Source organism: Pseudomonas sp. S2_F07, assembly GCF_054668325.1.
In genome coordinates, this window is the sequence record NZ_CP162758.1 from 4961834 (window position 1) to 5018641 (window position 56808).

The 56808-nt window shown below is 61.0% G+C and carries 55 protein-coding genes (2 of these 55 only partly in view); 40 read left to right on the forward strand and 15 right to left on the reverse strand.

The genetic code is table 11. The features are described from left to right. The 3 genes from secD to AB4O40_RS22485 form a co-directional block, all read left to right on the forward strand. A protein-coding gene (gene secD, locus AB4O40_RS22475) for a protein translocase subunit SecD (RefSeq protein WP_056721279.1) crosses the window boundary here: on the forward strand, nucleotides 1–1147 show its 3' portion. It extends 722 nt beyond the left edge of the window; only the last 1147 of its 1869 coding nucleotides appear in the window; its start codon lies beyond the left edge, outside the window; its stop codon occupies nucleotides 1145–1147. Nucleotides 1148–1156: 9 nt separating this feature from the next. After that, nucleotides 1157–2071 (forward strand): protein translocase subunit SecF, encoded by a 915-nt coding sequence (gene secF, locus AB4O40_RS22480; protein WP_056721278.1) that lies wholly within the window; start codon nucleotides 1157–1159, stop codon nucleotides 2069–2071. A gap of 121 nt (nucleotides 2072–2192) precedes the next feature. Then, entirely contained in the window at nucleotides 2193–2744 is a 552-nt protein-coding gene (locus AB4O40_RS22485; RefSeq protein WP_056721275.1) for a glycine zipper 2TM domain-containing protein, read from the forward strand. Between the two features lie 250 nt (nucleotides 2745–2994). Here the strand turns inward: AB4O40_RS22485 and suhB are convergent, their stop codons facing one another. Beyond that, entirely contained in the window at nucleotides 2995–3813 is an 819-nt protein-coding gene (gene suhB / locus AB4O40_RS22490) for a type III secretion system regulator SuhB (protein WP_008057724.1), read from the reverse strand. Nucleotides 3814–3959: 146 nt separating this feature from the next. Here suhB and trmJ point away from each other — a divergent pair, with 146 nt between their 5' ends. The 21 genes from trmJ to AB4O40_RS22595 all read left to right on the forward strand — a co-directional run bounded on the left by trmJ (nucleotide 3960) and on the right by AB4O40_RS22595 (nucleotide 22859). Continuing rightward, nucleotides 3960–4730, forward strand: a complete 771-nt coding sequence (gene trmJ, locus AB4O40_RS22495) for a tRNA (cytosine(32)/uridine(32)-2'-O)-methyltransferase TrmJ (RefSeq protein WP_460154604.1) — start codon at nucleotides 3960–3962, stop codon at nucleotides 4728–4730. A 2-nt stretch (nucleotides 4731–4732) separates the two neighbouring features. After that, nucleotides 4733–5506: a serine O-acetyltransferase gene (gene cysE / locus AB4O40_RS22500; RefSeq protein WP_056721270.1), complete on the forward strand. Its 774-nt coding sequence runs from the start codon at nucleotides 4733–4735 to the stop codon at nucleotides 5504–5506. Between the two features lie 263 nt (nucleotides 5507–5769). Then, on the forward strand, nucleotides 5770–6261 hold the full coding sequence (iscR, locus tag AB4O40_RS22505) for a Fe-S cluster assembly transcriptional regulator IscR (RefSeq protein ID WP_003227911.1): 492 nt from the start codon (nucleotides 5770–5772) through the stop codon (nucleotides 6259–6261). 50 nt (nucleotides 6262–6311) lie between these two features. Beyond that, a complete protein-coding gene (locus AB4O40_RS22510; RefSeq protein WP_056721268.1) occupies nucleotides 6312–7526 on the forward strand; it encodes an IscS subfamily cysteine desulfurase in 1215 nt (404 codons plus the stop codon). An 82-nt stretch (nucleotides 7527–7608) separates the two neighbouring features. After that, nucleotides 7609–7995 (forward strand): Fe-S cluster assembly scaffold IscU, encoded by a 387-nt coding sequence (gene iscU, locus AB4O40_RS22515; RefSeq protein WP_056721266.1) that lies wholly within the window; start codon nucleotides 7609–7611, stop codon nucleotides 7993–7995. 34 nt (nucleotides 7996–8029) lie between these two features. Next, the gene (gene iscA, locus AB4O40_RS22520; RefSeq protein WP_003227904.1) at nucleotides 8030–8353 is read left to right on the forward strand and encodes an iron-sulfur cluster assembly protein IscA; all 324 of its coding nucleotides are present in this window, start codon (nucleotides 8030–8032) and stop codon (nucleotides 8351–8353) included. Nucleotides 8354–8361: 8 nt separating this feature from the next. After that, entirely contained in the window at nucleotides 8362–8883 is a 522-nt protein-coding gene (gene hscB / locus AB4O40_RS22525; RefSeq protein ID WP_046040913.1) for a co-chaperone HscB, read from the forward strand. Nucleotides 8884–8934: 51 nt separating this feature from the next. Next, nucleotides 8935–10797, forward strand: coding sequence for a Fe-S protein assembly chaperone HscA (gene hscA / locus AB4O40_RS22530; RefSeq protein WP_056721263.1), 1863 nt, complete (start codon nucleotides 8935–8937; stop codon nucleotides 10795–10797). 2 nt (nucleotides 10798–10799) lie between these two features. After that, a complete protein-coding gene (fdx, locus tag AB4O40_RS22535; protein WP_007998670.1) occupies nucleotides 10800–11141 on the forward strand; it encodes an ISC system 2Fe-2S type ferredoxin in 342 nt (113 codons plus the stop codon). A 14-nt stretch (nucleotides 11142–11155) separates the two neighbouring features. Next, nucleotides 11156–11356 carry a Fe-S cluster assembly protein IscX gene (iscX, locus tag AB4O40_RS22540; protein ID WP_056721260.1) on the forward strand — a complete coding sequence of 67 codons (201 nt, stop codon included), beginning with the start codon at nucleotides 11156–11158 and terminating at the stop codon, nucleotides 11354–11356. 201 nt (nucleotides 11357–11557) lie between these two features. Further along, nucleotides 11558–11983 (forward strand): nucleoside-diphosphate kinase, encoded by a 426-nt coding sequence (gene ndk, locus AB4O40_RS22545; RefSeq protein WP_007903599.1) that lies wholly within the window; start codon nucleotides 11558–11560, stop codon nucleotides 11981–11983. Between the two features lie 28 nt (nucleotides 11984–12011). Then, the gene (gene rlmN / locus AB4O40_RS22550) at nucleotides 12012–13154 is read left to right on the forward strand and encodes a dual-specificity RNA methyltransferase RlmN (protein ID WP_056721259.1); all 1143 of its coding nucleotides are present in this window, start codon (nucleotides 12012–12014) and stop codon (nucleotides 13152–13154) included. Nucleotides 13155–13170: 16 nt separating this feature from the next. Beyond that, nucleotides 13171–13929 (forward strand): type IV pilus biogenesis/stability protein PilW, encoded by a 759-nt coding sequence (gene pilW, locus AB4O40_RS22555; RefSeq protein WP_056721257.1) that lies wholly within the window; start codon nucleotides 13171–13173, stop codon nucleotides 13927–13929. Then, nucleotides 13929–14936: a RodZ domain-containing protein gene (locus tag AB4O40_RS22560; RefSeq protein WP_056721255.1), complete on the forward strand. Its 1008-nt coding sequence runs from the start codon at nucleotides 13929–13931 to the stop codon at nucleotides 14934–14936. The genes pilW and AB4O40_RS22560 overlap by 1 nt, the downstream gene beginning before the upstream one ends. Nucleotides 14937–14939: 3 nt before the next feature. Next, the gene (gene ispG, locus AB4O40_RS22565) at nucleotides 14940–16049 is read left to right on the forward strand and encodes a flavodoxin-dependent (E)-4-hydroxy-3-methylbut-2-enyl-diphosphate synthase (protein ID WP_003185136.1); all 1110 of its coding nucleotides are present in this window, start codon (nucleotides 14940–14942) and stop codon (nucleotides 16047–16049) included. Nucleotides 16050–16086: 37 nt separating this feature from the next. Continuing rightward, on the forward strand, nucleotides 16087–17376 hold the full coding sequence (hisS, locus tag AB4O40_RS22570) for a histidine--tRNA ligase (protein ID WP_008053247.1): 1290 nt from the start codon (nucleotides 16087–16089) through the stop codon (nucleotides 17374–17376). A 41-nt stretch (nucleotides 17377–17417) separates the two neighbouring features. Next, on the forward strand, nucleotides 17418–18059 hold the full coding sequence (locus AB4O40_RS22575) for a tetratricopeptide repeat protein (RefSeq protein WP_008053246.1): 642 nt from the start codon (nucleotides 17418–17420) through the stop codon (nucleotides 18057–18059). Then, nucleotides 18052–19203: an outer membrane protein assembly factor BamB gene (bamB, locus tag AB4O40_RS22580; RefSeq protein ID WP_056721253.1), complete on the forward strand. Its 1152-nt coding sequence runs from the start codon at nucleotides 18052–18054 to the stop codon at nucleotides 19201–19203. Before AB4O40_RS22575 ends, bamB begins: the two co-directional genes overlap by 8 nt. Before the next feature lie 136 nt (nucleotides 19204–19339). Beyond that, the gene (der, locus tag AB4O40_RS22585; protein WP_046040936.1) at nucleotides 19340–20809 is read left to right on the forward strand and encodes a ribosome biogenesis GTPase Der; all 1470 of its coding nucleotides are present in this window, start codon (nucleotides 19340–19342) and stop codon (nucleotides 20807–20809) included. Nucleotides 20810–20931: 122 nt separating this feature from the next. After that, the gene (locus tag AB4O40_RS22590) at nucleotides 20932–22080 is read left to right on the forward strand and encodes a pyridoxal phosphate-dependent aminotransferase (protein WP_223542210.1); all 1149 of its coding nucleotides are present in this window, start codon (nucleotides 20932–20934) and stop codon (nucleotides 22078–22080) included. Then, complete coding sequence (locus AB4O40_RS22595) at nucleotides 22068–22859, forward strand: amidohydrolase (protein WP_056721250.1); 792 nt, start codon at nucleotides 22068–22070, stop codon at nucleotides 22857–22859. The genes AB4O40_RS22590 and AB4O40_RS22595 overlap by 13 nt, the downstream gene beginning before the upstream one ends. 163 nt (nucleotides 22860–23022) lie before the next feature. Here AB4O40_RS22595 and leuA read toward each other — a convergent pair whose 3' ends face one another. The 3 genes from leuA to xseA all read right to left on the reverse strand — a co-directional run bounded on the left by leuA (nucleotide 23023) and on the right by xseA (nucleotide 27358). Further along, nucleotides 23023–24702 carry a 2-isopropylmalate synthase gene (gene leuA, locus AB4O40_RS22600; protein WP_056721248.1) on the reverse strand — a complete coding sequence of 560 codons (1680 nt, stop codon included), beginning with the start codon at nucleotides 24700–24702 and terminating at the stop codon, nucleotides 23023–23025. A gap of 451 nt (nucleotides 24703–25153) precedes the next feature. Next, nucleotides 25154–25975: a M23 family metallopeptidase gene (locus tag AB4O40_RS22605; RefSeq protein ID WP_056721246.1), complete on the reverse strand. Its 822-nt coding sequence runs from the start codon at nucleotides 25973–25975 to the stop codon at nucleotides 25154–25156. Nucleotides 25976–25978: 3 nt separating this feature from the next. Further along, nucleotides 25979–27358: an exodeoxyribonuclease VII large subunit gene (xseA, locus tag AB4O40_RS22610; RefSeq protein WP_223542208.1), complete on the reverse strand. Its 1380-nt coding sequence runs from the start codon at nucleotides 27356–27358 to the stop codon at nucleotides 25979–25981. A gap of 184 nt (nucleotides 27359–27542) precedes the next feature. Here xseA and AB4O40_RS22615 point away from each other — a divergent pair, with 184 nt between their 5' ends. Then, nucleotides 27543–28310 (forward strand): sulfite exporter TauE/SafE family protein, encoded by a 768-nt coding sequence (locus AB4O40_RS22615; RefSeq protein WP_223542207.1) that lies wholly within the window; start codon nucleotides 27543–27545, stop codon nucleotides 28308–28310. A gap of 45 nt (nucleotides 28311–28355) precedes the next feature. On the opposite strand, the gene AB4O40_RS22620 is transcribed toward AB4O40_RS22615, so the two are convergent. Genes AB4O40_RS22620 through AB4O40_RS22630 form a run of 3 tightly spaced genes read right to left on the reverse strand, consistent with a single transcriptional unit; the run spans nucleotide 28356 to nucleotide 30751 of the window. Continuing rightward, complete coding sequence (locus AB4O40_RS22620) at nucleotides 28356–28763, reverse strand: hypothetical protein (RefSeq protein WP_056721240.1); 408 nt, start codon at nucleotides 28761–28763, stop codon at nucleotides 28356–28358. Between the two features lie 8 nt (nucleotides 28764–28771). Further along, the gene (locus tag AB4O40_RS22625; protein WP_223542206.1) at nucleotides 28772–29200 is read right to left on the reverse strand and encodes a DNA polymerase III subunit chi; all 429 of its coding nucleotides are present in this window, start codon (nucleotides 29198–29200) and stop codon (nucleotides 28772–28774) included. 60 nt (nucleotides 29201–29260) lie between these two features. Beyond that, on the reverse strand, nucleotides 29261–30751 hold the full coding sequence (locus AB4O40_RS22630) for a leucyl aminopeptidase (RefSeq protein WP_056722283.1): 1491 nt from the start codon (nucleotides 30749–30751) through the stop codon (nucleotides 29261–29263). A gap of 308 nt (nucleotides 30752–31059) precedes the next feature. On the opposite strand from AB4O40_RS22630, the gene lptF reads away from it, so the two are divergent. From lptF to pdxJ, 8 genes are all read left to right on the forward strand, one after another. Further along, on the forward strand, nucleotides 31060–32178 hold the full coding sequence (lptF, locus tag AB4O40_RS22635) for an LPS export ABC transporter permease LptF (protein WP_056721237.1): 1119 nt from the start codon (nucleotides 31060–31062) through the stop codon (nucleotides 32176–32178). After that, entirely contained in the window at nucleotides 32171–33232 is a 1062-nt protein-coding gene (gene lptG / locus AB4O40_RS22640; protein WP_056721235.1) for an LPS export ABC transporter permease LptG, read from the forward strand. Before lptF ends, lptG begins: the two co-directional genes overlap by 8 nt. Nucleotides 33233–33403: 171 nt before the next feature. Beyond that, entirely contained in the window at nucleotides 33404–35203 is a 1800-nt protein-coding gene (gene lepA, locus AB4O40_RS22645; protein WP_008053223.1) for a translation elongation factor 4, read from the forward strand. A gap of 5 nt (nucleotides 35204–35208) precedes the next feature. Then, on the forward strand, nucleotides 35209–36063 hold the full coding sequence (gene lepB, locus AB4O40_RS22650; protein WP_056721233.1) for a signal peptidase I: 855 nt from the start codon (nucleotides 35209–35211) through the stop codon (nucleotides 36061–36063). Between the two features lie 183 nt (nucleotides 36064–36246). After that, on the forward strand, nucleotides 36247–36936 hold the full coding sequence (gene rnc, locus AB4O40_RS22655) for a ribonuclease III (RefSeq protein WP_008053221.1): 690 nt from the start codon (nucleotides 36247–36249) through the stop codon (nucleotides 36934–36936). Further along, a complete protein-coding gene (gene era / locus AB4O40_RS22660) occupies nucleotides 36929–37831 on the forward strand; it encodes a GTPase Era (protein WP_007973959.1) in 903 nt (300 codons plus the stop codon). Before rnc ends, era begins: the two co-directional genes overlap by 8 nt. A gap of 120 nt (nucleotides 37832–37951) precedes the next feature. Next, nucleotides 37952–38641 (forward strand): DNA repair protein RecO, encoded by a 690-nt coding sequence (gene recO, locus AB4O40_RS22665; protein WP_223542204.1) that lies wholly within the window; start codon nucleotides 37952–37954, stop codon nucleotides 38639–38641. Between the two features lie 50 nt (nucleotides 38642–38691). After that, complete coding sequence (gene pdxJ / locus AB4O40_RS22670; RefSeq protein ID WP_056721229.1) at nucleotides 38692–39438, forward strand: pyridoxine 5'-phosphate synthase; 747 nt, start codon at nucleotides 38692–38694, stop codon at nucleotides 39436–39438. Nucleotides 39439–39523: 85 nt separating this feature from the next. Here the strand turns inward: pdxJ and mltF are convergent, their stop codons facing one another. Then, nucleotides 39524–40984 carry a membrane-bound lytic murein transglycosylase MltF gene (gene mltF / locus AB4O40_RS22675; RefSeq protein ID WP_056721226.1) on the reverse strand — a complete coding sequence of 487 codons (1461 nt, stop codon included), beginning with the start codon at nucleotides 40982–40984 and terminating at the stop codon, nucleotides 39524–39526. Between the two features lie 285 nt (nucleotides 40985–41269). Here mltF and purL point away from each other — a divergent pair, with 285 nt between their 5' ends. Next, a complete protein-coding gene (purL, locus tag AB4O40_RS22680) occupies nucleotides 41270–45166 on the forward strand; it encodes a phosphoribosylformylglycinamidine synthase (RefSeq protein WP_056721224.1) in 3897 nt (1298 codons plus the stop codon). 20 nt (nucleotides 45167–45186) lie between these two features. Next, nucleotides 45187–45498, forward strand: coding sequence for a YqfO family protein (locus AB4O40_RS22685; protein ID WP_056721222.1), 312 nt, complete (start codon nucleotides 45187–45189; stop codon nucleotides 45496–45498). A gap of 95 nt (nucleotides 45499–45593) precedes the next feature. Here the strand turns inward: AB4O40_RS22685 and nagE are convergent, their stop codons facing one another. The 7 genes from nagE to AB4O40_RS22720 all read right to left on the reverse strand — a co-directional run bounded on the left by nagE (nucleotide 45594) and on the right by AB4O40_RS22720 (nucleotide 54390). Beyond that, complete coding sequence (gene nagE / locus AB4O40_RS22690) at nucleotides 45594–47309, reverse strand: N-acetylglucosamine-specific PTS transporter subunit IIBC (RefSeq protein ID WP_223542203.1); 1716 nt, start codon at nucleotides 47307–47309, stop codon at nucleotides 45594–45596. Between the two features lie 41 nt (nucleotides 47310–47350). Continuing rightward, nucleotides 47351–49867 carry a phosphoenolpyruvate--protein phosphotransferase gene (gene ptsP / locus AB4O40_RS22695; RefSeq protein WP_409078266.1) on the reverse strand — a complete coding sequence of 839 codons (2517 nt, stop codon included), beginning with the start codon at nucleotides 49865–49867 and terminating at the stop codon, nucleotides 47351–47353. A gap of 145 nt (nucleotides 49868–50012) precedes the next feature. Then, nucleotides 50013–51035, reverse strand: a complete 1023-nt coding sequence (locus tag AB4O40_RS22700; RefSeq protein WP_156385694.1) for an SIS domain-containing protein — start codon at nucleotides 51033–51035, stop codon at nucleotides 50013–50015. After that, nucleotides 51016–52122 (reverse strand): N-acetylglucosamine-6-phosphate deacetylase, encoded by a 1107-nt coding sequence (nagA, locus tag AB4O40_RS22705; protein ID WP_409078265.1) that lies wholly within the window; start codon nucleotides 52120–52122, stop codon nucleotides 51016–51018. The genes AB4O40_RS22700 and nagA overlap by 20 nt, the downstream gene beginning before the upstream one ends. Before the next feature lie 65 nt (nucleotides 52123–52187). Beyond that, entirely contained in the window at nucleotides 52188–52919 is a 732-nt protein-coding gene (locus AB4O40_RS22710) for a GntR family transcriptional regulator (RefSeq protein WP_223542200.1), read from the reverse strand. A 294-nt stretch (nucleotides 52920–53213) separates the two neighbouring features. Then, a complete protein-coding gene (locus tag AB4O40_RS22715) occupies nucleotides 53214–53717 on the reverse strand; it encodes a L,D-transpeptidase family protein (RefSeq protein ID WP_007982819.1) in 504 nt (167 codons plus the stop codon). A 121-nt stretch (nucleotides 53718–53838) separates the two neighbouring features. Then, a complete protein-coding gene (locus AB4O40_RS22720; protein WP_056721207.1) occupies nucleotides 53839–54390 on the reverse strand; it encodes an NUDIX hydrolase in 552 nt (183 codons plus the stop codon). Nucleotides 54391–54537: 147 nt separating this feature from the next. Here AB4O40_RS22720 and AB4O40_RS22725 point away from each other — a divergent pair, with 147 nt between their 5' ends. The 5 genes from AB4O40_RS22725 to purT all read left to right on the forward strand — a co-directional run. Then, a complete protein-coding gene (locus AB4O40_RS22725; protein ID WP_056721205.1) occupies nucleotides 54538–55137 on the forward strand; it encodes a CoA pyrophosphatase in 600 nt (199 codons plus the stop codon). A 72-nt stretch (nucleotides 55138–55209) separates the two neighbouring features. Further along, nucleotides 55210–55734 carry a gamma carbonic anhydrase family protein gene (locus AB4O40_RS22730; RefSeq protein ID WP_056721203.1) on the forward strand — a complete coding sequence of 175 codons (525 nt, stop codon included), beginning with the start codon at nucleotides 55210–55212 and terminating at the stop codon, nucleotides 55732–55734. Further along, nucleotides 55731–55946, forward strand: coding sequence for a DUF1289 domain-containing protein (locus AB4O40_RS22735; RefSeq protein ID WP_056721201.1), 216 nt, complete (start codon nucleotides 55731–55733; stop codon nucleotides 55944–55946). Before AB4O40_RS22730 ends, AB4O40_RS22735 begins: the two co-directional genes overlap by 4 nt. A gap of 135 nt (nucleotides 55947–56081) precedes the next feature. Continuing rightward, the gene (locus AB4O40_RS22740; RefSeq protein ID WP_056721198.1) at nucleotides 56082–56549 is read left to right on the forward strand and encodes a VUT family protein; all 468 of its coding nucleotides are present in this window, start codon (nucleotides 56082–56084) and stop codon (nucleotides 56547–56549) included. A gap of 87 nt (nucleotides 56550–56636) precedes the next feature. After that, a protein-coding gene (purT, locus tag AB4O40_RS22745; protein ID WP_056721196.1) for a formate-dependent phosphoribosylglycinamide formyltransferase crosses the window boundary here: on the forward strand, nucleotides 56637–56808 show its start. The gene runs 1010 nt beyond the window's last position; the window shows 172 of its 1182 coding nt (coding positions 1–172); it begins with the start codon at nucleotides 56637–56639; its stop codon lies beyond the right edge, outside the window.

Here is a 56808-nt window from a genome sequence, read left to right on the forward strand (position 1 = left end):
CCGCGTCAACGAGCTGGGTGTTGCCGAGCCGATCGTCCAGCGTCAGGGCGCCAACCGCATCGTGGTTGAGCTGCCAGGCGTGCAGGACACTGCCGAAGCCAAGCGTATCCTCGGCAAGACGGCCAACCTCGAGTTCCGCCTGGCCGCTGAGCCTGGCGCTTCGAAAGCCACTTCCGAATCCTTCGAGTTCCGCGAGGGCAACCGTCCTCCTGCGCTGATCGAGCGTGGCCTGATCATCACCGGTGACCAGGTCACCGACGCCAAGGCTGGCTTCGGCGAGCACGGCACCCCGGAAGTGAACATTCGTCTGGACGGTCACGGCGGCGAGCTGATGAGCCGTGCGACCCGTTCGAACGTCGGTCGCAGCATGGCGGTGATCTTCATCGAGCAGCGTCCGGTTACCACCTACACCAAGCAGATGGTCAACGGCGTCGAGAAAGACGTGGCGGTCCAGAGCTTCAAGGAAGAGAAGAAGATCATCAGCCTGGCGACCATCCAGTCGCCGCTGGGTGCTCAGTTCCGCATCACTGGCCTGAACGGCCAGGGCGAGTCGTCCGAACTGGCGCTGCTGCTGCGTGCCGGTGGTCTGGCTGCTCCGATGTACTTCGCTGAAGAACGCACCATCGGCCCGAGCCTGGGTGCCGACAACATCACCAAGGGTATCGATGCATCGCTCTGGGGCATGCTGTTCGTCTCGCTGTTCATCATGGCCATCTACCGCTTCTTCGGCCTCATCGCCACCGTCGCACTGGCGGTGAACATGGTGATGCTGCTGGCCCTGATGTCGCTGCTGGGTGCAACGCTGACCCTGCCGGGTATCGCCGGTATCGTGTTGACCATGGGTATGGCGGTCGACGCCAACGTGCTGATCTTCTCGCGGATCCGTGAAGAGATCGCCGCCGGCATGACCGTGCAGCGCGCAATCAACGAAGGCTTCGGCCGGGCATTCACCGCGATTCTCGACGCCAACCTGACAACACTGTTGGTCGGCGGCATCCTCTTTGCCATGGGCACAGGTCCCGTCAAGGGCTTCGCAGTGACCATGTCCCTCGGGATCTTTACCTCGATGTTCACGGCCATCATGGTGACCCGCGCGATGGTCAACCTGATCTTCGGCGGTCGTGACTTCAAGAAGTTGTGGATTTAAGGGGCTGCCATGTTACGTACAATCAACTTCATGGGCGTTCGCAACTTTGCGTTCGGCGTCACATTGTTCCTTACCGCACTGGCGTTGTTCAGTGTTGCCACCAAGGGCATGAACTGGGGCCTGGACTTCACCGGCGGTACGCTCATCGAGCTGACCTACGAGCGTCCGGCTGACGTCACCCAGGTGCGTGAGCAGCTGGTGAAATCGGGTTATCACGAAGCCATCGTGCAGAACTTCGGTGCAACCACCGACCTGCTGGTGCGCATGCCTGGTGAAGACCCGCAACTGGGTCACCAGGTAGCCGAGGCCTTGCAGAAGGTCGGTGGCGAGAACCCGGCGACGGTCAAGCGCGTCGAGTTCGTCGGCCCGCAGGTGGGTGAAGAGCTGCGCGACCAGGGCGGCCTCGGCATGCTGATGGCGCTGGGCGGCATCCTGATCTACCTGGCTTTCCGCTTTCAGTGGAAGTTTGCGGTCGGTGCGATCGTTTCCCTGATCCATGACGTGATCGTGACCATCGGTATCCTGTCGTTCTTCCAGATCACCTTCGACCTGACGGTGCTGGCGGCGGTACTGGCGATCATCGGTTACTCGCTCAACGACACCATTGTGGTATTCGACCGGGTTCGCGAGAACTTCCGTGTACTGCGCAAGGCCAGCCTGATCGAGAACATCAACATCTCGACCACGCAAACCCTGCTGCGGACCATGGCGACTTCGATCTCCACCCTGCTGGCGATCGCGGCCCTGCTGTTCTTTGGTGGCGACAACCTGTTCGGCTTCTCCATCGCCCTGTTCATCGGTGTTCTGGCGGGTACTTACTCGTCGATCTACATCGCCAACGTGGTGCTGATCTGGCTGAACCTGAGCACGGAAGACCTGATTCCTCCGGCCAATACCGAGAAGGAAGTCGACGACCGTCCTTGAAGGCAAAGTCTTCAAGCGATGTAGTCCAAAAAAGGCGCGAGTTGAACTCGCGCCTTTTTTTGTGCTCCAAGGCTGGGAGAAGCGCGGACACGTTCCGCATGTGATGGTCCAGGAGGTTCATGTGAACAAGTCGATGCTGGTTGGTGCTGTACTGGGTGCTGTCGGTGTAACTGCCGGGGGTGCTGTGGCCACCTACAGCCTGGTTAAACAAAGCGGTCCTGAGTTTGCTCAGGTTCTAGCCGTTGAACCGGTCAAGACACAAATCAAGACTCCACGTGAAGTGTGCAAGGATGTAGCGGTCACCCGGCAGGCGCCGGTGAAAGATCAACACCAGATCGCCGGTACGGTGGTCGGTGCATTGGCAGGTGGTTTGCTGGGTAACCAGATCGGTGGCGGCAGCGGTAAGAAGATCGCCACGGTCGCGGGTGCTGTCGGTGGTGGTTACGCCGGCAACAAGGTGCAGGAAGGCATGCAAGAGCGTGACACCTACACCACGACCCAGACCCGTTGTAATACGGTGAATGACATCAGCGACAAGGTCGTGGGTTACGACGTGCGCTATTCGCTGGACGGCAAGGAAGGCAAGGTGCGCATGGATCGTGATCCAGGCAACCAGATTCCGGTGGATAAGGAAGGCAAGTTGATCCTGTCTGAGAATCAGGCGGCTCAGTGATCTGCTGATGCCGGATTAAAAAGAAGCACCCTGCGGGGTGCTTTTTTTGTGCCCACGATTTATGCATCACCGCCAACCCTCTGTGGGAGCGAGCTTGCTCGCGATGACGGTGTCACATTCAGCATATGAGGTGACTGATACCCCGCTATCGCGAGCAAGCTCGCTCCCACAGGGGGTTGTAGTGTTTTGAAGGGCGATTTTCAGGCATAAAAAAAGCACCCCGAAGGGTGCTTTCTCTGTCGCTGGAAGCTTAGCGCTTCAGCGAGGCCGGCAGGTGCGGCTGGATCGCCGTCAGCACTGCCTTGAAGCACTTGGTGTTACCGGCAACGACGTGGCCTTTCTCAAGGAAGTCGTGACCGCCGGTGAAGTCGCTCACCAAACCGCCAGCTTCCTGGATCAGCAGGGCGCCTGCAGCCATGTCCCATTCGGACAGGCCCGATTCCCAGAAGGCGTCGAAACGGCCGGCAGCCACGTAGGCCAGGTCCAGGCTCGCGGAACCGGCGCGGCGGATGCCGGCGGTCTGGCCAACCAGGGCGCGGAACATGCCCAGGTAGTTGTCGAGGTTGTCCATCTGGTCGTCACGGAACGGGAAGCCGGTACCCAGCAGGGCGCCGTCCAGGCTGGTGCGACCGCTGACGCGCAGGCGACGACCGTTCAGTTGGGCGCCGCGACCACGGCTGGCGGTGAATTCTTCCTGGCGAACCGGGTCCAGGACAACAGCGTGTTCCAGGCGACCGCGGTATTTGCAGGCGATGCTGACAGCGAAGTGAGGGATGCCGCGCAGGAAGTTGGTGGTGCCGTCCAGTGGATCGATGATCCACAGGTACTCTTCGCCTTCGATGCCGGAGCCGGCGTGCATGCCGGTCTCTTCACCCAGGATCGAGTGATTCGGGTAGGCCTTGCGCAGGGCGTCGATGATTTTCTGTTCGGCGGCGCGATCCACCTCGGATACGTAATCCTTGGCGTCTTTTTCGTCGACCTTGATGGTATCCAGGCGCTCGATGGAGCGGAAGATCAATTCACTGGCGCTGCGGGCGGCGCGCAGCGCGATATTCAGCATGGGCTGCATGGATGTGTCACCTAAGGTTGTTAAAGAAAGCCGGGCATTCTATCAGAAAGTTTCTACAGGAGAAGGACGACGTTCGCTTTCATGGCTTAACGGTAGCTAGCGCTGTAAGATTCGGCTCCCGATTATTGTGTTCGAGAGCGCCTCCCTTGCTGCAAAACATTCGTGTCGTCCTGGTCAATACCAGCCATCCGGGCAATATCGGCGGGGCTGCGCGTGCCATGAAGAACATGGGGCTGTCGCGGCTGGTGCTGGTCGAGCCTCGTCAGTTCCCGCATCACGAGGCCGATGCTCGTGCTTCCGGTGCCGGGGACATCCTTGAAAACGCGCAAGTCGTCGCCACCTTGGAAGATGCCTTGGTCGGCTGCAATCTGGTGCTTGGCACCAGTGCCCGCGACCGGCGCATTCCCCGGCCGCTGCTCGATCCCCGCGAATGCGGCACGAAAGTGGTCGAGGAAGCCGGGCAGGGCGCCCAAATCGCCTTGGTGTTCGGTCGTGAAGATTCCGGCCTGACCAACGAAGAGCTGCAGCGATGTCATTATCACGTGCACATTCCATCAGACCCTGAGTTCAGTTCGCTGAACCTTGGGGCGGCGGTGCAGGTGTTGGGTTATGAAGTGCGCATGTCCTGGCTGGCGGCCCAAGGCCGGCCGAGCAAGGTCGAGAAGGAAGAAGTGGCTTCGGTCAAAAGCGCGGAGCTTGCGACCATGGACGAGCTGGAACGATTCTATGAGCACCTGGAGCAGACCCTGGTGGCCATCGAATTCCTCGATCCGGAAAAGCCACGGCACTTGATGGCGCGCCTGCGCCGGTTGTACGGACGCAGCTCGGTCAGCCGGGCGGAAATGAATATTTTGCGTGGCATCCTCACGGAAACCCAGAAAGCGGCCCGTGGTGAGCTCCTTAAGCGGAAGGATTAATGATGTTCGAGCGTTTGCGTGAAGATATCCAGAGCGTATTCCACCGAGACCCGGCGGCGCGTAACGCTTTTGAAGTCCTGACTTGCTACCCCGGCATGCATGCCATCTGGATTCACCGTTTGTCGGCGATGCTGTGGCGCGCTGACCTGAAATGGCTGGCGCGGCTGGTGTCGAACTTCGGTCGCTGGTTGACCGGGATCGAGATCCATCCGGGTGCCAAGGTCGGTCGTCGCTTCTTCATTGACCATGGCATGGGCATCGTCATCGGTGAAACCGCCGAGATCGGCGATGACGTGACTATTTACCAGGGCGTGACCCTGGGCGGCACCAGCTGGAACAAGGGCAAGCGTCACCCGACCCTGGGTGATGGCGTCGTGGTCGGGGCGGGCGCGAAGGTGCTCGGTCCGTTCACTGTCGGTGCCGGGGCCAAGGTCGGTTCCAATGCGGTCGTGACCAAGGAAGTACCGCCGGGTGCCACTGTAGTGGGGATTCCGGGGCGGATCATCGTCAAGCCCGACGAAGAGCAGGACGCCAAGCGCAAGGCCATGGCCGAGAAAATCGGCTTCGATGCCTACGGCGTGACTGAAGACATGCCCGACCCGGTGGCTCGCGCCATCAACCAATTGCTCGATCACCTGCAGGCGGTCGATGGGCGCCTGGAGGGGATGTGCGGGGCGTTGAAGGATCTGGGCAGCAATTACTGTGCGAAAGATCTGCCTGAACTGCGCGAAGAAGACTTTGCCTGTGTGAAGGACAAGGGTCAGCAGACTGGCTGATGCCTTTGTGTAGGAGCTGCCGAAGGCTGCGATCTTTTGATCTTAGAGGGCAAGATCAAAAGATCGCAGCCTTCGGCAGCTCCTACGCAGGTCGCATTTAGACAATGGCAGAGCGCCGACCGGTGTGCCATTACGCCACAGACCCTGCTATGATGCGCCCGCTCTTTTGCGGGTAATCCCGACTAAAGTACTAGGTCTAATAGTTGACTTAAATACTCGGGAATTGCATACTCGCCTCATTCCGAACTCCGTGGTAATTGTCCATGCGACTGACTACAAAAGGCCGATACGCCGTGACCGCCATGCTTGACCTGGCGTTACACGCGCAGCACGGGCCCGTGTCCCTGGCCGATATCTCCGAGCGCCAAGGCATCTCCCTGTCCTACCTCGAACAGCTTTTCGCCAAGCTGCGCCGCAGCAACCTGGTGTCCAGCGTTCGCGGTCCGGGCGGTGGCTACCAATTGTCCCGCGACATGCAGGGCATCCAGGTCGCCCAGGTGATCGATGCGGTGAACGAATCGGTCGATGCAACCAAATGCCAGGGCCAGGGTGATTGCCACTCCGGTGACACTTGCCTGACTCACCACTTGTGGTGTGACCTGAGCCTGCAGATCCACGAATTTCTGAGCGGTATCAGCTTGGCTGACCTTGTGACTCGCCGTGAGGTGCAAGAAGTAGCCCAGCGCCAGGACCAACGCCGTTGCAATAGCAAGGCGCCACGCCTGGACAAGATTGAAGCGTCCGCCGTCGAATGACTGCCAGAGAGCTAGCGGCACGCCAGCCAGCCTGATTTAGGAGATAGTCCATGAAATTGCCGATTTACCTTGATTACTCTGCGACTACCCCGGTTGATCCGCGTGTCGCGCAAAAGATGAGTGAATGCCTGCTGGTCGACGGAAACTTCGGTAACCCGGCGTCCCGTTCCCATGTGTTCGGCTGGAAAGCCGAAGAGTCCGTCGAAAACGCCCGTCGTCAGGTGGCCGATCTGGTCAACGCCGACCCGCGTGAAATCGTCTGGACCTCCGGTGCTACCGAGTCCGACAACCTGGCAATCAAGGGTGCGGCACATTTCTATGCCACCAAAGGCAAGCACCTGATCACCACCAAGATTGAGCACAAGGCTGTCCTGGACACCATGCGCCAACTGGAGCGTGAAGGTTTTGAAGTGACCTACATCGAGCCTCGTACCGACGGCTTGGTAACTCCTGAGATGATCGAAGCCGAACTGCGCGACGACACCATCCTGGTTTCGGTCATGCACGTGAACAACGAAATCGGCACCATCAACGACATCGCAGCGATCGGCGAACTGCTCCGCTCCAAGGGCATCCTGTTCCACGTCGACGCCGCCCAGTCCACCGGCAAGGTCGAGATCGATCTTTCGAAGCTGAAAGTCGACATGATGTCGTTCTCCGCCCACAAGACCTACGGTCCTAAAGGCATCGGCGCCCTGTACGTAAGCCGCAAGCCGCGCGTACGTATTGAAGCGACCATGCACGGTGGCGGCCACGAGCGCGGCATGCGTTCCGGCACCCTGGCGACCCACCAGATCGTCGGCATGGGTGAAGCTTTCCGCGTGGCCAAGGAAGACATGGCTGCCGAGAACGCACGCATCAAGGCGTTGAGCGACCGCTTCTACAAGCAGGTCGAGCACCTGGAAGAGCTGTACGTCAACGGCAGCCTGACCGCCCGCGTTCCGCACAACCTGAACCTGAGCTTCAACTACGTTGAAGGCGAGTCGCTGATCATGGCGCTCAAGGATCTGGCGGTTTCGTCCGGTTCGGCCTGCACCTCGGCGTCCCTGGAGCCTTCGTACGTACTGCGCGCCCTGGGCCGCAACGACGAACTGGCACACAGCTCGATCCGCTTCACCTTCGGCCGTTTCACCACCGAAGAAGAAATCGACTACGCCGCGCAGAAAGTCTGCGAGGCCGTTACCAAGCTGCGCGCTCTGTCGCCGCTGTGGGACATGTACAAAGACGGTGTCGACATTTCGAAAATCGAGTGGGCGGCACACTGATTTCAAGTCGCCGCAATCAGCCCTGTAAACTCAGGTTTCAGGGCTTCAAGAGCGACTCTCTGATGAGTGAGGATTAAGAATCATGGCTTACAGCGAAAAGGTCATCGACCACTACGAAAACCCGCGCAACGTCGGCAAGATGGATGCGCAAGATCCTGATGTCGGCACCGGCATGGTCGGCGCTCCGGCGTGCGGCGACGTGATGCGCCTGCAGATCAAGGTCAACGACGCCGGTATCATCGAAGATGCCAAGTTCAAGACCTACGGCTGCGGTTCGGCTATCGCTTCCAGCTCCCTCGCCACCGAGTGGATGAAGGGCAAGACCCTGGACGAAGCGGAAACCATCAAGAACACCCAGCTGGCTGAAGAACTGGCCCTGCCGCCAGTGAAAATCCACTGCTCGGTACTCGCTGAAGACGCCATCAAGGCGGCCGTTCGCGATTACAAGCAGAAGAAAGGCTTGATCTGATTTTCGAGTTTTGGCGACGAGTAAGGAGTCACCGATGGCTATCAGCATGACAGAAGCGGCTGCTCGACACGTGCGGCGCTCCCTCGACGGGCGCGGCAAAGGTGAAGGGATTCGTCTGGGTGTTCGCACCACGGGCTGTTCCGGTCTTGCCTACGTGCTGGAGTTTGTCGACGAGGTGGTTGCAGAGGACCAGGTGTTCGAAAGTCATGGCGAAAAAGTGATCATCGACCCGAAAAGCCTCGCTTACCTGGACGGCACCGAGCTCGATTTCGTCAAGGAAGGGTTGAACGAAGGCTTCAAGTTCAACAACCCCAACGTACGCGGTGAATGTGGCTGCGGCGAAAGCTTCAACATCTGAGGCTTGTCGTGGGTACTCCTTGTCATTTCGCTTTATTTGAGCTGCAACCGAGTTTCGATCTGGACCTCGATCAGCTGGCTACGCGCTACCGTGAGTTGGCGCGCAGTGTTCATCCGGACCGCTTTGCCGACGCTTCCGAGCGTGAGCAGCGGTTGGCGCTGGAGCAATCCGCGAGCCTCAACGAGGCCTACCAGACGCTCAAGAGTCCACCCAAGCGCGCGCGTTACCTGCTCGCCTTGAATGGTGGCGAGCTGCCGCTGGAGGTCACGGTGCATGATCCGGAGTTCCTTCTGCAGCAGATGGAGCTGCGTGAAGAGCTCGAAGACCTGCAGGACAGCGCCGACCTCAATGGCGTTGCCGTCTTCAAGCGTCGCCTGAAGGCTGCCCAGGATGAACTGAACCAAAGCTTCGCAGCTTGCTGGAACGATGCCGCGCACCGTGAACAGGCCGAACGCCTGATGCGGCGCATGCAGTTCCTCGACAAGCTCACCTACGAAGTGCGCCAGTTAGAAGAGCGCCTCGACGATTAACCCAGTGCCGCTCCGGTCGCACGCCTGATATACAGATAAGTCCTGATAACGATGGCCCTACTGCAGATCGCCGAACCCGGCCAAAGTCCTCAACCGCACCAGCGTCGTCTGGCTGTGGGGATCGACTTGGGCACTACCAATTCGCTGGTCGCTGCATTGCGCAGTGGTCTTTCCGAGCCGCTTGCCGACGCAGAAGGGCAGGTCATCCTGCCGTCTGCCGTGCGCTACCACGCCGATCGCGTCGAGGTGGGCGAATCCGCCAAGCTGGCTGCCGCTACCGATCCCTTGAATACTGTGTTGTCGGTCAAGCGCTTGATGGGTCGTGGTCTGTCCGACGTCAAGCAGCTTGGTGATCAGTTGCCGTACCGCTTTGTCGGTGGCGAGTCGCACATGCCGTTCATCGACACGATCCAGGGCCCGAAAAGCCCGGTGGAAGTCTCCGCCGACATCCTCAAGGTCCTGCGCCAACGCGCTGAAGCGACCCTGGGTGGTGAGCTGGTGGGCGCGGTGATCACCGTTCCGGCCTATTTCGACGACGCCCAGCGTCAAGCCACCAAGGACGCGGCCAAGCTGGCCGGTCTGAACGTGCTGCGTTTGCTCAATGAGCCGACCGCTGCGGCCGTGGCTTATGGTCTGGACCAGCACGCTGAAGGCCTGGTCGCGATCTACGACCTGGGCGGCGGTACCTTCGATATTTCGATTCTGCGCCTGACCGGCGGTGTCTTCGAAGTTTTGGCCACCGGTGGCGACAGCGCCCTGGGTGGCGATGACTTCGACCACGCGATCGCTGGCTGGATCATCGAGAGCGCCGGTCTGTCCGCCGACCTCGATCCGGGTGCGCAACGCAATTTGCTGCAAACCGCCTGTGCGGCCAAGGAAGCCCTGACCAATGCTGCGGCCGTTGAGGTTGCCCATGGCGACTGGAAAGCCGAGCTGACCCGCGAAGCCTTCAATGCGCTGATCGAGCCGATGGTCGCTCGCAGCCTGAAAGCCTGCCGCCGCGCTGTTCGTGATTCCGGTATCGAACTGGAAGATGTGCACGCCGTAGTCATGGTCGGTGGTTCGACTCGCGTGCCTCGCGTTCGCGAAGCCGTCGCCGAAGCCTTTGGTCGCCAGCCGCTGACTGAAATCGACCCGGATCAAGTGGTGGCCATCGGTGCTGCGATCCAGGCCGATACCTTGGCGGGCAACAAGCGCGATGGCGGCGAACTGTTGCTGCTGGACGTGATTCCGTTGTCCCTGGGGCTGGAAACCATGGGCGGCCTGATGGAGAAGGTGATTCCGCGCAATACCACCATCCCCGTCGCCCGCGCCCAGGACTTCACCACCTATAAAGACGGCCAGTCGGCCATGGCCATCCACGTATTGCAGGGCGAGCGCGAGCTGATCAGCGACTGCCGCTCCCTGGCGCGCTTCGAGTTGCGCGGCATTCCGGCGATGGTGGCTGGCGCGGCGAAGATCCGCGTGACCTTCCAGGTCGACGCCGACGGTCTGCTCAGCGTTTCCGCCCGTGAGCTGGGTTCGGGAGTTGAGGCCAGCATCCAGGTCAAGCCGTCCTACGGTCTGACCGACGGCGAAATCGCCAGGATGCTCAAGGATTCGTTCCAGCACGCCAATGACGACAAGGTTGCCCGCGTACTGCGCGAGCAGCAGGTCGACGCCCAGCGCCTGATCGAGGCGGTACAGGCTGCCCTGGAGGCCGATGGCGAGCGCTTGCTCGATGCCGAAGAGCGCCTGGTCATCGACATGCAGGTGCAGGAACTGACCGAACTGATGAAAGGTACCGATGGTTACGCCATCGAGCAGCAGACCAAGCGTCTGTCGCAAGTGACCGACGCCTTTGCTGCCCGCCGCCTGGACTCGACGGTGAAAGCCGCGCTGGCGGGGCGCAACCTGAATGAGATTGAGGAATAACGATGCCGCAGGTCATTTTTCTGCCACACGAGAAGTTTTGCCCCGAAGGCATGGTTGTTGAGGCTGAAACAGGTATTTCCATCCTCGAGCTGGCCCATGAGCACCACATCGAGATGGAAAGCGCTTGCGGCGGCGTCTGTGCCTGCACCACCTGCCACTGCATCATCCGCGAGGGTTTCGACTCGCTGGAAGAGGCTGACGAGCTGGAAGAGGACTACCTTGATAAGGCCTGGGGTCTTGAGCGCGAGTCCCGTCTGGGGTGCCAGGCCAAGGTCGGTACCGAAGACCTGACCGTCGAGATTCCGAAGTACTCGCTCAACCACGCAGCCGAAGCACCGCACTGATTCAAGGAATTGTCATGAAACTCAAGTGGACTGATGTGCTGGAGATTGCGATCCAGCTGGCTGAAAGCAAGCCCGACGTGGACCCTATGTCGGTCAACTTCGTCGATCTGCGTAAATGGGTGATGGAACTGCCCGATTTCGACGACATGCCTGAGCATTGTGGCGAAAAGATCCTGGAGGCCATTCAGGCCCACTGGATCGAAGAGCGCGAGTAGGAGCTGACTCGCGAAGCGAGGCTGCGATCTTTTCCATCCGCTTGAGTTTCAAGCACGGGATCGGGATCAAAGGATCGCAGCCTTCGGCAGCTCCTACAGAAGGTAGGCGTCGCGACCGTCACTCAGTTAGGCAATACCCGAGAACCCGCGTATAATTCGCGGGTTTAATTTTTCGTAAATTACCGTTTCTGGAGTTACACCATGGCTGTTCAACGTACTTTCTCCATCATCAAGCCTGACGCCGTTGCTAAAAACGTGATCGGCGAGATCACCACTCGTTTCGAAAAAGCTGGCCTGCGCGTTGTAGCTTCGAAACTGAAGCAACTGTCCAAAGCTGAAGCCGAAGGCTTCTACGCTGAGCACAGCGCTCGTGGTTTCTTCAACGACCTGGTTGCTTTCATGATCTCCGGTCCGGTTGTCGTTCAGGTTCTGGAAGGCGAAAACGCTATCGCTCTGAACCGTGAGCTGATGGGCGCTACCAACCCTAAAGAAGCTGCTGCCGGCACCATCCGTGCTGACTTCGCTGACTCCATCGACGCCAACGCTGTACACGGTTCGGACTCCGAAGCCGCTGCCGCTCGCGAAATCTCGTACTTCTTCGCAGCTACTGAAGTAACCACTCGCTAAGCATTGGCTTAAGAGTGAAGGTGAATCCATGACTACATCGACTGTAAAAACTAACCTGCTGGGTCTGACTCAGCTGGAAATGGAAAAATTCTTCGACTCAATCGGGGAGAAGCGTTTCCGTGCCGGTCAGGTAATGAAATGGATTCACCACTTTGGTGTCGATGATTTCGATGCCATGACGAACGTCAGCAAGGCCTTGCGCGAAAAGCTCAAGACTGTTGCCGAGGTCCGTGGTCCGGAAGTGGTCAGCGAGGACATCTCCAGCGACGGCACCCGCAAGTGGGTGGTGCGCGTGGCGTCCGGCAGCTGCGTCGAGACCGTATACATTCCCCAGGGCAAGCGCGGTACCTTGTGCGTTTCGTCCCAGGCAGGCTGTGCCCTGGATTGCAGTTTCTGCTCCACCGGCAAGCAAGGCTTCAACAGCAACCTCACCGCCGCCGAAGTCATCGGCCAGGTGTGGATTGCCAACAAATCCTTTGGTAGCGTCCCGGCAACCGTCGACCGTGCCATCACCAACGTGGTGATGATGGGCATGGGTGAGCCGCTGCTGAACTTCGACAACGTCGTCGCGGCCATGCATCTGATGATGGACGACCTGGGCTACGGCATTTCCAAGCGCCGTGTGACCCTGTCGACCTCCGGCGTGGTGCCGATGATCGATGAGCTGTCCAAGCACATCGACGTCTCCCTGGCGTTGTCCCTGCACGCACCGAATGACGCATTGCGTAACCAATTGGTGCCGATCAACAAGAAGTATCCGCTTAAGATGCTGCTCGAGTCGTGCCAGCGCTACATGTCGAACCTCGGCGAAAAGCGCGTGCTGACCATCGAATACACCTTGCTCAAGGACATCAATGACAAGGTCGAGCACGCCGTGGAGATGATCGAGCTGCTCAAGAACATCCCGTGCAAGATCAACCTGATCCCGTTCAACCCGTTCCCGCACTCCGGTTACGAGCGCCCGAGCAACAACGCCATCCGGCGTTTCCAGGATCAGCTGCATCATGCCGGCTTCAACGTCACCGTCCGCACCACCCGTGGTGAAGACATCGACGCGGCCTGTGGTCAATTGGTAGGGCAGGTGCTGGATCGCACCCGTCGCAGCGAACGTTATATCGCCGTGCGTGAACTCAACGCCGAGAACGATGTAGCGCAAGACGCCGCGAAATAACCGAGAGAGGATCTCTATGTCCCTGCGCTTTGCGCTGCTTTTGCTGTTGGCCAGCCTGTGTGCTGGCTGCGTGCTTTCGGGCGACTACAACCCGATGAAGACCAGCAAGGGTCGTGATGAGGCGCGTGAGGCGTACGTGCAACTTGGTATCGGGTATTTGCAACAAGGCATGACCGAGCGCGCCAAGGTTCCACTGAAGAAAGCGCTGGAGCTCGATGGCTCCGACCCTGATGCCAACGCGGCGCTGGGGCTGGTGTTCCAGGCCGAGATGGAACCGGAACTTGCCGACGAGCATTTTCGCAAGGCGCTGGCTTCCCGTCCCGCCGATGCACGAATCCTCAATAACTACGGCAGTTTTCTGTTCGAGCAGAAACGTTACAACGAAGCCTACGAGCGCTTCGAGCAAGCCGCTGCCGATACCCTGTATCCTGAGCGTTCGCGGGTGTTCGAGAACCTGGGCATGACCGCTGCAATGCTCGGTCAGCGCGATCTGGCCCAACAGCAACTGGAAAAAGCCCTGCGCCTGAACCACCAACAACCACGTGCATTGCTGGAAATGGCTGAGTTGTCTTACGAAGACAGGCATTATGTGCCCGCGCGTGACTATTACGACCGTTTTAGCCAGCTCTCCGAACAAAATGCACGTAGTCTATTGCTCGGCGTTCGGCTGGCAAAAGTGTTCGAAGACCGCGACAAGGCCGCAAGCAAAGGCCTGCAACTAAAAAGACTCTATCCCGGTACGCCGGAATATCAGCAATACCTGTCGGAGCAATGATGAAAGCGGCGCATCCCGAAGTTGTAGCAGCGAATCGCGTAAACCCCGGTGAGACTTTACGCCAGGCCCGCGAAAGCAATGGCTGGTCGCTGGCCGAAGTGGCCCTCAAGCTCAACCTCACCACCACTTCCCTGAGCAATCTGGAAGCCGGCGCCTTCGACAAGCTGCCCGGGCATACGTTTGCTCGCGGTTACATTCGCGCCTATGCCAAATTGCTCGGCATGGACCAGGCCGTTCTGGTCCAGCAATTCGATCAATCCACCGGTACCGACTCCCAGGGCAGCAATGTTCACAGCCTGGGTCGTATTGAAGAGCCTGTGCGGGTTTCCCACACCATTTTGCGAATCGTCAGCCTGCTGTTGCTGGTCGCGGTGATCGGTGGCGGGTTCGTCTGGTGGCAGGATCAGACCTCGATGCGCACCAAGGACCTGATCGGTCTGGCGCCAGAACACGTTGAAGTCGAAGGCGCCGACGGTACGACACAGATTCATCCGCTGGACGAGCCGGAAGACCAGGCCGTCGCGGAAGGTCAATCCGACGGCGGAACCGCCCTCGCGCTGCCACAGGCCGACGCTGCGGCCGAAGCACCAGAACAGGCTCAAGTGACTGCGCCAGCCGCCCCGGCAGCGCCGACCGCGCCAGCCGCACCTGCCCATACCACCGCGCCTGTTGTCGCAGCGCCGGTGATCCCGGCAGCTCCAGTCGTTCCGGCCCCGGTGGCGACTGCACCGGTAACCGCTCCTGCTCAAGCCGCGCCAGTGGCCGGTGAAGGCCAGGTCCAGGTGCAGTTCACCTCCGATTGCTGGACACAAGTGACCGACGGTAGCGGCAAGGTGCTGTTCAGCGGTCTCAAACGCAAAGGCGACAGCCTGGCAGTCAATGGCAAGCCTCCGTTTGCCGTGCGTCTGGGCTTTGCCCGCGGCGCTCAGGTCAGCTACAACGGCCAGCCGGTCGATGTCGCTCCGTTCACCAGTGGCGAGACTGCTCGCCTGAAGTTGGGTCAATAAGTCATGCACGGCGAATCTCCAATCAAACGTCGCGAATCCCGCAAGATCTGGGTCGGTAACGTGCCTGTTGGCGGCGATGCGCCTATCGCTGTGCAGAGTATGACCAACAGCGACACCAACGATGTCGCGGCCACGGTCGCGCAAATCAATCGTCTGGAAGCGGCCGGCGTCGATATCGTGCGGGTCTCCGTACCGGACATGGACGCCGCCGAAGCCTTCGGCAAGATCAAGCAGCTGGTCAAGGTGCCTCTGGTTGCCGACATTCACTTCGACTACCGGATCGCTCTGCGCGTCGCCGAACTGGGTGTCGATTGCCTGCGGATCAACCCGGGCAATATCGGTCGCGAAGACCGCGTGCGTGCGGTGGTGGATGCCGCCCGTGACCGCGGGATCCCGATCCGTATCGGCGTGAACGCCGGTTCCCTGGAAAAAGACCTGCAAAAGAAATACGGCGAGCCGACCCCGGCGGCGCTGGTCGAGTCGGCCTTGCGCCACGTCGAGCACCTTGAACGCCTGAACTTCCAGGACTTCAAGGTCAGCGTGAAAGCCTCCGACGTGTTCATGGCCGTCGAAGCCTACCGCTTGTTGGCCAAGGAAATCGTCCAGCCGCTGCACCTGGGCATCACCGAAGCCGGTGGTTTGCGTTCCGGCACGGTGAAATCTGCCGTGGGCCTCGGTATGCTGCTCGCCGAAGGGATTGGCGATACTATCCGCATCTCGTTGGCGGCCGACCCGGTCGAGGAAGTGAAAGTCGGCTACGACATTCTCAAGTCCCTGCACCTGCGTTCCCGTGGCATCAACTTCATCGCCTGCCCGAGCTGCTCGCGGCAGAACTTCGATGTGGTCAAGACCATGAACGAGCTGGAAGGGCGTCTCGAAGATTTGCTGGTGCCGCTGGATGTCGCGGTGATCGGTTGCGTGGTCAACGGCCCTGGCGAAGCCAAGGAAGCCCATATCGGCTTGACCGGCGGCACGCCGAACCTGATTTACATCGACGGCAAGCCGTCGCAGAAACTGACGAATGACAATCTGGTGGATGAGCTTGAACGATTGATCCGCCAGAAAGCGGCCGAAAAGGTCGAAGCTGACGCTGCCGTTATTGCGCGCGGCTGAACCTGACTGAAGAGCCGAACGAATTTAAGGATTTAAAGTGAGCAAGTCATTGCAAGCCATTCGTGGCATGAACGACATCCTGCCCGAACAGACCCCCCTGTGGCGTCATTTCGAAGGCACCGTTTCGCGCCTGCTGGATAACTACGGTTACAAGCAGATCCGCATGCCGATCGTCGAGTTCACCGAGCTGTTCAAGCGTTCCATCGGTGAAGTGACCGACATCGTCGAAAAAGAGATGTACACCTTCGACGACCGCAACGGCGACTCCCTGACCCTGCGCCCTGAAGGCACGGCGGCCTGTGTGCGCGCGGTGCTGGAACACGGCATCACCGGCGGCGGCCAGGTTCAGAAACTCTGGTACATCGGCCCGATGTTCCGCCACGAGCGTCCACAGAAAGGCCGTTATCGCCAGTTCCACCAGATCGGTGTGGAGGTGTTCAACCTCGACGGTCCGGACATCGACGCCGAGCTGATCGTGCTGACGTGGCGCCTGTGGGGCGAACTGGGCATCCGCGATGCGGTCAAGCTCGAGCTCAACAGCCTGGGCACCAGCGAATCCCGTGGTCGTTATCGCGAGGCACTGGTGGAGTTCCTGTCCCGGCACCTGGACAAGCTGGACGAAGACAGCCAGCGCCGCCTGAAGACCAACCCGTTGCGCGTCCTGGACACCAAGAATGCGGAGACACAGGCGATTCTGGTCGATGCGCCGAAAATGGCCGACTACCTCGACGAAGAATCCCGCGTGCACTTCGAGGGCCTCAAGGCTCGCCTGGACGCCGCCGGCATTCCTTACGTGATCAACCCGAAGCTGGTTCGCGGGCTGGATTACTACAGCAAGACCGTTTTCGAATGGGTCACCGACAAACTCGGCGCCCAGGGCACCGTGTGTGCTGGTGGTCGTTACGACGGCCTGGTCGAGCAGATGGGCGGCAAGCCGACCGCCGGCGTTGGCTTTGCGATGGGCATCGAACGCCTGGTGCTGTTGCTCGAAACCCTGGAGCAGATCCCGCAAGAGATCTCCCGTCAGGTCGACGTCTACCTCTGCGCTTTCGGTGAAGCCGCCGAACTGGCTGGCCTGACCCTGGCGGAGCGGGTTCGTGACCAGTTGCCCAACCTGCGCCTGCAAGTGAATGCCGGCGCCGGCAGTTTCAAAAGCCAGTTCAAGAAGGCCGACAAGAGCGGTGCGCTGTACGCGCTGATCCTCGGTGACGACGAAATGGCCCAGCAAGTGGTAGGTTTCAAACCCCTGCGTGGCCAGGGCGAACAACAAAGCATTGCCTGGGATGCGCTTGCAGCGCACCTGGCCACCTGCGTCGTGCAGGGTTGAAGCTGTCTAAACAGCCGAATTAGCGATTAAGGAGTATTGGGGTGTCGAGTACCGAAGACGAACATTTGATGGAATTGAAGGAATGGTGGTCACGCAACGGTAAGCCCCTGGTCACTGGTGGCCTGTTGGCGCTGGTCATCGTGTTCGGCTGGCAGGCGTTCCACAAGTATCAGAGCAATCAGTCGCAAGGCGCCTCGATTCTCTATCAGCAATTGCTCGAAACCACGCTGACGCCTGACGGCAAGCCTGACGCGGCCCGTGTTTCGGACCTGGCCGGCAAGCTCAACAGCGAGTTTGGCGGCAGCGCCTACGCGCAGTACGGCAGCCTGTTCGTTGCCAAGGTAGCGGTCGACAGCGGCAAGCTGGACGACGCGGCCAGCGAGCTCAAAGCCATTGTCGCCAAGCCGGCCAACCCGGCGCTGGGCGAAATCGCCCGTCAGCGTCTGGCCCAGGTACTCGGCGCGCAGAACAAGGCCGACGAAGCACTGAAGCTGCTCGAAGGCGATGCCGACAAGGCATTCCTGGCCACTCGCGAAGAACTCAAGGGTGACCTGCTGGTGCAGCTGGGTCGTACCGACGAGGCTAGCGCGGCGTATCAAAAAGCCAAGGCGGCACTGTCGGATGAAGCGGCGGTCGGTGGCCTGCAAATCAAGCTGGACGACCTGGCCAAAGGGGATGCGTGACGTGATTCGTTGGAAACATGCAGCATTGCTGGCCCTGGCCATTTTGGCCGCGGGTTGCAGCAGCAACAGCAAAAAAGAACTGCCTCCGGCCGAGCTGGTCGACTTCAAGGAAGAAGTGGTTCTGCACAAGCAGTGGAGTCGTTCGATCGGTGACGGTCAGGGCGAAACCTACAACATGCTGGTTCCGGCCATCGATGGCGATACCATCTATGCCGCCGACGTCACTGGCGTGTTGATGGCAATGGACCGCAACACCGGCGACGTCAAATGGAAGAAAGACCTCGAACTGCCTGTCTCCGGCGCCGTTGGTGTTGGTTACGGACTGGTCACCATTGGTACGATCAAGGGTGAAATCGTTGCCCTGGACGCGATCAACGGTGAAGAAAAGTGGCGCGCTCGCGTGTCCAGCGAAGTACTGGCGCCGCCAGCCAACAACGGCGACGTCGTGGTGGTTCAGACCCAGGACGATCGTCTGATCGGTCTGGACGCCTCCACCGGTGACCGTCGCTGGATCTATGACAGTACGCCTGCGGTACTGACCCTGCGCGGTACCAGTGCGCCGATCGTGACCAACCGCCTCGCGGTGGCTGGCCTGTCGACCGGTAAAGTGGTTGCCGTGGACATCACCAACGGCGTACCAGTGTGGGAACAGCGCGTAGCGATCCCGCAAGGCCGTTCGGAACTGGAGCGCGTGGTCGACATCGACGGTGGCTTGCTGCTGTCGGGCGAGACGCTGTATGTCGCCAGCTATCAGGGGCGCGTTGCCGCTCTGGACCTGCAAAGCGGCCGTCAGCTCTGGCAGCGTGATGCTTCCAGCTATGCCGGTGTCGCCCAGGGTTTCGGTACCGTTTATGTGAGCCTGTCTTCGGGCACCGTTGAAGGCGTCGATGAGCGTTCCACCACAGCCTTGTGGAGCAACGACTCGCTGGCCCGCCGTCAACTGTCGGCTCCGGAAGTGTTCTCCAGCTACGTTGCAGTCGGTGACCTGGAAGGTTACCTGCACCTGCTGAGTCAGGTGGACGGTCGTTTCGTCGGCCGCGAGCGCATCGACAGCGACGGCCTGCGTGCCCGTCCGCTGGTGGTGGGTGACACGATTTATGTGTATGGCAACAGCGGCAAACTGGAAGCCCTGACCATCAAGTAACGACTATGCTTGGGGTTTAACCCCCAAGCGGCCCCGGTTTACCGGGGTTTGCAGCGCTTTCAAGCGTTGCCCCGAGCACCAGCCGCTGCCTCGCAGCGGCTTTTGTATTTTCTGAAATAACGAAGTGGAGAGCCGCATGGTTCCCGTAATCGCCCTGGTGGGCCGACCGAACGTCGGCAAGTCCACCTTGTTCAACCGCCTGACCAGGACTCGTGACGCCATCGTCGGCGACTTGTCCGGTCTGACCCGTGATCGCCAGTACGGTGAGGCCAAGTGGCAAGGGCGTTCCTACATTCTGATCGACACCGGCGGTATCTCCGGTGACGAACACGGTATGGACGAAAAGATGGCCGAGCAGTCGCTGCTGGCCATCGAAGAAGCGGATGTCGTTCTGTTCCTGGTAGATGCCAAGGCCGGTTTCACCGCCGCCGACCAGATGATCGCCGAGCATTTGCGCAAACGTAACAAGCGTTCCTACGTGGTTGCCAACAAGGTCGACAACATCGACCCGGAAATGGCCCGCGCCGAATTCGCTCCATTGGGCATGGGCCACGCGATTCCAATCGCTGGTGCTCACGGTCGTGGCATCACCCAGATGCTGGAAATCGCCTTGAGTGACTTCCCGAAAGACGATGACGAGCTGGAAGAAGGCGAGGAAGAAGACGTCGCCGAAGGCGAGGAAGCCAAGCGCATTCCTGGCCCGAGCGAAAAAGACGGGATCAAGATCGCCATCATCGGCCGTCCGAACGTCGGCAAGTCGACCCTGGTCAACCGCATGCTCGGCGAAGACCGGGTAATCGTCTACGACCAACCCGGCACCACCCGCGACAGTATCTACATCCCGTTCGAGCGTAACGACGAGAAGTACACGCTGATCGACACCGCCGGTGTGCGCAAGCGCGGCAAGATCCACGAAGAAGTCGAAAAGTTCTCCGTGGTCAAAACCCTGCAAGCGATCAAAGACGCCAACGTGGTGATCTTCGTGATGGACGCCCGCGAAGGCGTGGTGGACCACGACCTCAACCTGCTGGGCTTTGCCCTCGAGGCCGGTCGTGCGTTGGTCATCGCGATCAACAAGTGGGACGGCATGACGCCGAGCGAGCGCGACTTCGTCAAGATCGAGTTGCAGCGTCGCCTGTTCTTCGTCGAGTTTGCCGATATTCACTTTATCTCGGCACTGCACGGCACCGGCGTGGGCAACCTCTACGCCTCGGTACAGAACTCGTTCAAGTCCGCGGTTACCCGCTGGCCGACCAGCCGCCTGACCCAGATTCTGGAAGACGCGGTCAGCGAGCACCAGCCGCCGATGGTCAACAGCCGCCGGATCAAGCTGCGTTATGCCCACCTGGGTGGCGCGAACCCGCCGATCATCGTGATTCACGGTAACCAGATCGAGAAGGTGCCGAAGTCCTACGTGCGTTACCTGGAAAACACGTATCGCCGTGTGCTGAAGCTGGTCGGTACGCCGATCCGCATCGAGTTCAAGGGTGGCGAGAACCCGTACGAAGGCAACAAGAACACGCTCACCGACCGTCAGGTCAACAAGAAGCGTCGCTTGATGTCGCACCACAAGAAGGCCGACAAGAAGCGTCGCGACAAGCGCTGATCGAGGTTTTTCCCGTGGGATGGAAAGGGCGCCAATGGCGCCCTTTTTCATGCCTGCCGTTTGGGCTATCCTCGGACTCCCCCGCGCCGCCGTAGAGCCGGGTGTAGAGCAGGGAACCACCGATGATCACCAGCAAGCTGCCGAATGTCGGCATCACTATCTTCACTCAGATGTCTCAGCTCGCGGCACAGACCGGCGCGCTCAATCTGTCCCAGGGCTTTCCCGATTTCGCGGCCCCGCAGGCCCTGTGCGATGCGGTCGGCCGGCATATCGCCAGCGGCCATAATCAATATTCGCCAATGACCGGGCTGCCGGTGTTGCGTCAGCAGATCGCGGCGAAGATCGCCCGCAGTTATGGCGCACAGGTGGATGTAGATACTGAAGTGACGGTTACCCCCGGTGCGACCGAGGCGATTTTCTGTGCCATTCAGGCGGTTATCCACAGCGGTGACGAAGTCATCGTGTTTGATCCGGCATACGACAGCTACGAGCCTTCGGTGGAGTTGGCCGGCGGTCGTTGCGTGCATGTGCAACTGGGCCTGAACGACTTCAGTATCGACTTCGAGAAGCTTGCCCTGGCACTCAGCCCGCGTACGCGAATGATCATCCTCAACACCCCGCACAACCCCAGTGGCGCATTGATCAGCCGTGCCGAACTCGACCAGTTGGCAGACTTGATCCGCGATCGCGACATCTACGTGATCAGCGACGAAGTCTATGAACACCTGGTGTATGACGGTGTGCCCCACGTCAGCGTGCTGAATCATGAAGAGCTGTATCAGCGTGCCTTCGTGGTCAGCTCGTTCGGCAAGACCTACCACGTCACAGGCTGGAAAACCGGCTATGTGGTTGCACCACCGGCCCTGACGGCGGAATTGCGCAAGGTGCACCAGTACGTGAATTTTTGTGGGGTGACGCCGCTGCAATATGCATTGGCCGATTACATGGCCGAACATCCCGAACACGTCGAGGAGTTGCCGGGTTTCTATCAGGCCAAGCGTGATTTGTTCTGCGATCTGCTGCTACCGTCGCGTTTCAGCTTCACCCGGGTGACCGGCACCTATTTCCAGTTGGTCGATTACTCGCAGATCCGCCCGGATCTCAATGATGTCGAGATGGCCCTGTGGATGACCCGCGAGCACGGCGTGGCCAGTATCCCGATCTCGGTGTTCTACCAGACGCCACCGGTCGGCCAGCGCCTGGTGCGGCTGTGCTTTGCCAAGCGTGAGGAGACCCTGCGTGAAGCAGCGGAAAAACTATGCGTGATCTGAGTGCATTGCCCAAGCTGACCGTTGCGCTGATTCAGACGTCCCTGGCCTGGCACGACCGCCAGGCCAACCTCGAGCATTTCGAGCCACTGCTGGAGCAGGCTCGCGGCGCCGACCTGATCATTCTGCCGGAGATGTTCACCACCGGGTTCTCCATGGAATCCGAGGCCCTCGCCGAAGCGGAAAACGGCCCCACCAGCAAATGGCTGCGGGTCCAGGCGGCAAAGCTTGATGCGGTGATCACCGGCAGCGTCATCGTCCAGGCCGTCGACGGCAGCCATCGCAATCGCCTGCTGTGGGCGCGCCCGGATGGCGAGGTGTTGCACTACGACAAGCGTCACCTGTTCCGCATGGCCGGTGAGCATAACCACTACACCCCCGGCGAACGCCAGGTGCAGTTCGAGCTCAAGGGCTGGCGAGTGCGGCCGTTGATCTGCTACGACCTGCGCTTCCCGGTGTGGAGCCGTGACGCCCAGGACACCGACCTGCTGCTGTACACCGCCAACTGGCCAGGTGCGCGGCGCCAGCACTGGAACCGCTTGCTGCCGGCGCGGGCGATCGAGAACCTGTGCTATGTCGCGGCGGTCAATCGCATCGGGACTGATGGCAAGGGCTTTGCCTATACGGGTGACAGTCAGGTGCTGGATTTTCAGGGCGAGACGCTGCTCAGTGCCGGAGAGGCAGACGGGGTGTTCACGGTGGTGCTGGATGCGGCAGAGCTGGCGGCGTATCGCACGCGGTTTCCGGCGAATCTGGATGCCGATACCTTTGAGTTCATCTGATATTCCGGTGTACTCCAAAAGATCGCAGCCTTCGGCAGCTCCTACAGGGGGTCGCGTTCCAACGTAGGAGCTGCCGAAGGCTGCGATCTTTTGATCTTAAAGCCGCACAAACGAAAAGGCCCCGAGGTTCACACCCCGGGGCCTTTTGCATTTCAGCGATGGCTTACGCCGCTTTCGCTTCCGGCTGGCTCAGCGAGCGGTTCAGCGCACTGAACAGGGCCTTGAAGCTGGCAGTGGTGATGTTTTCGTCGATGCCGACGCCATGCACCGCACGTTCGCCATTCACTCGCAGTTCAATGTAGGCCGCGGCCTTGGCATTGGTGCCCGCGCCGATGGCGTGCTCGTTGTAGTCCATGATTTCCACCGGTACCGGCAGGCCGGCCACCAGCGCTTCCAGGGCACCGTTGCCCTTGCCGCGCCAGTGCAGGTTGGTCTCGCCCTGGCCTTGGCTGGCCACTTCCACTTCAACGGCGCTGTGACCGTTTTCTTCCTGCAGGCGATGGCTGACCAGCGCGTACGGGGTGTTGGCCTGCAAGTACTCGCTGTGCAGCAGTGCGTGGATCTGCTGGGCGGTCATTTCCAGGCCGAGGCGGTCGGTTTCACGCTGCACGACCTGGCTGAACTCGATCTGCATGCGACGCGGCAGGCTGATGCCGTACTCCTGCTCCAGGAGGTAGGCGATGCCGCCCTTGCCCGACTGGCTGTTGACGCGGATGACCGCCTCGTAGCTGCGGCCGATGTCGGCCGGGTCGATCGGCAGGTACGGTACTTCCCACAGTGCATCGGATTTCTGCTGGGCGAAGCCCTTGCGGATCGCATCCTGGTGCGAGCCGGAGAATGCGGTATGCACCAGGTCGCCGACGTACGGGTGACGCGGGTGCACCTGGATCTGGTTGCACTCTTCGACGACTTTGCGTACGCCGTCGATGTCGGAGAAGTCCAGCTCAGGGTTCACGCCCTGGGTGTAGAGGTTCAGGGCCACGGTCACGAGGTCGACGTTACCGGTACGCTCGCCGTTGCCGAACAGGCAGCCTTCGACACGGTCGGCACCAGCCATCAGGCCCAGTTCGGTGGCGGCAACGCCAGTGCCACGGTCGTTGTGGGTGTGCAGGCTGATGATCACGCTGTCACGACGGTTGATGTGGCGGCCGAACCATTCGATCTGGTCGGCATAGATGTTCGGGGTCGCGCATTCCACCGTGGCCGGCAGGTTGAGGATCATCTTGTGCTCGGGCGTCGGGTTCCAGACCTCGATCACCGCGTCGCAGACTTCCTTGGCGAACTCCATTTCGGTGGCACTGAAGGTTTCTGGCGAGTATTCGAAGGTCCACTCGGTGTCCGGCTGCATGGCCGCGTATTTGACGAACAGCTTGGCGGCGTTCACGGCGATGGCCTTGACCCCGTCCTTGTCCTGGTTGAAGACAATGCGGCGGAAGGAAGGGGAGGTCGCGTTGTACAGGTGAACGATGGCTTTCTTCGCGCCGCGCAGGGATTCGAAGGTGCGCTCGATCAGGTCTTCACGGCCCTGGGTCAGCACCTGGATGGTGGTGTCGTCCGGGATGTGGTTGCCTTCGATCAGGGTGCGGACGAAGTCGAAGTCGGTTTGCGAGGCGGCCGGGAACGACGCTTCGATTTCCTTTACGCCGACCTGCACCAGGGTTTTCCAGAAGCGCAGCTTCTTGACGGCGTCCATCGGCTCGATCAGCGACTGGTTGCCGTCACGCAGGTCGGAACTGCACCAGATCGGCGCGGCGGTGATGGTTTTCGACGGCCAGGTGCGGTCCGGAATGTCGATGGTCGGGAACGCGCGGTATTTCGAAGACGGGTCTTTGAGCATGCTCATCGGGAAATCCTTATTGTGTTGGCCGAAAAAGGCGGCCTGCCGGTGGATCAAAAGTTCTTGGAGTACAGCCTGGGACGAGACACCACGATTCAGCCCGGCAGTCGTGCACTGACGAGGCACAGGCTGCGGTGCTGGCGGAGCTGAATGAGGGTGTGAGAGGTTTTCATGCCTTCAACCCTAACCTTGGGGGGGAAGGTTGGCAAGCAGTCGAAAAAAATTGAGAGGAATACTCGTGAACGGGTATTTATCGAGATTTTATTGCTGTGATTGGCGGTGATTGTTTTGTTGTTTGCGCGAGGTTTGAGTGGTGCGCAATTGATGAGGTGACACTGCCGGACTGCTTTCGGTGTCTGTGATATTGCCATCGCGAGCAAGCTCGCTCCCACAGGTACAGCGCAATCCCTGTGGGAGCGAGCTTGCTCGCGATGAGGCCAGAGGCCTTATTTTGGAATCAGGGCTGAAACGCACCAATGAAGATTGCCGGATCGACCCGCGCATCGTTCAGGCTGATGTTCCAGTGCATGTGCGGTCCGGTCGCGCGGCCGGTCGCACCGACTTTGCCGACCACGTCACCACGGGCCAGTGGCTGTCCCACCTTCACGTCGATTTTCGACATGTGGCAGAACATGCTGATGAAGCCCTGGCCATGGTCGACGAACACCGTGTTGCCATTGAAGAAGTAGTTGCCGATCAGGATCACCTTGCCGGCAGCCGGGGTTTTGATCGGTGTGCCGGCGCCCACGGCGAAGTCCAGGCCAGAGTGGGGGTTGCGCTCTTCACCGTTGAAAAAACGGCGCACGCCGAACTTGCTCGACAGCGGCCCGTTCACCGGTTTGTCCAGCAGCAGGTTGCTCGGGGTGTTGGGGCTGAACGTGCGGTAAGCGGCAATCTGTTCGGCCAGTTCACGCTCGATGCGCTTGAGGTTCTCCGGGTCCGGATTGACCTGCTGGGTGTTCTTCAGGGTGATGCGCTGTTCCGGGTATTTTTTGTTGCCAACCGTAAAATTCAGGTTACGACCGCCGCTGCTGACCGATTGAGCCCCCGGCTTGACCGTCAGTGGCACGCCGACAATGGCCAGCCAGTTGTTCTGTTCCTTGACTACCAACACCGGTTTGCCTTGATAGGTGGCTTTTGGCGCCTGGGCGGACGTGCCCAGGTCCACCACCGCCACGCCGCCCGGCACCGGTTTGTTCAACTGGCGGGTGATGTAGCTGTCGGCGTGGGCGTTGAAGGTCAGGAGCAGTAACAACAATGGAGCAAAGAAGCGCGGCATGGATCAATCCAGTAAAGAAAGGGTGACGGGCGTCAGGTGATTGTCTTCGACCCGCACTTGCAGTTCGCCTTCGCCCAGTTTGGCCTTCAGGCGCTGGCCGGTATGGGTTTGCGCGGCGTTGCGGATCGCGTTGCCGCGCTCGTCCAGCAAGATGCTGTAGCCACGGCCAAGGGTCGCCAACGGGCTGACCACATGCAGTGTCTGCATCTGGCTGTGCAGTTGCAGGCGACGGTTCTTCAGCCCTTCGCGGATAGCGCGCGGCAGGCGTTCGGCCAGGCTGTCGAGGCGCTGGCGCAGCATTGCCAGTTGCCGGCCCGGATGTTGTGCGGCCAGACGGGTTTCCAGGCGGATCAAGCGTTCGCGACGGGTGTTGAGGCTGCGCTCGAACGCGCGGCGCATGCGCATGTCCAGGTCATCCAGGCGTTGCGCTTGTTGGCGCAGGCGCTCGCCGGGATGGCGCAGGCGTCGGGAAATGCCTTCCAGGCGCAAGCGATCGCGCATCAAGCGGTCACGCATGCGCATCACCAGCCGTCGGTGCAGGCTTTCGACCCGACGCACCAGGTCGCTGGAGTCCGGTGCCAGCAATTCGGCGGCAGCGGAAGGGGTGGGCGCGCGTACGTCGGCCACGAAGTCGCTGATCGACACATCGGTTTCATGGCCGACCGCGCTGACAATCGGCGTCACGCAAGCGTCTACGGCACGGGCCACGGCTTCTTCGTTGAAGCACCAGAGGTCTTCCAGCGAACCGCCGCCCCGGGCCAGGATAAGCGCATCGAAGCCACGGGCATCCGCCAGTTTCAGGGCACGGACAATCTGCGACGTGGCTTCGCGGCCCTGTACGGCGGTAGGGATCAGGGTTAATTGCACCTGCGGTGCACGACGACGGAACACGCTGATGATGTCGCGGATCACCGCCCCGGTGGGCGAACTGATGATGCCGATGCGTTGCGGATGCGCCGGCAGCGGCACCTTGCGTTCGGCACTGAACAGGCCTTCGGCGCTGAGCTTTTCCTTGAGTGCATCGAAGGCCAGGCGCAAGGCGCCGTCGCCGGCCGGCTCCACGGTGTCGAGGATCAGCTGATAATCACCGCGCCCCTCGAACAGAGAGACCTTGCCGCGCACCTTGACCGCCAGACCGTCCTTCAAGGCCTGGCGAACCCGTGCCGCGTTCTGCCGGAACAGCGCGCAACGCACCTGGGCGCCGCTGTCCTTGAGGGTGAAATACACGTGGCCGGACGCCGGGCGGGCGAGGTTGGAGATTTCGCCTTCGACCCAGATGTTGCTGAACACGTCTTCGAGCAACACCCGGGCGCGGCCGTTGAGCTGGCTGACGGTCAGGACTTCGCGGTCCAGGCCGAGTCTTGCAAAGGGATCTTTAATCATGGGGCGCAGTTTAAAGGCATTCGGTGACCAATCTCCATGATCCTGCACAATTCCCTTGTGGGAGCGAGCTTGCTCGCGATGGGGCCAGCAAATTCAGCATTGATGTGCCAGACAGATCGCCATCGCGAGCAAGCTCGCTCCCACAGGGGTAAAGTCGTGGCGCAAATTTATGGAAGACAGGGAAATGGATGTGATTGAGTTATTAAACCAATGGCCCTTCGGCCCGCTGGACTGGCTGGTGATCGGTGCAGGCGTCGCCCTGGCCTACATCGTGTTCGGCATCGCCGGTTTTGGCACCGCACTGGTGGCGGGGCCGATTCTGATTCTGTTCATGCCGCTGTCCAAGATCGTGCCCTTGCTGGTGTTGCTCGACTTTGTCGCGGCATTCGGCAATCTGTTGCCTTCGCGGCGTGATGTGGCGAAACCGGAACTTCTGCGGTTGCTGCCGTGCATGGCGGTGGGGTGCACCCTCGGCGTGATATTCCTGCTGAACCTTAAGTCCGACCTGTTGCTGCTATTGATGGGGCTGTTTATCAGTGCCTATGCGATTTACAGCCTGTGGATAAAGGTCCGTCCGGCGCAGTTGTCCGCCGCGTGGGCGCTGCCGATGGGGACGGTGGGCGGGATGTTCGGCGCGTTGTTTGGCAGCGGCGGCTTTCTCTATGCGATCTATTTGAACAGCCGATTGCCCAAGGAGGCGGCGCGGGCGACCCAGAGTGCGCTGATCAGTTGCAGTACGGTGGTGCGTCTGAGCCTGTTTGCCATCGCCGGTGTGTATGCCGATTTGCCGTTGCTGGTGCTTGCGGTTTGTCTGTTGCCGGCGATGGTGCTGGGGCTTTGGGTTGGCCGGAAGTTGACCATGCGCCTGTCCCGCGAGGCGTTCGTGCGGCTGGTGACGTGGCTGGTGCTGGCCAGCGGAATTGCGTTGATCGGGCGTTACTTGAGCACCTGAAGATTCAACCTGTGGAGAGGGAGCAAGCTCCCTCTCCACAATTATTCAGTCGTTGTACTGGCTCAACAACCGCTCCAGTCGTGCACTGAGGCGACGTTTGATTTCGGTCTCGATGTGCGGGGCGAAGTCGTCGATCACGTCTTGCATGATCAACTGCGCGGCGGCGCGCAATTCGCTGTCCAGGTGCAGCAGGTCATCCGGGTTCTTGCTGGCGGCAGGCGCCGGCGTTGCCATGGTGACGGGTTCAACGATGGGGGCAGGGGTTGTCGGTACGACAGGGGGCGAAGGCTCGCTCACGGCGTCGAACAACATGGGAATCTGTTCCTGGTCACCTTCCTCGACCGTGTCGGTCAGCAGGGGCGGTTGCAGGTTGTCATCGCCGAGCAATTGGCGGATCGACTCAAGGTCGTCCAGCAGGTGCGCGGACTGTTGCAGCGGTTTTGGAGTGTCCATTGGAAGGCTCAGAGTCGCTGTAAACGGTGATCTTGCAGAGGATAGCCCTGTTCGCGGTAGAAACGGAAACTCTCCCGCGCGGCCGCTCTGATCGTCGGATCCTCCACCACCACTTCCGCCACCCGGGCGAACTTGTTGGTGAAGGCCGGGACCTTCAGGTCGAGATTGACCAGCAAATCCTGATGCTGACCGCAGTCATCGCCCAACCCCAGGACAATAAAACCTTCAGGTTCGCTGTCGGCAGGGCCGTGGGGCACGAAGCTTTCACCCTTGAACGCCCACAGCCGCGCATCGAGATCGTCACGCTGGGCCGCGTCGCTGCAATGCAGGTAGATGCGGTGGCCCATGCGCCAGGCTTTCTCGGTGAGCTTGCAGGCAAAGTCCAGGCGTGCCGAAGGATCGGCGCTGGGCAGGATATAGAAGTCGACTTTGGTCATTGCGGTTCCAGAGCGGCAAGCGGCGTCACCGCAGAGTGACGCCGCCGCCCATCAACGGTTTCAGGCTTTGGCGCGGTCCAGCAGGTATTGGGTCAGCAGGGGAACCGGACGGCCAGTGGCGCCCTTATCCTTGCCGCCGCTGGTCCAGGCCGTGCCGGCGATGTCCAGGTGCGCCCAGTTCAGGTTCTTGGTGAAGCGCGACAGGAAGCAGGCCGCGGTGATGGTGCCGGCTTTCGGGCCGCCAATGTTGGCGATGTCGGCGAACGGGCTGTCAAGCTGTTCCTGGTACTCATCGAACAGCGGCAGTTGCCAGGCGCGGTCGTCGGCAGCTTTGCCGGCGCTCAGCAGTTGGCCGATCAGTTCGTCATTGTTGCCCAGCAGGCCCGAGGTGTGGGAACCCAGGGCAACCACGCAGGCGCCGGTCAGGGTCGCGATGTCGATGACCGCTTGCGGCTTGAAGCGCTCCGAGTAGGTCAGGGCGTCGCACAGCACCAGACGGCCTTCGGCGTCGGTGTTGAGGATTTCCACGGTCTGGCCGCTCATGGTGGTGACGATGTCGCCCGGGCGCGAAGCGTTGCCGCTCGGCATGTTCTCGGCGCAGGCCAGGATGCACACCAGGTTGATCGGCAGCTTCAGTTCGAGCACGGCACGCAGGGTACCGAACACGCTGGCGGCGCCGCCCATGTCGTACTTCATTTCATCCATGCCGGCACCTGGCTTGAGGCTGATGCCGCCGGTGTCGAAGGTGATGCCCTTGCCGACCAGCGCGTACGGCTTCTCGGATTTCTTGCCGCCGTTGTACTGCATGACGATCAGGCGCGGAGGCTGGGCGCTGCCCTGGCCGACGGCGTAGAACGAGCCCATGCCCAGGGCCTTGATCTTCTTCTCGTCGAGGACTTCGACTTTCAGGTCCTTGAATTCCTTGCCCAGGTCTTTGGCCTGCTCGCCGAGGAAGGTCGGGTGGCAGATGTTCGGCGGCAGGTTGCCCAGGTTGCGGGTGAAGGCCATGCCGTTGGCGATGGCGGTGGCGTGGGCCACGGCGCGTTGCACTTCGGCCTGGGCAGCCTTGATGGTCAGCAGGGTGATTTTCTTCAGGGCGCGGGCTTCGGCTTTCTGGCTCTTGAACTGGTCGAAGCTGTACTCGCCGTCCACCAGGGTTTCGGCCAGCAGGCGGGTCTTGCCATAGCTGTCGCGGCCTTTGACCACGACTTCGTCGAGGGCCAGCACCGCGTCGCTGCCGCCCAGGCCTTTGAGGGTGTTGAGGATGCCGGCGATGATCTTGCGGAACGGGCGGTCACCCAGTTCGTCGTCCTTGCCCACACCCACCAGCAGCACGCGCTCGGCCTTGAGGTTCGGCAGGCTGTGCAGCAACAGGCTCTGGCCAACCTTGCCGGCCAGGTCGCCGCGCTTGAGCACAGCGCTGATCGCGCCGCCGCTCAGTTCGTCGAGTTGTCGGGCAACAGCGCCGAGCTTGCGGCCTTCGCCAACGGAGACCACGAGAGTGGCGGTCTTCAACGTTTCGGGGTTGACGCTTTTTACAACCAGTTCCATGTCCGGGTCCCTGAATTGATGGTTATCACGCATGCGCCCGACACCTTATGTGCGTCGATTGCTTATAAATAGAAAGGCGCCAGGATCGACCGGCGACAAAGGCCGCAGTTTGAACCTCGCTACCGGCGGCTGACAACCCTCGGTTGTACGATCTTCAACGCTTTGACAGGCTGCTTGAGCTTGTGCAGTGACAGGCGCACCCAATCACAGGATAATGCGCCATCTTTTTTCGGCGGCTCTGCCTTGCGGGCTGGCCGATACGTTTGCTTGTTTGGCCGCCTTAGCCTGACAACCCTGGAGTGTCTGGTTTGATCGTCTTCCGTTATCTATCCCGCGAAGTCCTGTTGACCTTGAGCGCCGTCAGTGCCGTGCTGCTGGTCATCATCATGAGCGGTCGCTTCATCAAATACCTCGCCCAGGCGGCTTCAGGCCTGCTGGATCCGGGTTCGTTGTTCCTGATCATGGGCTATCGCCTGCCGGGGTTCCTCCAGCTGATCCTGCCGCTTGGGCTGTTTCTCGGGATCCTGCTGTCCTACGGGCGCCTGTACCTCGAAAGCGAAATGACCGTGCTCTCGGCCACCGGCATGAGCCAGCAGCGGCTGTTTTGCATGACGCTGTTCCCGGCCACTCTGGTTGCGCTCCTCGTGGCGTGGCTGAGCCTGAGCCTGGCGCCACAGGGGGCCAATCAGTTTCAGTTGCTGCTGAACAAGCAGGATGCCCTGACTGAATTCGATACCCTGGAGCCTGGGCGCTTCCAGGCTTTGCGTGACGGCACCCGGGTCACCTACACCGAGAGCATGTCCGATGACCGCGTCAATCTGGGGGGTGTGTTCATCTCGCAAAAAAACATCAGTTCCAATAACAAGGATCGCGGGATTTCTGTGCTGGTGGCGGAAAAGGGTCGCCAGGAAATTCGTCCGGACGGCAACCGCTACCTGATCCTTGATAACGGCTATCGCTATGACGGTAGTCCGGGGCAGGCTGACTACCGGGCGATCAAGTACGACGAGTACGGTGTGTTGCTGCCAAAGCCGGAAGTCAGTGACGAAGTCACCGACCGTGACGCGATGCCGACCCGTACCTTGATCGGCAGTGAAGACATTCGCATGCGCGCCGAACTGCAATGGCGTATGTCTCTGCCGTTGCTGGTGTTCATCGTGACCCTGATGGCGGTGCCACTGTCGCGGGTCAATCCGCGCCAGGGCCGATTCCTCAAATTATTGCCGGCGATTCTTCTCTATATGGCTTACCTGACCATTCTGATCGCCGCCCGCGGTGCCCTCGACAAGGGCAAGATCCCCGCGATGTTTGGCTTGTGGTGGGTGCACGGGATTTTCCTGTCCATCGGCCTGGGCTTGCTCTATTGGGAACCCTTGCGCTTGAAGAGGGCGAGTCGCCGCAGCGCGCTGGAGGTGGCCCGTGGTTAAGCTGGATCGCTACATTGGTAGCAGTGTGTTCATGGCGATCCTGGCGGTGCTCGGGATCATTCTTGGTCTGGCGACACTGTTTGCCTTCATCGACGAGATGGGTGAAGTCAGCGATACCTACACCTTGGTCGATGTGCTGAGTTATGTGGTGTTGACCGCTCCGCGCCGGATGTACGAAATGCTGCCGATGGCTGCGCTGATCGGCTGCCTGATCGGTCTTGGCAGCCTGGCCAGCAACAGTGAGCTGACCATCATGCGCGCCGCCGGTGTGTCGATCGGCCGGATCGTCTGGGCGGTCATGAAGCCGATGCTGGTATTGATGCTGGCCGGTGTGCTGGTCGGTGAGTACGTCGCTCCGCCTGCCGAAACCATGGCGCAGGCCAATCGCTCGCTGGCACAGGGCAGCGGTGATGCACAAAGCGCCAAGCACGGCTTGTGGCACCGCCAGGGCGATGAGTTCATTCACGTCAACTCGGTGCAACCCAACGGCATCCTGTACGGCGTGACCCGCTATCGTTTCGACAACGAGCGGCACATGCTGTCGGCGAGCTTCGCCAAGCGTGCCGAGTTCGACACCGATCACTGGCAGTTGACGGATGTCACGACCACGCTGTTCCACGAGCGCAGCACCGAAGTGGTTGCGACCCCGCAAGAGCGCTGGGAAGTTGCGTTGAGCCCGCAGTTGCTCAATACCGTAGTCATGGTGCCGGAGTCGCTGTCGATCAGCGGCCTGTGGGGTTACATCCACTATCTGGCGGACCAGGGGCTGAACAATGGCCGCTACTGGCTGGCATTTTGGGTCAAGGTGTTGCAGCCGCTGGTGACTGCCGCCCTGGTGTTGATGGCGATTTCCTTCATCTTTGGTCCGCTGCGTTCGGTGACCCTGGGTCAACGGGTGTTCACCGGCGTGCTGGTGGGTTTCACCTTCCGCATCGTTCAGGATCTGCTGGGGCCTTCGAGCCAGGTATTCGGCTTCCCGCCGTTGCTTTCGGTGCTGGTGCCGGCGGGTATTTGTGCCGTTGCGGGGCTCTGGCTGTTGCGTCGAGCCGGCTGATGGCGGGCATTTTCCGACCGCTTTGACGTTAAAAAACGCCCTTGTCGCAAGACCGGGGCGTTTTTGTAGGCACCGTCTGACCTGCGAACGTGACGCTCGCGCCGTGGATCAGGTACAATTCCCGGCTATTTTTCGGCGGGCTATGCCTGCAGCCTTTTTGAGTGTTGATCCGTGAGTGATTTGAGTCATATCCGCAATTTCTCCATCATCGCCCACATTGACCATGGCAAGTCGACGCTGGCCGATCGCTTCATCCAGATGTGTGGCGGCCTCGCCGAGCGCGAAATGGAAGCCCAGGTCCTGGACTCCATGGACCTTGAGCGTGAACGCGGGATCACCATCAAGGCGCACAGCGTCACCCTGTATTACAAGGCTCGCGACGGTATCAACTACCAGTTGAACTTCATTGATACCCCCGGCCACGTTGACTTCACCTATGAGGTGAGCCGTTCGCTGGCCGCCTGTGAAGGCGCGCTGCTGGTGGTCGATGCCGGTCAAGGCGTTGAAGCGCAGTCGGTTGCCAACTGCTACACCGCGATCGAGCAGGGCCTGGAAGTGATGCCGGTGCTGAACAAGATCGACCTGCCACAGGCCGATCCGGACCGTGTCAAAGAAGAAATCGAAAAAATCATCGGCATCGATGCCACCGATGCGGTCGAGTGCTCGGCCAAGACCGGCCTGGGCGTCGACGAAGTGCTCGAGCGCCTGGTCGCCACCATTCCAGCGCCGACCGGCAACTACGAAGATCCGCTGCAAGCGTTGATCATCGACTCCTGGTTCGACAACTACCTGGGCGTTGTTTCCCTGGTACGCGTGCGCCACGGTCGTGTGAAGAAGGGCGACAAGATCCTGGTCAAGTCCACCGGCAAGATCCACCTGGTGGACAGCGTCGGTGTATTCAACCCGAAGCATACCCCTACCGCTGACCTGAAGGCCGGTGAAGTGGGCTTCATCATCGCCAGCATCAAGGACATTCACGGTGCGCCAGTGGGCGACACCCTGACCTTGAGCTCGACGCCGGACGTTGACGTACTGCCAGGCTTCAAACGTATTCAGCCGCAGGTTTACGCCGGTCTGTTCCCGGTCAGCTCCGACGACTTCGAAGATTTCCGCGAGGCGCTGCAAAAGCTCACGCTCAATGACTCGTCCCTGCAGTACACCCCGGAAAGTTCCGATGCCCTGGGCTTTGGTTTCCGTTGCGGGTTCCTCGGCATGCTGCACATGGAAATCATCCAGGAGCGCCTGGAGCGCGAGTACAACCTGGACCTGATCACCACGGCGCCGACGGTAATCTTCGAGCTGCTGCTCAAGACCGGCGAGACGATCTACGTCGATAACCCGTCGAAGCTCCCGGACCTGTCCTCGATCGAAGACATGCGTGAGCCGATCGTGCGGGCCAATATTCTTGTGCCGCAGGAGCACCTGGGCAACGTCATTACCCTGTGCATCGAAAAACGTGGTGTGCAGGTTGACATGCTGTTCCTCGGCTCCCAGGTACAAGTGACCTACGACCTGCCGATGAACGAAGTGGTGCTGGACTTCTTCGACCGTCTGAAGTCCACCAGTCGCGGCTATGCTTCGCTGGACTACCATTTCGATCGTTATCAATCGGCCAGCCTGGTGAAACTGGACGTGCTGATCAACGGTGACAAGGTCGATGCCCTGGCGCTGATCGTGCACCGTGACAACTCGCACTACAAAGGTCGCCAGCTGACCGAGAAGATGAAAGAACTGATTCCGCGGCAGATGTTCGACGTAGCAATCCAGGCCGCCATTGGCGGGCAGATTGTGGCGCGGACAACCGTCAAGGCGCTCAGAAAGAACGTATTGGCCAAATGCTACGGTGGTGACGTCAGCCGTAAGAAGAAACTGCTGGAGAAGCAAAAGGCCGGTAAGAAACGCATGAAGCAGGTCGGCAACGTGGAAATTCCACAGGAAGCCTTCCTTGCCGTGCTCAGGTTGGATAGTTAGGTCCTATGTCGCTAAATTTCCCGCTGTTGCTGGTCATTGCCGTGTTTGTCTGCGGCCTGTTGGCGTTGCTCGATCTGTTGATCCTGGCCCCGCGTCGGCGTGCCGCCATCGCTTCCTATCAGGGCAGCGTCAGCCAGCCTGACATGGTCGTGGTCGAGAAGCTGAACAAAGAGCCGCTGCTGGTTGAATACGGCAAGTCGTTCTTCCCGGTGTTGTTCATCGTGCTGGTGCTGCGTTCGTTCCTGGTGGAACCGTTCCAGATTCCTTCCGGTTCGATGAAGCCAACCCTGGATGTCGGCGACTTCATCCTGGTGAGCAAGTTTTCCTACGGGATCCGCTTGCCGGTGATCGACAAGAAAGTCATCGAAGTCGGTGATCCGCAGCGCGGTGATGTCATGGTGTTCCGCTACCCGAGCGATCCGAACGTCAACTACATCAAGCGTGTGGTTGGTTTGCCGGGCGACACGGTTCGCTACACCGCCGACAAGCGCCTGTTCGTCAACGGTCAATCGATCGCCGAGCAACTGGTCGGCTCCGAGCCGGGCACGTTGGGCAGCGCCGAGCTCTACAAGGAAAAACTCGGTGCGGCCGAGCACATGATCCGCAAGGAAATGAGCCGCTACCGCGCCATGCCGGACCGTTCGTGGACCGTGCCGGCCGGGCACTACTTCATGATGGGCGACAACCGCGACAACTCGAATGACAGTCGCTACTGGGATGATCCGAACATTCCCAAGGATCTGCTGGGCATGGTTCCCGACAAGAATATCGTCGGCAAGGCCTTTGCAGTCTGGATGAGCTGGCCGGAACCCAAACTCAGCCACCTGCCGAATTTCTCGCGGGTTGGCCTGATCAAGTAATCAGACACGGCGCTGTGAACACAGCGCCGAATGCATTTCTGGAACCGGCACAATGGGCGCCAGAGGCATGCAAACAATGATATTCAGGACGTTATTTTTGAACACAGCTTTAATTGTCCCAAGCCTGCGCCGCCTTACGGCGATGGCGGTGGAATCCAGCCACGAACTCAGCGTGGGTAAACCGTGAGCGTCTCCTTAAGCCGTCTAGAGCGTCAGCTCGGCTACACCTTCAAGGATCAGGAACTGATGGTCCTGGCCCTGACTCACCGCAGTTTTGCCGGGCGTAACAACGAACGCCTGGAATTCCTCGGTGACGCCATTCTCAACTTCGTCGCCGGCGAGGCGCTGTTCGAGCGCTTTCCGCTGGCTCGCGAAGGCCAGTTGTCGCGTTTGCGCGCGCGCCTGGTCAAAGGCGAGACCCTGGCCGTACTGGCCCGTGGTTTCGATCTGGGCGAATACCTGCGCCTGGGCTCGGGCGAGCTGAAAAGCGGCGGTTTCCGTCGCGAGTCGATCCTGGCCGATGCCCTCGAAGCGCTGATCGGTGCGATCTACCTCGATGCCGGCATGGAAATGGCCCGCGAGCGTGTGCTCGCCTGGCTTGCTGGCGAGTTCGAAGGCCTGACGCTGGTCGACACCAATAAAGATCCAAAGACCCGCCTGCAGGAGTTCCTGCAGTCCCGTGGTTGTGAGCTGCCGCGTTACGAAGTGGTGGATATCCAGGGTGAGCCGCATTGCCGGACGTTCTTCGTCGAATGCGAAATCATCTTACTGAATGAAAAAAGCCGAGGTCAGGGTGTGAGTCGTCGTATTGCCGAACAGGTAGCGGCCGCCGCAGCACTGATTGCCCTGGGTGTGGAGAATGGCAATGACTGATACAAACGCAACTCGCTGTGGCTATGTTGCCATCGTCGGCCGTCCGAACGTGGGCAAGTCCACGCTGCTGAACCACATCCTGGGTCAGAAGCTGGCAATCACCTCGCGCAAACCGCAAACCACCCGTCACAACATGCTCGGTATCAAGACCGAGGGCGATGTGCAGGCGATCTACGTCGACACCCCTGGTATGCACAAGGGTGGCGAGAAGGCCCTGAACCGCTACATGAACAAGACCGCTTCGGCGGCGTTGAAAGACGTCGACGTGGTGATCTTCGTGGTCGACCGCACCAAGTGGACCGAAGAGGACCAGATGGTTCTCGAGCGCGTCCAGTACGTGACCGGCCCGCTGATCGTGGCGTTGAACAAGACCGACCGCATCGAAGACAAGGCCGAGCTGATGCCGCACCTGAGCTGGTTGCAGGAGCAGTTGCCGAATGCGCAGATCATCCCGATTTCCGCACAGCACGGGCATAACCTCGATGCTCTGGAGCGCGTGATCGCCGAGCACCTGCCGGAAAACGATCACTTCTTCCCGGAAGACCAGATCACCGACCGCAGCAGTCGTTTCCTCGCCGCCGAGCTTGTGCGCGAGAAAATCATGCGCCAGATGGGCGCCGAGCTGCCGTACCAGATCACCGTTGAAATCGAAGAGTTCAAGCAGCAGGGCAAGACCCTGCACATCCATGCCTTGATCCTCGTCGAGCGCGATGGCCAGAAGAAAATCATCATTGGCGACAAGGGCGAGCGCATCAAGCGTATCGGCACCGAAGCGCGCAAGGACATGGAGCTGCTGTTCGACTCCAAGATCATGCTCAACCTGTGGGTCAAGGTTAAGGGCGGCTGGTCCGATGACGAGCGTGCGTTGCGTTCGTTGGGTTACGGCGACCTGTAACAGGCTTTAAAGATCAAAAGATCGCAGCCTTCGGCAGCTCCTACATGAGATGGTGTGTACCTGTAGGAGCTGCCGAAGGCTGCGATCTTTTTGCAATCCCTGACAGGTAAATCCATCACCATGTCGACCACCGCTCCCATCGCCCAGCCCGCCTACGTCCTGCACTCCCGCGCCTACCGTGAAAACAGCGCGCTGGTGGACTTCCTCACGCCGCAAGGCCGGTTGCGGGCGGTGTTGCGCAGTGCGCGGGGCAAGGCCGGGACGCTGGCGCGGCCATTCGTGCCACTGGAAGTCGAGTTCCGGGGCAAGGGCGAGCTGAAGAATGTCGGGCGCATGGAAAGTGCCGGGGTTTCAACCTGGCTCAATGGCGAGGCGCTGTTCAGTGGGCTTTACCTCAATGAGCTGCTGATTCGCCTGTTGCCCGCTGAAGATCCGCTCCCTTCGGTGTTCGATCACTACGCCGCCACCTTGCTGGCCCTGGCCGAAGGTCGACCACTGGAGCCCTTGCTGCGCTCCTTCGAATGGCGCTTGCTCGATGACCTCGGCTACGGGTTTTCCCTGACGACTGATATTCATGATCAGCCCATCGCGCCGGACGGCCTCTACCGTTTGCAAGTGGATGCAGGGCTTGAGCGGGTCTATCTGCTGCAACCGGGCCTGTTCAACGGCGTCGAACTGCTGGCCATGGCTGAGGCCGACTGGTCCGCCCCCGGCGCCCTGTCTGCCGCCAAGCGCTTGATGCGCCAGGCGTTGGCCGTTCACTTGGGCGGCCGTCCACTTGTCAGTCGCGAGCTGTTTCGCAAGCCCTAGTCTCCCCGTATGCTGTGCACCGAACTTTCTCTTCTTCTGGAGCGCTTTCCGTGACCACCAGCACCCGCATTCTTCTTGGCGTGAACATCGACCACGTTGCCACCCTGCGTCAGGCCCGGGGCACCCGTTACCCGGACCCGGTCAAGGCTGCACTGGACGCGGAAGAGGCGGGCGCCGACGGCATCACCGTGCACCTGCGCGAAGACCGTCGGCACATTCAGGAACGCGACGTTCTGCTGCTCAAGGACGTGCTGCAAACCCGCATGAACTTCGAAATGGGTGTCACCGAAGAAATGATGCTGTTCGCCGAGCGCATCCGCCCGGCACACATCTGCCTGGTGCCGGAAACCCGTCAAGAGTTGACCACCGAAGGTGGCCTGGACGTGGCGGGGCAGGAAGCGCGAATCAAGGCCGCGGTCGAGCGCCTGTCGAAGATCGGCTCTGAAGTGTCGCTGTTCATTGACGCCGATGAGCGCCAGATCGAAGCCTCCCGCCGAGTCGGCGCGCCGGCCATCGAACTGCACACCGGGCGTTATGCCGATGCCGAGACGCCGACTGAAGTCGCCGAAGAACTCAAGCGTGTGGCCGATGGCGTGGCTTTCGGCCTGGCCCAGGGGCTGATCGTCAATGCTGGCCATGGCCTGCACTATCACAACGTTGAAGCCGTGGCGGCGATCAAGGGCATCAACGAGCTGAACATCGGCCATGCGCTGGTGGCCCATGCGCTGTTCGTTGGCTTCAAGTCGGCTGTTGCGGAGATGAAGGCGCTGATTCTGGCGGCGGCGTTGAAGGGTTAAGAGCAAAAGATCGCAGCCTGCGGCAGCTCCTACAGGTGAACACATAACCCTGTAGGAGCTGCCGCAGGCTGCGATCTTTTGCTTTTTAGAGCGGGGCGGGCTCTTGAGCTGGCTTGGTCTTGTCGATCCCCGGAACAAGCAGCTTGCCCTCGGCGACCTGATCGCCCTCAAGCTGCGGCTGCGTGACCCAGGTCAGGATGTCGTAGTAGCGACGGATGTTCGCCACGAAATGCACCGGTTCGCCGCCACGGGCGTAGCCGTAACGGGTTTTGCTGTACCACTTCTTTTCCGACAGGCGCGGCAGGATCTTCTTCACGTCCAGCCATTTGTCCGGGTTCAACCCTTCCTTGGCGGCCAGTTTGCGGGCGTCGTCGAGGTGACCGCTGCCGACGTTGTAGGCGGCCAGGGCGAACCAGGTGCGATCCGGTTCCTGGATCGAGTCGTCCAACTGGTCCTTCATGTAGGCCAGGTACTTGGCGCCACCCATGATGCTCTGCTTCGGATCGAGGCGGTTGGACACGCCCATGGCTTGCGCGGTGTTCTGGGTCAGCATCATCAGGCCACGCACGCCAGTCTTGGACGTGACGGCCGGTTGCCACAACGACTCCTGATAGCCGATCGCAGCCAGCAGGCGCCAGTCGACTTTCTCCTTCTTGGCGTAGGCCTTGAAGTGCTGTTCGTACTTGGGCAGGCGTTGCTGCAAGTGTTGGGCAAAGGTGGTGGCGCCCATGTAGCCGAGGACATCGACATGCCCGTAGTAGCGGTCCTTGAGGCGTTGCAGGGTGCCGTTCTTCTTGACCTTGTCGAGGTAATCGTTGATTTCGTTGAGCAGGCTGTTGTCCTCGCCCGGGGCGACGGCCCAGCTCTGGTTGCTCGCGTCACCGAGGTCGAAGGCGACCCGGATGTTGGTGAAGTACACCTGGTTCATCGCCACTTCGTTGGAGTCGACCAGTGTCAGGTCGATCTGGCCTTCGTCGACCATGCGCAGGAGATCGACGACCTCGACCGCGTCGGACTCTTCGTATTCAATGCCGGGAAATTTCTGCTTCAGTTGCGCGAGTTGTTCGGCGTGGGTGCTGCCCTTGAGCACCATGATCTTCTTGCCCACCAGATCCTTCGCATCGGTCGGCCGGGACTGGCCGTTGCGGTAGATGATCTGCGGGGTGACTTCCAGATAGGAGTGGGAGAAGCGCACCTGCTTCTTGCGCTCTTCGCTGCTGACCAGGCCGGCAGCCGCCAGCACCGGTCCGTTGGGCTTGCCGACCTGGTTGAACAGGTCATCGAGGTTGTCGGCGGTCTCGATCTTCAGCTCGACCCCCAGATCGTCGGCGAAGCGCTTCACCAGCTCGTATTCGAAGCCGGTTTCACCGTTGCGATCCTGAAAGTAGGTGGCGGGGCTGTTTCGGGTAACCACCCGCAGCACACCATCCTCCTTTACGCGCTCGAGCGTGTTGGGTTTATCAACACAGCCACCGAGCATCAGGAAGAGTCCGGTTGCGATCAGCCATTTGGCGTACCGCGGACGCAAAGCCGTTGGGAAAAACATCTGCGCAGTATACGCAAAGGACCACGGGCGCCATATCTCGACAGTGAGGGGCTAGTCTGCTAGAGATCACAAAACCGGCCGAAACCCCGCAGGAATGGGCCTTTTCTGCATTTTGTTACAGTAAAAATAAGCTGTCGTCACACGCCCAATTAACCTGACTTTCGAGGCAGAAACACAGATCGGCACCCGAGTGCAACCGTGCGTAGCGTTTCGGGTGATGTCGCGGGCTGTTTAGGCTAGAATGCACGGCCTCAAAGCACACCCCTTCCCGAGGCTGTCCCGAAGATGTTGATCCTGCGCGGCGCTCCTGCCCTTTCTGCCTTTCGCCACAGCAAGCTCCTTGAGCAACTGAGCCAGAAGGTTCCGGCTGTCAGTGGCCTGTATGCTGAATTCGCTCACTTCGCCGAAGTTACCGGCGTCCTGACCGGCGACGAACAGCAGGTGCTTGCGCGCCTTCTGAAGTACGGTCCAAGCGTTCCGGTACAGGAACCGACCGGTCGTCTGTTTCTGGTACTGCCGCGTTTCGGCACCATCTCGCCGTGGTCGAGCAAGGCCAGCGACATCGCTCGCAACTGTGGCCTGGCGAAAATCCAGCGTCTGGAGCGCGGTATCGCGTTCTACGTGGCCGGCCAGTTCAGCGACGCTGAAGCCCAGCTGATCGCCGACGGTCTGCACGACCGCATGACCCAGATCGTCCTGGGCAACCTCGAACAGGCCGCCGGCCTGTTCAGCCACGCCGAGCCAAAACCCCTGACCGCGATCGACGTGTTGGGTGGTGGCCGCGCCGCGCTGGAAAAAGCCAACACCGAGCTGGGCCTGGCCCTGGCCGAAGACGAGATCGACTACCTGGTCAACGCCTTCGTCGGCTTGAAGCGCAACCCGCACGACATCGAACTGATGATGTTCGCCCAGGCGAACTCCGAGCACTGCCGCCACAAGATCTTCAACGCCAGTTGGGATATCGACGGCGAGAGCCAGGAAAAAAGCCTGTTCGGCATGATCAAGAACACCTACGTGATGCACAGCGAAGGCGTTCTGTCAGCTTATAAGGACAACGCTTCGGTGATCGTCGGCTCCGTGGCCGGTCGTTTCTTCCCGGACCCTGAGACCCGCCAGTACGGCGCGGTGCAGGAACCGGTGCACATCCTGATGAAGGTTGAAACCCACAACCACCCGACCGCGATTGCCCCGTTCCCGGGCGCATCCACCGGTTCCGGTGGCGAAATCCGCGACGAAGGCGCGACCGGCCGTGGCGCCAAGCCGAAGGCTGGCCTGACCGGTTTCACCGTGTCGAACCTGCAGATCCCGGGCTTCGAACAGCCGTGGGAAGTGCCGTACGGCAAGCCTGAGCGCATCGTTACCGCGCTGGACATCATGATCGAAGGCCCGCTGGGCGGCGCTGCGTTCAACAACGAATTCGGTCGTCCGGCGCTGACCGGCTACTTCCGTACCTTCGAACAATCGATCACCACCCCGCACGGTGACGAAGTTCGCGGTTACCACAAGCCGATCATGCTGGCTGGCGGCATGGGCAACATCCGTGAAGAACACGTCAAGAAAGGCGAGATCCTGGTCGGCTCCAAGCTGATCGTGCTCGGCGGCCCGGCGATGCTGATCGGCCTGGGCGGCGGCGCGGCTTCCTCCATGGCCACCGGTACCAGCTCGGCAGACCTGGACTTCGCTTCGGTACAGCGCGAAAACCCGGAAATGGAACGTCGCTGCCAGGAAGTCATCGACCGTTGCTGGCAGCTGGGCGACAAGAACCCGATCAGCTTCATCCACGACGTGGGTGCGGGCGGTCTGTCCAACGCCTTCCCGGAGCTGGTCAACGACGGCGACCGTGGTGGCCGTTTCGAACTGCGCAACATTCCAAACGACGAGCCGGGCATGGCCCCGCACGAAATCTGGTCCAACGAATCCCAGGAACGCTACGTTCTGGCGGTCGGTCCGGCTGACTTCGAGCGCTTCAAGGCCATCTGCGAACGCGAGCGTTGCCCGTTTGCCGTGGTCGGCGAAGCCACTGCCGAACCGCAGCTGACCGTGACCGACAGCCACTTCGGCAACAGCCCGGTGGACATGCCACTGGAAGTGTTGCTGGGCAAGGCTCCGCGCATGCACCGTTCGGTGGTTCGTGAAAGCGAGCTGGGCGACGATTTCGATCCGTCGACCCTCGACATCGCCAACTGCGTCGAGCGCGTCCTGCATCACCCGGCCGTGGCGAGCAAGAGCTTCCTGATCACTATCGGCGACCGCACCATCACCGGCCTCGTGGCCCGTGACCAGATGGTCGGCCCATGGCAGGTTCCGGTGGCCGACGTTGCCGTCACCGCCACCAGCTTCGACGTCTACACCGGTGAAGCCATGGCCATGGGCGAGCGTACTCCGCTGGCATTGCTGGACGCTCCGGCGTCGGGCCGCATGGCCATCGGCGAAACCCTGACCAACATCGCTGCTTCGCGCATCGGCAAGATCTCCGACATCAAGTTGTCGGCGAACTGGATGTCCGCAGCCGGTCACCCGGGTGAAGATGCACGCCTGTACGACACCGTGAAAGCGGTCGGCATGGAGCTGTGCCCTGAGCTGGGTATCACCATTCCTGTGGGCAAGGACTCGATGTCCATGGCCACCCGCTGGAACGATGAAGGCGTGGACAAGTCCGTCACGTCGCCGATGTCCCTGATCGTGACCGGTTTCGCGCCAGTGACTGACATCCGTCAGACCCTGACCCCGCAACTGCGCATGGACAAGGGCACCACCGACCTGATCCTGATCGACCTGGGCCGTGGCCAGAACCGCATGGGCGCCTCGATCCTGGCACAGGTTCACGGCAAGCTCGGCAAGCAGGCTCCGGACGTCGATGACGCCGAAGACCTGAAAGCCTTCTTCGCGGTGATCCAGGGCCTCAACGCCGACGGTCACCTGCTGGCCTACCACGACCGTTCCGACGGTGGTCTGCTGACCAGCGTTGTCGAGATGGCGTTCGCCGGTCACTGTGGCCTGAGCCTGAACCTCGACGGTCTGGCGGAAACCTCCGACGACATCGCCGCCATCCTGTTCAACGAAGAACTGGGCGCCGTGATCCAGGTTCGCCAGGACGCTACCCCGGACATCCTCGCGCAGTTCAGCGCCGCCGGCCTGGGCGATTGCGTGTCGGTGATCGGTCAGCCAATGAACAATGGCGAGATCAGCATCACCTTCAACGGTGACACCGTGTTCGAAGGCCAGCGTCGTCTGCTGCAACGCCAGTGGGCCGAGACCAGCTACCAGATCCAGCGTCTGCGCGATAATGCCGACTGCGCCGAGCAAGAGTTCGACGTGCTGCTGGAAGAAGACAACCCTGGCCTGAGCGTCAAGCTGAGCTACGACATCAACCAGGACATCGCCGCGCCTTACATCAAGAAAGGCATTCGCCCACAGGTTGCCGTACTGCGTGAGCAGGGCGTCAACGGTCAGGTGGAAATGGCGGCTGCATTCGACCGCGCCGGTTTCAACGCGATCGACGTGCACATGAGCGACATTCTGGCCGGCCGTGTCGACCTGAACGAGTTCAAGGGCATGGTCGCTTGCGGTGGTTTCTCTTACGGCGACGTACTGGGTGCCGGTGAAGGCTGGGCGAAATCCGCGCTGTTCAACAGCCGTGCCCGCGATGCGTTCCAGGGTTTCTTCGAACGCAACGACAGCTTCACCCTCGGCGTGTGCAACGGTTGCCAGATGATGTCCAACCTGCACGAGCTGATCCCGGGCAGCGAGTTCTGGCCGCACTTTGTGCGTAACCGTTCCGAGCAGTTCGAAGCCCGTGTTGCCATGGTGCAGATCCAGGAGTCGAACTCGATCTTCCTGCAAGGCATGGCCGGTTCGCGCATGCCGATCGCCATCGCCCACGGCGAAGGCCATGCCGAGTTCGCCAGCGAAGAAGCACTGCTGGAAGCCGATCTGTCCGGTTGCGTGGCGATGCGTTTCGTCGACAACCACGGCAAGGTCACCGAAAGCTACCCGGCCAACCCGAACGGTTCGCCGCGCGGGATCACCGGTTTGACCAGCCGCGACGGTCGCGTGACCATCATGATGCCGCACCCGGAGCGTGTGTTCCGCGCCGTGCAGAACTCGTGGCGTTCGGACGACTGGAACGAAGATGCACCGCTGATGCGTATGTTCCGTAATGCTCGGGTCTGGGTAAACTAAAAGCGGGTGAACCAAGCGCCGTGTACAAGCTCAGCTTTTTTGTTCCAACCAGTCACGTCGAAGACGTGAAGAGTGCCGTATTCGCCGCCGGTGGCGGTCGAATCGGTGCTTACGACCACTGCGCATGGCAGGTGTTGGGCCTGGGCCAGTTTCGTCCACTGGATGGCAGCCAGCCGTTCATTGGCGAGGCCGGGCAGGTCGAGCAGGTCGAGGAATGGAAGGTTGAGCTGGTGGTGGCCAATGAGTTGATTCGTTCGGTGGTGGCGGCTCTGAAACAGAGCCATCCCTACGAGACGCCGGCTTATGAAGTGTGGCGGTTGGAGGATTTCTGATCTTCCTGGCTGCTGAAATGAGAAACCCGCTGAAAGAGATTTCAGCGGGTTTTTTATTGCCTTGAGTTCCCCTCCTACAATATGTGCGTCGTAGATTAAACCTTGGCACTCACCTCACTGCGATTGACCAACGCTTCCAGCGCATCACTCAAGCTCGACGCCTTGTCGCCAATCAGCAGATGCCAGATGCCGCCTTCAAGCTGGCTGACACCCTGGCAGCCCAGCGCTTTCAAATCACACTCCGACAGCGCCTTGCCATTGGCCAGTTGCAGGCGGATGCGGGTCATGGCGACGCAATCGAGTTGCAGCACATTGTCGCCACCCCCCAGGGCATTGAGCCATTGCTGCGCCTCGGGTGTCGCCACGGCGGCAGGTGGCGCTGCTTCGGTTTCCGCCGCTGGTGACGACACCAGGGCGCGGCCCAACGCCGGCATTGCCAGGCGAATCTCATCGGCGATGACATCGGCCATTGGCCCGACCACCACCTGCAAACTCCCGCCCTTGCCGGGGCGCACCACGGCCATGGCGCCGAGCGCTTTCAAATCGGTATCCGAGGCCTTGTTGCGATCCACCATGTCCAGGCGCAAGCGGGTGGTGCAAGCGCCGACGGTGATCAGGTTTTCGGCTCCGCCCAAGGCCTTGATGTAAGCCCCGGCGCGTTCATTGTCGGCCACCTTAACCTGCGGGCTGGCAGCGCTGGTTTCGCGGCCCGGTGTCTTCAGGTCGAAGCGGCGGATACAGAAATCAAACACCACGTAATAGATCACCGCATACGCCAGGCCCACCGGGAACACCAGCCAGCCGTTGGTGGACTTGCCCCAGCCAAGGATCATGTCGATGAAGCCGCCGGAGAAGGTGAACCCCAGGTGGATGTTCAGGGCATTGGTGATGGCCATCGACAGGCCGGTCAGCAACGCATGCAGCAGAAACAGCAGCGGCGCGAGGAACATGAAGGCGAATTCGATCGGCTCGGTGACGCCGGTCAGGAACGCGGTCAATGCCATCGACAGGAAGATCCCGCCCATTACCTTGCGCCGCTCCGGCAGGGCGTTGCGGTACATCGCCAGGCAGGCGGCGGGCAGGCCGAAGATCATCATCGGGAACATGCCGGTCATGAACTGGCCACCCTTCGGGTCGCCGGCGAAGTAGCGCGACAGGTCGCCAGTCACCAGTGCGCCAGTGGTGGGGTCGGTAAAATTACCGAACACGAACCACGCCATGTTGTTGAGGATGTGGTGCAGGCCGGTGACGATCAGCAGGCGGTTGAACACACCGAAAACGAACGCGCCGAAGCTGCCGCTTTCCATCATCAGCGTGCCGAAGCTGTTGATGCCGTGCTGGATCGGCGGCCAGATGTAGCCGAACACCACGCCCAGCCCCACGGCGGCGAACCCGGTGACAATCGGCACAAAACGCCGGCCACCGAAGAACGCCAGGTACTCCGGCAGCTTGATGTCCTTGAAGCGGTTGTACAGCGCGCCAGCCATCAGGCCGCTGACGATCCCGGCAAGCATGCCCATGTTGATGCTCGGGTCGAGCACCTTGAGGGTGGAGATCATCACCAGGTAGCCGATCACCCCGGCAAGCCCCGCCGTACCGTTGTTGTCCTTGGCGAAACCGACCGCGATGCCGATGGCGAAGATCATCGCCAGGTTGGCGAAGATCACCTGGCCAGCGTCGTGGATGATAGCGATGTTCAGCAGGTCGGTATCGCCCAGGCGCAGCAGCAGGCCGGCAATCGGCAGGATCGCGATCGGCAGCATCAGCGCGCGGCCGAGGCGTTGCAGGCCTTCGATGAAAAGTTGGTACATGGCGGTTCTCCGTGGATTTTTGTTCTTCTTTTGTAAAGAGCTCAGCTCAGCGGCCAATGCTGGTGGCAGGCGTGACGCACCGCGCTGGCGCTGCCCAGCTTGAGCAGATCCTGGCTGATGCGCCGGCATTCGCTGGCGTCGAGGTGACGCACGCGGTCCTTGATTTCACCGACCTGTACCGGGCTCACCGACAACTCACTGACCCCCAGGCCGATCAACACCGGCGTGGCCAATGGATCGGACGCCAGTGCACCGCACACACCCACCCAACGGTTGTGCTGTGCCGCACCGGCGCAGGTCTGGGCGATCAGCCGCAACAGTGCCGGGTGCAGCGCATCGACGCGCGCAGCGAGCCCGGCGTGGTCGCGGTCCATGGCCAGGGTGTATTGCGACAGGTCGTTGGTGCCGATGGACAGGAAGTCCGCGTGTTCGGCCAGTTGCTCGGCCAGCAGCGCGGCGGCCGGCACTTCGATCATCACCCCCAGCTCCGGACGTTGTGCCAGGCCAAGTTCACTGCACAAGGCGTCGAGGCGCTGGCGGATGTGCAGCAGTTCATCGACTTCCGTGACCATCGGCAGCAGGATCCGGCAGCGTGACAACGGGTTGAGGTGCAACAATGCGCGCAGTTGCTGGTCGAGTAGTTCTGGACGGACCTGAGCCAGGCGAATGCCGCGCAGACCGAGCACCGGATTGGCCTCGGCGGGCAGTGGCAGGTAGTCCAGTTGCTTGTCGCCGCCGACGTCGATGGTGCGGATGATCACCGACTTGTCGCCCATGGCGTCGAGCACTGCTTGATAGGCGTGGTGCTGTTCCTGTTCGTCGGGGGCGGTGTGGCGGTCGACGAAGAGAAACTCGGTGCGCAGCAAGCCGACGCCGTCGGCGCCATTGGCCAGTGCGTCTGCCGCTTCCGTGCTGGACGCCACATTGGCAGCGACTTCGATGCGCAGGCCATCGCTGGTCAGCGCGGGTGTGTGCGCCTGGGCCTGCTGTTCGGCCCGGCGTTGTTGCTGTTGCTGTTGCAACTGGCGCACGTCGGCCAGGCGCTGTGTGCCGGGTGTCAGTTCGAGGCGGCCACCGTCGGCGTCCAGCACCACCGGTTGCCCTTGTTGCTGATCGAGCAGCGTCGAGCCCAGTGCGACCAAGCATGGCAGGCCTTTGCCCCGGGCCAGAATCGCCACGTGAGAAGTCGCGCCGCCTTCGGCCATGCACAGCCCCGCGACGCCTTGCTGGCTCAGCTGCAGTAAATCCGATGGCGTCAGTTCATGGGCCGCGACGATGGCGCCGGCCGGCACATCGTAATGCCAGGTATCGCCGAGCAACGCGCGCAGCACCCGTTGCTTGAGGTCGCGCAGGTCGTTGGCGCGTTCGGCCAGCAGCGTGCTGCCGGTTTGCTGGAGGACTTCGCATTGCGCGTCGATGGCCTGGCTCCATGCGTGGGTCGCGGCTGTACCCTGGGCGACGGTTTGGCTGGCGGCGTCCAGCAGGGCCGGGTCTTCGAGCAGTGCCAGGTGCGCGGCGAAAATCGCCTCTTCAGCGGTGTCCTTGTGTTTTCTCGCCAGGGCCAGTGTGTGCTCGATTTCGCTGCGCACCTGGCTCAGTGCCGCGTCCAGCACGTGCTGTTGTTGCTGCGGATCATGATGGCCGGCATCCACCGGCAGGCTGATCGCATTCAGGCGAAACAGCGGCCCGCCGACCAGCCCGGGCGCGGCGCAGACACCGTGCAATACGCCGGCTTCGGCGGGGCGATTGCGTTGGGCAATCGTGGCTGGCGCGGCGGCGTGATGGTCTTCGGCCAGGGCTGTGGATAACGCTGTCAGCAAGGCTTGCAGCGCGGCTTCGGCGTCCGGGCCCTGGCAACTGACCTGGACCTCCGCCTGTTCGCCGATGGCCAGCCCCATCAGGCCGATCAGGCTGTCGCAGGTGGCCGACTTGCCGGCGAAATGCAGCTGCGACTTGCTTTTGAAGCCTTGCGCGGTCTGACGGATCAGCGCCGCCGGCCGCGCGTGCAGGCCGCCACGGTGAGCAATGCGCACCAGACCGACAATCTCTGCGCCGGCAAACTCGGTATCCACCTGTGCGCTCGACGTCTGTCGACGAATGATGTGCAGCAGCGGCTCGCCGACCTTCACCGACTTGAGGGTGATGGGCCGTGCCTGAAAGTCCTGGCTGTTGGTGAGGATCAGCAGGCTGACCAGGCTCTTGCACTGTTGCGCGACCTTGTCCAGGTCGTAGCGCAGCAGCGGTTGGCCGTTGGCGACGCGCGCGCCTTCCTTGACCAGCATCGAGAAGCCCTGGCCCTGCAACTCGACCGTGTCGAGGCCAAGGTGCAGGAGCAATTCCGCGCCGTTGTCGGCACGCAGGGTTAGCGCGTGACCGGTGCGGGCGACATGCACCACCACGCCCGCGCAGGGGGCGTGGAGCGTGTCGTTGAGCGGATCGATGGCGATGCCGTCACCCATGGCGCCGCTGGCAAACACCGGGTCCGGGACTTTGGCGAGCGTGAGCACCGGGCCGCTGAGCGGGGCGCTTAAGGTCAGCTCTTTATTGTTGTTATGCATGGCTCGGTCTCATCAAAAAATACGGTTCGGATCAACCCACTCCCTGTAGGAGCTGCCGAAGGCTGCGATCTTTTGATCTTGTCTTTAAAAAGATCGCAGCCTCGTTTCACTCGACAGCTCCTACAGGGGAATTCGCACCCCTGGCTCAATGGGTGCGTGTCACTTTGCTCAGGTGCCGTGGCTGGTCCGGGTCCATGCCACGGGCCACGGCCAGGCCGGCGGCCATCACGTAGAAACTCTGGATCGCCAGAATCGGGTCGAGGGCCGGGTGTTCGGCACGGGTCAGGGTCAGGTCGCGTTCAAGCACGTCATCCGGTGCGGCCAGCAGGACACGGGCGCCGCGTTGGCGCATGTCGGCGGCCAGGCTCAGCAGACCGGCCTGTTCGGCACCCCGTGGGGCAAACACCAGCAGCGGGTAGTTGTCGCCGATCAAGGCCATCGGGCCGTGACGAACTTCAGCGCTGCTGAAGGCTTCGGCCTGGATCGCCGAGGTTTCCTTGAACTTGAGCGCCGCTTCCTGGGCAATGGCGAAACCGGCGCCACGGCCGATCACCATCAGCCGCTGACAATCGCGCAGGGCGTCGATGGCCGGGCTCCAGTCCTGTTGCGCGGCGTGGCGCAGGCCATCGGGCAAGGCAGAGCCGGCCTCGAGCAATTCGGCGTCTTCTTTCCAGTGGCCAATCAGCCGGGCGCTGGCGCTGAGGGTGGCGATAAAGCTCTTGGTCGCGGCGACGCTGCTTTCGGTGCCGGCACACAGTGGCAGGCTGAATTCACAGGCGGCCTCCAGTGGCGACTCTTCGGCGTTGACCAGCGAAATGCTCAGGGCACCGCGCTTGCGCAACAGGCGCAGGCTGTTGACCAGGTCCGGGCTTTGCCCCGATTGCGAAAAGGCGAATGCCACCTGGCCACTGACCTTCAATGGCGCCTGCTGCATGGTCACCACGGACATCGGCAGCGACGCCACCGGGATGCCCAGCAGTTGCATGGTCAGGTAGGCAAAGTAACTGGCGGCATGGTCGGAGCTGCCGCGCGCCACGGTCATGGCCACTTGTGGCGGCTGACGACGCAGGCGCCCGGCGATCTCAATCATCTGCGGGTCGAGTTTTTGCAACTGGGCCTGCACGGCCTCGAACGAGGACAGCGCCTCTTCAAGCATTTTTGAAGTCAATGTCTTCTCCTTCGACCATCACGGCGGTCAGTTTCAGTGAGCGATCCAGCCGCACGCAGTCGGCCCAGGCCCCTGGTTGCAGGCGCCCGCGTTCGGTGATGCCGAGGTAGTCGGCGGGGAATTGCGACAGGCGCTGCGAGGCTTCGGCGAGGGGCAGGCCGATCTTCACCAGGTTGCGCAGGGCCTGATCCATGGTCAGAGTGCTGCCGGCCAGGGTGCCGTCGGGCAGGCGCACGCCGCCCAGGCATTTGGTCACGGTGTGGCTGCCGAGCTTGTATTCACCGTCGGGCATGCCGGCGGCGGCGGTCGAATCGGTGACGCAATACAGGCACGGAATAGAGCGCAGGGCCACGCGGATGGCGCCGGGGTGCACGTGCAGCAAGTCCGGGATCAGTTCGGCGTATTTGGCGTGGGCCAAGGCTGCGCCGACGATCCCGGGCTCGCGGTGATGCAGAGGGCTCATGGCGTTGTAGAGGTGGGTGAAACTGCTGGCGCCGGCCTCCAGCGCGGCCACGCCTTCCTCATAACTGCCCAGGGTGTGGCCGATCTGCATGCGGATGCCGCGGCTGCTGAGGTCGCGGATCAAGGCGTCGTGACCGGCGATTTCCGGGGCAATGGTGATCACACGGATCGGCGCGAGCGCAAGGTACGCTTCGACTTCGGCCATCAGCGCGGTGTGGGCGAAGTTGGGTTGCGCGCCGAGTTTGCCGGGGTTGATGTAGGGGCCTTCGAGGTGCACGCCGAGCACCCGGGCGCAGCCTTGGGGCCGCTGCTCACAGAATTCGCCGACGGCCTGGAGCACGCTGGAGATTTCTTCGCTCGGTGCGGTCATGGTGGTGGCCAGCAGCGACGTGGTGCCGAAGCGCACGTGGGTACGGGTGATGGTTTCGAAGGCCGGCGCGCCTTCCATGATGTCTTTGCCGCCGCCGCCGTGAACGTGCAGGTCGATGAAACCCGGCAGCAGGTAGGGCAGGTCATTGTCCGCCGGATCGCAGGGCTGGCCTTCGATCGACACGACTTTGCCGTGTTCGTGCACCAGTCGGCCGCGAACCCAGCCGTGGGCGGTGAGGATGTTGTCTTCGGACATGATCGGGGTCTCGGTGTTTGGCGACGCAGTTCTTTATCTACGGAGCTCTTTATCTTCGAAGCTCTTTATCTGCGGAGCTCTGCGACAAAGTCGTAGTAGTCGTTACGGCAATAGGTGTCGGTGACTTCGATGGGCGTGTTGTCTTCGAGGTAGCCGACCCGGGTCATCAGCAACATGGCGGTGCCGGGAGTGATGCCCACCAGTGCGGCGAACTCGTCCGAGGCATTGATCGCCTGGATGTGCTGCAGGGCGCGGACCACCGGCTTGCCGATGCCGTCGAGGAATTCGTAGAGGGAATCGCCCACCGCCTGGGGCTTGGGAATGATCGAGGCGGGCAGGGTGCTCATCTCGATGGCCATCACCGTGTCGTCGGCCTTGCGCAGGCGTTTGAGGCGCGCAACCTTGTCGTTGGGCGACAGGCCGAGGCGGATCAACTCTTCGTGGGTCGGCAGGGTGATTTCCCGCTCCAGCCATTGCGAACCGGGCACGAAACCCTTGAGGCGGAGCATTTCGCTGAAGCCGGAAAGACGCGACAACGGTTGTTCGAGGCGCGGCGTGATGAAGGTGCCGGAGCCTTGGTTGCGGCGGATCAGGCCTTGCTCGAACAACACTTCCAGCGCCTTGCGGGCGGTGACGCGGGAGATGCCCAGCGCCTCGCTCAAATTGCGTTCCGATGGCATCGCCTGCTCGGCTTTCCACTGGCCGGCGTGGATCGCCGCTTCCAGATTGCGTGCCAGTTGCAGGTACAACGGCGTGGGTTGGGTGTCGTCGGGGCGCAGGGCCTGGAGATCGTTCATGGCGGGTGTCCGGGGCGGATATTGGAATGTTTTTGCCCGTGAATGGGCAAAAACTAATACCACTTGAATACCATGTCAACGCCGGAGCTTTGCTGTTTGTGTAGGAAGTGCTGCCTTGTCGACTGCTTGAAATGGAGGTTGGTTTGAAGTGGTATTAGTGGTGGGCTTTGAAGCGACAAAGATCGCAGCCTGCGGCAGCTCCTACAGAGCGAAATGGTATTCACCCTGTAGGAGCTGCCGAAGGCTGCGATCTTTTGAATTTATTTTTTGCGGGCGACCAATGGTCGTGGGGAATTACGGGCGGATTTCGATCATCGTGCCGTCCGGCACCAGGTTCCAGACTTCGCGCATGTCCATGTTGCGCATGGCGATGCAGCCGTCGGTCCAGTCCAGGGTGTGGAACAGGTCTTCGGGCGTGTCTTCGCTGTCCGGAGTGCCGTGGATCATGATCATGCCGCCGGGCTCGACGCCTTCACGACGGGCGCGGGCAGAGTCGCTGATGTTCGGGTAGGAAATGTGCATCGCCAGGTTGAAGCGGTCGCTGATCTTGCGCCAGTCGACCCAGTAGAAACCTTCCGGGGTGCGCTTGTCGCCTTCCATCAGCTTGGGCCCCTTGGGACGCTTGCCCAGGGAAATGCGATAGGTCTTGAGCGGCTTGCCGTCATTGATCAATTGCAATTGATGGGAAGACTTGAGAATCAGAATCTTCTCGATGACCTTGCCGTCCAGGGTTTCCACGGCAGAAGCCTGGGACACCGTGACGAACGACAAACAGAACAGGGCAAGCAACCAGCGCATTGAAACGATTCCCCAGGAGGTGTCGCGACTATTTATGTATAGAAGTTTTTGCAGGAGCTGCCGCAGGCTCGTGCCGCGTTCAGGCGGTCTTTAGGCGCCTTTGAGTGATGCCGCGATGACATCAGATAATGGCAGGCTGAGCAAGTGGCGGGATCGATTCAGACCGAACGGGATAGACCTCGGTCCGCCGGTCAGCGAAGAAGCATTCTAAGGTACGGCCCACCGTGCGGAAAGCCAGCTCATCCCATGGAATGTCCGCTTCGTCGAATAGTTGCACTTCCAGGCTCTCGGGGCCGGCAGAAAAGTCCAGGTCCGCAAGTGTGGCACGGAAGAACACATGCACCTGGCTGATGTGCGGCACGTCGATCAGGGTATAGATGCTCAGGTTGCGCACCCGGGCGCAGGCTTCCTCGGCGGTTTCGCGAATGGCGGCCTGTTCGATGGTCTCGCCGTTCTCCATGAAACCGGCGGGCAGGGTCCAGTAGCCGCGACGTGGCTCGATGGCCCGCCGGCACAACAACACCTTGGTGCCCCAGGTCGCCACGCAACCGGCGACGATGTTGGGGTTCTGGTAGTGAATGGCGTGACAGCTGTCGCAGACAAAACGCAGGCGCGAATCGCCTTCGGGAATGCGCTGGGTCACCGGGTTACCGCACTGGCTGCAAAATTTCATGCTGGGGTTCCTGAATGCTGCGCCTATCTTGGCGTGCGGCAGTGCCGGTCGGCAAGTTGTCGTTTCGCGACATGGGGCGGTTGCGGGGGTTGGGCGACCGCAGCGATTGGTGCATGATGCCGGGTAAGGCACAGATCGAGAACACTCATGCTGGACGAGCTACTGCATCGGGTTAGTCACCACACACCACGCATACTGGAGACCGACCGTCGTTTTCCCGAGGCCGCGGTGCTGGTACCCATCACCCGCAGTGACGAGCCCGAGCTGGTGTTGACCCTGCGTGCCAGCGGCCTGTCGACCCATGGCGGCGAAGTCGCCTTCCCCGGCGGACGCCGTGACCCCGAAGACCCTGACCTGATTTTCACCGCCCTGCGAGAAGCCGAAGAAGAGATCGGCCTGCCGCCCGGGCTGGTCGAGGTGATCGGCCCGCTCAGCCCGTTGATCAGCCTGCATGGCATCAAGGTCACGCCCTATGTCGGGGTGATCCCGGATTTTGTCGAATACCGGGCCAACGACGCCGAGATCGCCGCGGTGTTCAGCGTGCCCCTGGAGTTCTTCCGCAAAGACCCCCGCGAACATACCCATCGCATCGATTATCAGGGCCGCAGCTGGTACGTGCCGAGCTATCGCTTTGGCGAATACAAGATCTGGGGGCTGACGGCGATCATGATCGTCGAGTTGATCAACCTGCTGTATGACGCCAAAATCAGCCTGCATCAGCCTCCCAAAAGCTTTATCAATATCTGAAGCCATCGTTCGAATGGCCTGAATCCTGATTTTGCTGACAAAAAGCCTGCCTGAGCCTTGAGGAATACCACAATGAAATACCGCCTGGGCGACGCCCGCGTCGAAACCCATCCACAGAGCTGGGTCGCACCCAATGCCGTGCTGGTGGGCAAGGTCAAACTGGAAGAGGGCGCCAACGTCTGGTTCAACGCCGTATTGCGCGGCGACAACGAGTTGATCCTGATCGGCAAGAACAGCAACGTCCAGGACGGCACCGTGATGCACACCGACATGGGCTACCCGCTGACCATCGGCACCGGCGTGACCATCGGCCACAACGCCATGCTCCACGGCTGTACCGTCGGCGACTACAGCCTGATCGGCATCAACGCGGTGATTCTCAATGGCGCGAAGATCGGCAAGAACTGCATCATCGGCGCCAACTCGCTGATCGGCGAAGGCAAGGAGATTCCGGATGGATCGCTGGTCATGGGGTCGCCTGGCAAAGTGGTGCGCGAATTGACCGAGCCGCAGATCAAGATGCTGGAGGCGAGTGCTGTTCACTACGTGCACAACTCGCAGCGTTATGCCCGCGATCTGGCCGAGCAGGAAGAATGACTGCCACTGAACGCCCGGTTGCATCGCCCTGCGTGAACATTTGTGCGCTGGATGACGATGACATCTGCACCGGTTGCCAACGTACCGTGGAAGAAATCACCCGCTGGAGCCGCATGGACAACGACGAACGCCGCAAGGTGCTTGGGTTGTGTCATGAGCGGGCGAAGTCCAGTGGGTTGGTGTGGATGATCGGCAAAACGCCTGGTCAGTAATAGAAGATCAAAAGATCGCAGCCTCCGGCAGCTCCTACACCGATCCTTGTAGGAGCTGCCGGAGGCTGCGATCTTTTGACTTTGAGGTCAGCTGAAGTACCCTGTGCACAAAATTGACAGGTACTTGTACACGCCATGCTCTTCCTGATCGCCTACATCAGCAGCGTCGTGCTGATCAACTACGCCTTTTCCACCGCGCCGCACCTGGACATCATCTGGTCGGCCTGGGGTGGGCTGGTGTTTGTGTTGCGCGACATGGTGCAAGCCCGATTCGGGCATGGCGCCCTCGCGGCGATGCTGGTGGCGCTGGTGTTGTCCTATGTTACCTCCGATCCGTCCATCGCCCTGGCCAGCGCCACGGCGTTCGCGGTATCCGAGTGCATCGACTGGCTGGTGTTCAGCATCACCAAACGCCCGCTGCACGACCGTCTGTGGATAAGTTCGGCCCTGAGCATCCCCCTCGATACCTTTATCTTTTTCGGCATGATCGACGCCCTGACGCCGGGGGTGATCCTCACCGCCCTGGGTTCGAAGTTCGCCGGGGTCACCGCCGTGTGGCTGATCATGGCCTGGCGCCTGCGCAAACAGGCTGTCGTCAGCTGAAGTTCATGTAAAATGCCGCGCTTTCTCCCCATGGGAAGCGCGCATGGCGACGCGTCCCTCGATGATCCGCTCCTTGAGGACCTTCAGATGACCCGTATCGGAACCCCATTGTCGCCCACCGCGACCCGCGTATTGATGTGTGGCTGTGGCGAGTTGGGCAAGGAAGTGGTGATCGAGCTGCAACGCCTGGGCGTTGAAGTGATTGCCGTGGACCGCTACGCCAATGCGCCGGCCATGCAGGTGGCGCACCGCAGCCACG

Excerpts from the sequence above, each read along its gene's own strand:
- secF (WP_056721278.1), top strand. The coding sequence starts at position 1,157 with ATGTTACGTACAATCAACTTCATGGGCGTTCGCAACTTTGCGTTCGGC.
- suhB (WP_008057724.1), bottom strand. The coding sequence starts at position 3,813 with ATGCAGCCCATGCTGAATATCGCGCTGCGCGCCGCCCGCAGCGCCAGT.
- cysE (WP_056721270.1), top strand. The coding sequence starts at position 4,733 with ATGTTCGAGCGTTTGCGTGAAGATATCCAGAGCGTATTCCACCGAGAC.
- iscR (WP_003227911.1), top strand. The coding sequence starts at position 5,770 with ATGCGACTGACTACAAAAGGCCGATACGCCGTGACCGCCATGCTTGAC.
- AB4O40_RS22510 (WP_056721268.1), top strand. The coding sequence starts at position 6,312 with ATGAAATTGCCGATTTACCTTGATTACTCTGCGACTACCCCGGTTGAT.
- iscU (WP_056721266.1), top strand. The coding sequence starts at position 7,609 with ATGGCTTACAGCGAAAAGGTCATCGACCACTACGAAAACCCGCGCAAC.
- iscA (WP_003227904.1), top strand. The coding sequence starts at position 8,030 with ATGGCTATCAGCATGACAGAAGCGGCTGCTCGACACGTGCGGCGCTCC.
- hscA (WP_056721263.1), top strand. The coding sequence starts at position 8,935 with ATGGCCCTACTGCAGATCGCCGAACCCGGCCAAAGTCCTCAACCGCAC.
- fdx (WP_007998670.1), top strand. The coding sequence starts at position 10,800 with ATGCCGCAGGTCATTTTTCTGCCACACGAGAAGTTTTGCCCCGAAGGC.
- iscX (WP_056721260.1), top strand. The coding sequence starts at position 11,156 with ATGAAACTCAAGTGGACTGATGTGCTGGAGATTGCGATCCAGCTGGCT.
- ndk (WP_007903599.1), top strand. The coding sequence starts at position 11,558 with ATGGCTGTTCAACGTACTTTCTCCATCATCAAGCCTGACGCCGTTGCT.
- rlmN (WP_056721259.1), top strand. The coding sequence starts at position 12,012 with ATGACTACATCGACTGTAAAAACTAACCTGCTGGGTCTGACTCAGCTG.
- pilW (WP_056721257.1), top strand. The coding sequence starts at position 13,171 with ATGTCCCTGCGCTTTGCGCTGCTTTTGCTGTTGGCCAGCCTGTGTGCT.
- AB4O40_RS22560 (WP_056721255.1), top strand. The coding sequence starts at position 13,929 with ATGAAAGCGGCGCATCCCGAAGTTGTAGCAGCGAATCGCGTAAACCCC.
- ispG (WP_003185136.1), top strand. The coding sequence starts at position 14,940 with ATGCACGGCGAATCTCCAATCAAACGTCGCGAATCCCGCAAGATCTGG.
- bamB (WP_056721253.1), top strand. The coding sequence starts at position 18,052 with ATGCGTGACGTGATTCGTTGGAAACATGCAGCATTGCTGGCCCTGGCC.
- der (WP_046040936.1), top strand. The coding sequence starts at position 19,340 with ATGGTTCCCGTAATCGCCCTGGTGGGCCGACCGAACGTCGGCAAGTCC.
- AB4O40_RS22590 (WP_223542210.1), top strand. The coding sequence starts at position 20,932 with ATGATCACCAGCAAGCTGCCGAATGTCGGCATCACTATCTTCACTCAG.
- AB4O40_RS22595 (WP_056721250.1), top strand. The coding sequence starts at position 22,068 with ATGCGTGATCTGAGTGCATTGCCCAAGCTGACCGTTGCGCTGATTCAG.
- leuA (WP_056721248.1), bottom strand. The coding sequence starts at position 24,702 with ATGAGCATGCTCAAAGACCCGTCTTCGAAATACCGCGCGTTCCCGACC.
- AB4O40_RS22605 (WP_056721246.1), bottom strand. The coding sequence starts at position 25,975 with ATGCCGCGCTTCTTTGCTCCATTGTTGTTACTGCTCCTGACCTTCAAC.
- xseA (WP_223542208.1), bottom strand. The coding sequence starts at position 27,358 with ATGATTAAAGATCCCTTTGCAAGACTCGGCCTGGACCGCGAAGTCCTG.
- AB4O40_RS22615 (WP_223542207.1), top strand. The coding sequence starts at position 27,543 with ATGGATGTGATTGAGTTATTAAACCAATGGCCCTTCGGCCCGCTGGAC.
- AB4O40_RS22620 (WP_056721240.1), bottom strand. The coding sequence starts at position 28,763 with ATGGACACTCCAAAACCGCTGCAACAGTCCGCGCACCTGCTGGACGAC.
- AB4O40_RS22625 (WP_223542206.1), bottom strand. The coding sequence starts at position 29,200 with ATGACCAAAGTCGACTTCTATATCCTGCCCAGCGCCGATCCTTCGGCA.
- AB4O40_RS22630 (WP_056722283.1), bottom strand. The coding sequence starts at position 30,751 with ATGGAACTGGTTGTAAAAAGCGTCAACCCCGAAACGTTGAAGACCGCC.
- lepB (WP_056721233.1), top strand. The coding sequence starts at position 35,209 with ATGTCGCTAAATTTCCCGCTGTTGCTGGTCATTGCCGTGTTTGTCTGC.
- era (WP_007973959.1), top strand. The coding sequence starts at position 36,929 with ATGACTGATACAAACGCAACTCGCTGTGGCTATGTTGCCATCGTCGGC.
- recO (WP_223542204.1), top strand. The coding sequence starts at position 37,952 with ATGTCGACCACCGCTCCCATCGCCCAGCCCGCCTACGTCCTGCACTCC.
- mltF (WP_056721226.1), bottom strand. The coding sequence starts at position 40,984 with ATGTTTTTCCCAACGGCTTTGCGTCCGCGGTACGCCAAATGGCTGATC.
- purL (WP_056721224.1), top strand. The coding sequence starts at position 41,270 with ATGTTGATCCTGCGCGGCGCTCCTGCCCTTTCTGCCTTTCGCCACAGC.
- nagE (WP_223542203.1), bottom strand. The coding sequence starts at position 47,309 with ATGTACCAACTTTTCATCGAAGGCCTGCAACGCCTCGGCCGCGCGCTG.
- ptsP (WP_409078266.1), bottom strand. The coding sequence starts at position 49,867 with ATGCATAACAACAATAAAGAGCTGACCTTAAGCGCCCCGCTCAGCGGC.
- nagA (WP_409078265.1), bottom strand. The coding sequence starts at position 52,122 with ATGTCCGAAGACAACATCCTCACCGCCCACGGCTGGGTTCGCGGCCGA.
- AB4O40_RS22710 (WP_223542200.1), bottom strand. The coding sequence starts at position 52,919 with ATGAACGATCTCCAGGCCCTGCGCCCCGACGACACCCAACCCACGCCG.
- AB4O40_RS22715 (WP_007982819.1), bottom strand. The coding sequence starts at position 53,717 with ATGCGCTGGTTGCTTGCCCTGTTCTGTTTGTCGTTCGTCACGGTGTCC.
- AB4O40_RS22720 (WP_056721207.1), bottom strand. The coding sequence starts at position 54,390 with ATGAAATTTTGCAGCCAGTGCGGTAACCCGGTGACCCAGCGCATTCCC.
- AB4O40_RS22725 (WP_056721205.1), top strand. The coding sequence starts at position 54,538 with ATGCTGGACGAGCTACTGCATCGGGTTAGTCACCACACACCACGCATA.
- AB4O40_RS22730 (WP_056721203.1), top strand. The coding sequence starts at position 55,210 with ATGAAATACCGCCTGGGCGACGCCCGCGTCGAAACCCATCCACAGAGC.
- AB4O40_RS22735 (WP_056721201.1), top strand. The coding sequence starts at position 55,731 with ATGACTGCCACTGAACGCCCGGTTGCATCGCCCTGCGTGAACATTTGT.
- AB4O40_RS22740 (WP_056721198.1), top strand. The coding sequence starts at position 56,082 with ATGCTCTTCCTGATCGCCTACATCAGCAGCGTCGTGCTGATCAACTAC.